The organism is Salipiger mucosus DSM 16094 (genome assembly GCF_000442255.1).
GTDB classification, from domain to species: Bacteria; Pseudomonadota; Alphaproteobacteria; order Rhodobacterales; family Rhodobacteraceae; genus Salipiger; species Salipiger mucosus.
On sequence record NZ_KE557273.1, the window covers coordinates 973,661 to 1,028,035 of the forward strand.

Sequence of the window (54,375 nt, forward strand, 5' to 3'; positions counted from 1 at the left end):
GCCGCGCGGTCCTCGCGCCCCCGCGACAGGATCGCGGCGTCCGAGGGCCACCAGTGCCAGCCCAGCCGGTCGAAGGCCTGTGCAAGCCGCGTCGTCCCGTCGCAGAGCGGTAGCGGCGGCGCCGGGCGCGGCGCGCGCGGCGGGTTGCCCGGGTCGCCCGCCAGCCCCGAGACGCCCATCATCGCGTCGTTGAGATCGTAGAAGGGCACGAGGTCGTCGTAGCTCAGCGGCCAGTCGTCCCCGACGCCCTCCATCGTCCCCCGCCGGAAGTCCGAGGGCCGGAAGCGCGGGAAATGCGCGCCCCAGCGGATGGTGCTGCCGCCCACCGCGCTGAAGATCGCGGGGGCGATGTCGCTCTCGCTGTCGTCCACGGGATAGTCCGCGGGCGCCTGCCGGACGTTGGGATTGTTGTTGAAGCTGGTCTGCAGCGCCAGCTCCCACTCGGTGCGCTGGTTGGGCGCGCGGCGCTGGTCGACGGGGCCGCCCGCCTCCAGCACCACCACCCGCAGGCCGGGCGCGGCGGCGGCGAAGGCAAAGGCGAGACCCGCCGCGCCCGCGCCCACCACCACGATATCGGCCGTCCCGGTCATGTGTTCGCGGCTTCCTCGGGCACCTCCTGGTCGACCCAGCCCTCGCCCTTCTTCATCTCGTTAAAGGCCCGGCAGGTCGCCTCGAAGGCGGGGATGCCGGCGGGCAGGGCGGCCATGAAGGCGGCCTCGTAGACCTCCTTCCAGGTCGCGCCGTTCTGGATCGCGCGTTTTGAGGCCCATTCCACGCCCTCGCGGTCGCCCTTGATCGCGGTGGTCACGCCCACCAGCACGAGGAAGCGCGTCTTGAGGTCCAGCGCGCGGCCCTCTTCCTCGCCGAAGATCGTGTAGGAGGCGAGGTTGCCGTAGCGCTTGAGGAATTCCGGGTTCAGCTCGGCGAGGTATTCGTGCACCGGCAGGGTGTAGCCACGGACGTCGCGGATCTTGTCGAGTTCGGCCTTGCCTTCGGGGGTCATTGTCGGGGTCCTTTCGTTATATCTGGCGAGCGGCAAGCTCGCCTTCCTTGATTGCGTCGTTCACCCGGCGCGGCGCCATGGCGTCGCCCACGAGGTGAAGCTCCATCTTTCCGTCGAGCGCGTGAAAGAGCGCATCGTTGGCCGTGCCGCCCTGCACCATGACCACCATGCCGATGCCTTGCAGGGTCTCGGTCTCGCCGGTGTAGAGGTCGCGCAGGGTGACGCTGTCGGGGGTGATCTCCGTCAGCTCGCGGTCCACGTGAAAGCGCACGCCGAGCCGGCGCAGCATCCCGTGCACCTTGCCCCAGTCCCGCGACGAGGCGAGATCGGGCGAGGGCTGGCCAAGCTGCGTGACGAACTCCACGACGGCGCCCCTTCGGGCGAGGTATTCCGCCGTCACCGCGCCCTGGCGCCCGCCCATCGTGTCGAAGACGAGGGCCCGCGCGGGAATGTCGGGGTCGGTCTCCAGCATCCGCCCATAGGGCATGACATGGGGCAGCTCCGCGCCGGGCAGGGCGGGGCCGCTCCACTTCTCGGGGCGCAGCATCGTCCAGCCATGCGCGAGGCCGGTGGACCCGGCGGCGATCACCGCCGCGTCGAAGTCCTTCAGCGTGTCGGCCTCGGCCCTTGTGCCCAGCCGGATCTCGGCATCGGTCTCGCGCAGGCGTGCCTCGAGGAAGTCGACGATCCCCACCAGCTCGCGGCGGCTGTCAGCCTTGGCCCACCAGCGCACCTGCCCGCCGAGACGCTCGCGCGCCTCGAAGAGCGTCACCGCGTGGCCGCGCCGCGCCAGCGTCCAGGCCGCGCGCAGCCCGGCGGGCCCGCCGCCCACCACGGCCACGCGCTTGCGCGCCGGGGTCTCGCCGATGTCGGTCTCGTTCAGCTCCAGCTCGCGCCCGGCCGAGGGGTTGTGGATGCAGCCGATGGCGGCATGGGCGAATATCGTGGACATGCACCAGTTGGCCCCCACGCAGGGGCGGATCTGCTTGCGCCTTCCGCTGAGGGCCTTCTCGCCCCAGTCGGCATCCGAAATCAGCTGCCGCGCCATCCCCACGAAGTCGAGCTTGCCGTCCCGCAGGTAGCCCTCGGCCTCGTCCGGATCGACGATGCGGCCCACGCCCACCACGGGCAGGCTGACGGCCTTGCGCACCGTCTCGGTCGCATCCAGCTGGAAGCCGTGCTCCTCGGGCGAGGTCGGGTAGATCTTCATCCGGTCGATGTAGGTGCCGTGACTCATCGACAGGTAGTCGATCAGCCCCGTCGCCTCGAACCGCGCGGCCAGCTCGGCCCAGTCGTCGGGGCGCAGCCCGCCCTCGTGCCCGTCGTCCGAGTTGATCCGCATGCCCATGATCATGTCCGGCCCCAGCTCCGAGCGGCAGGCATCCAGGATCTCGACCACGATCCGCATCCGGTCCTCGAGCGTTCCGCCATAGGCGTCGCTCCGGGTGTTGGTCGCGGGCGACAGGAACTGGTTCAGCAGGTAGCCGTGCGACATGCCGTGCACCTCGACCCCGTCGAGCCCGCCCTCGCGCGAATATTTCGCGGACAGGCGATAGCCCTCGATGATCTCGGCGATGTCCTTGCCGGTCATGACATGCGGCATCTCGCGGTAGACGCCGCAGGGGATGGAGGAGGGCGCCCAGACCGGCAGGCCGTTGGTCACGCCGTTGGTCTGCCGCCCCCGGTGCCAGGGCTGCGAGAGCAGCAGGGTGCCGTGCTCGTGCACCGCGTCCGCCAGCTTCTGGTACTCGGGCACCATGCGCGGATCGAAGGCAAAGGCCTTGCCCTTGTAGGGCTGCGTCGTCGGGTGGGCCGCCATGGCCTCCATGGTGATGACCGCCGCGCCGCCTCTGGCGCGGGCGGTGTAGTAGGCGATGTGCTCCTGGGTGAAGAGGTGGTCCTTCACCAGCAGGGTCGCGTGGGCGGTCATCCAGATCCGGTTGCGCGCGGTGCGCGGACCCAGTTTCAGCGGGCTGCCAAGCAGCGGGTAGTCGGATGTCATGCGGTTTCTTTCAGCGGGAGCCTGTTGTCGCCCGTCGTCACGCGGATGCAGCGCACGCGGTGGTCCTCGGCCAGCCGGTCGGGAACGATCGTGCCGGTGCGGCACTCGGGCCTGACCAGCGGGCAGCGCGTCTGGAACGGGCAGCCCGGCGGCAGGTCGATGGGCGAGGGCACCTCGCCCTCGAGCACGTGGCGCCGCACGACATGGCCGGGGTCCGCCGGCATGTGCGCCGACAGCAGCGCCTGCGTGTAGGGATGCTCCGGCGCCTCGAAGAGCCGGTCCGCGGGTCCTTCCTCGACCACCTGGCCCAGGTAGAGCACCGCGACCCGCTGGCTGATGAGCCGCACCGTGCCAAGGTCGTGGCTGATGAAGAGCATCGCCGCCCCGGTCTCGGCGCGGATCTCTTCCAGCAGCTCGAGGATGCCCGCCCGCACCGACAGGTCCAGCGACGAGGTCGGCTCGTCCAGCACGATGAGCTTGGGGTTCGTCGCGATGGCCCGGCGGCGATGCAGACGCGCTGCAGCTGCCCGCCCGACAGCCCCGAGGGCGTGCGGCCCAGGGCGGCCGGGTTCAGCTGCACCCGCTGCGCCAGCGCCTCGACCCGCGCCTCGCGCTCGGCGCGCGACAGGTCCATGTGCAGCTTCAGCGGCTCGGCGATCAGCGCGCGCACCGTCATGCGCGGGTTGAGCGCGCTCCAGGGGTCCTGGAACACCATGGTCATGTCGCGCCGCATCGGCCGGATCTGCTTGGCGGGGATCCGGGTGATGTCCTTGCCCTGGAAATAGACGCGGCCCTCGGTCGGGTCGGTCAGGCGCAGCACCGCGCGCCCGAAGGTCGACTTGCCCGAGCCGCTTTCGCCGACCATGCCCATGACCTCGCCGGGCCGGATGTCGAGGTCGACGCCGTTGACGGCGCGCACCGCGCGGCCGCCGCCGAGCGGAAAGGCCTTGGTCAGGCCGGTGACGGAAAGAACGGGCTGGCTCATTCGGCAGGCTCCTGCGCGCGGTCGAAGGCGCCGGCGAAATGGCACAGCGCCCTGTGCCCCGGCGTGGTCTCCAGTTCGGGCGGGGCGGCATGGCATGCGGCGCCCGCAAAGGGGCAGCGCGGCCGGTAGTGGCAGCCCTTGGGCAGGTTGTAGAGATCCGGCGGCGGGCCCCCGAACTGCACCGACCGCTCCCCCGAGCGCAGCCGCTCCGGCGTCGCGGCGATGAGCCCCGCGGTGTAGGGATGCGCCGGGTTGCGGAAGACCTCGCGCACCGGGCCGCGCTCGACGATGGCCCCGGCGAACATCACCGCGATCTCGTCGCAGAAATGCGCCACCACGCCCAGGTCGTGGGTGATCAGCAGCGTCGCCATGTCCAGCCGCGCCACGAGGTCGCGCAGCAGGTCGAGGATCTGCGCCTGCACCGTCACGTCGAGGCCCGTCGTCGGCTCGTCCGCGATCAGCAGCTTGGGCGCGTTCATCAGCGCCATGGCGATCAGGATGCGCTGGGCCATGCCGCCCGACAGCTCGTGCGGCCAGGCGCGCGCCCGGCTCCTGGGGTCGGGGATGCCCACCGCCTCCATCATCTCCAGCGCCCGCTGCCGCGACGTCGCGACAGGTCCGCCGCTATGCACCTGGTGCGTCCGCACCAGCTGGTCGCCCACCCGCGTCAGCGGATCGAGCGAGGTGCGCGGGTTCTGCACGACCATGGCGATCTCCGCGCCGCGCACCGTGTTGAGCTCGTCGTCGCTCATCGCGGTCAGCTCGCGCCCGTCGAAGACGGCCTTGCCGCCGACGACCCGGGCCGGGGGCCGCAGCAGGCCGGTCACCGACTGCGCGGTCAGCGACTTGCCCGCGCCGGTCTCGCCCACGATGCCCAGGATGCGGCCCCGGTCGATCGAGAAGGAGACGTCGTTCAGCGCATGCGCCACGCGCACCCGGTTGTCGATATCGCGCGAGATGAAATGGGTGCGCAGCCCCTCGACACTCAGCAAGCTCATTTCGCAGCCCTCCTGCGCGGGTCCATGACGTCCTGCAGCCCGTCGCCGAGCAGGTTCAGCCCGAAGACCATCAGGATCAGCGCGGTGCCGGGGAAGACGCCCACCCACCACTGGCCGGTGACCATGAACTCGGCGCCCTGACGGATCATCGCGCCCCATTCCGGGGTGGGGGCCTGGATGCCCACGCCGAGGAAGGCCAGCGTGGCCGAGATCCGCACCGCCCAGGCCGCGCGCACCGCGACCTGCGCGAGCGCGCCCTGGATGGCGTTGGGCAGGATGTGCACGAAGAGGATGCGCCAGGTCGGGTTGCCCGCCGCCACCGCGCCCTCGACGAAGACCGAGGCCCGCAGCGACAGCACCTCGGCGCGCACCACGCGGGCAAAGACCGGGCTGTCCAGCAGCCCCAGCACGAGGATCACGTTGAACAGCGACTGCCCCGTCGCGGCCACCACGGCGAGCGCCAGGATGATCGACGGAAAGACCCGCAGCCCGTCGAAGAAGCGCATCAGCACCTCGTCGAGATAGCCGCCGCGATAGCCCGCGATCAGCCCCACCGGCACGCCGATGACGACCGAGAGCAGCACCGCCGGAATGGCGATGCCGAAACCGAAGCGCGCGCCGTAGATCACGCGGCTGAAGACGTCCATGCCGTTGCCGTCGGTGCCGAACCAGTGCTCGGCCGAAGGCGGCTGGAGGATGCGGTCGGTGTAGGAGGCGACGGGATCGTGCGGCATCAGCACGCCCGAGAACAGCGCCAGCAGGGCGAAGAGCACGATGAGGGCAAGCCCCGCCGCGCCCGTGGGGCTCAGCCGCGCAAGGCCCACGACCCGGTCGCGCAGGCGCGGGGGCGCCTCGGCGGCGGTCTGGGTCTCGTGGCGGGGGTCGGTGGCGTCGGCGGTCATCATGTCAGGTCCGAACGGGGTTCCATGAGGTAGACGAGGATGTCGATCACCAGGAAGACGATGACCGAGAACAGCGCGAGCGCGAGCACGTAGCCCTGCACCGCGGTGAAATCCCCGCGCGAGATGGCGTTGAGCCCGTATTGCCCCAGCCCGCCCCAGGCGAAGACGTACTCGATGAGCGACATCGTCCCCACGAGGCCGGTGATCTCGGTGCCCACGTAGGTCAGGATCGGCACGCCGGAGTTGCGCAGAACCATGCGGCGCACGACGCGTTCCGGCAGGCCGGTGGCGCGGGCATAGCGGATCGGATCCGAACTCAGCACGTCGAGCGCGATGGCCCGCGTCTGCTTGATGATCGGCGCGGCGGCGATGACCGCCATGCAGAGCACCGGCAGCACCATCTGCGCGAAGGCCGAGCGCGCGGCCTCCCAGTTGGCCTGCAGCAGCCCGTCGATCAGGTAGGAGCCGGTGATCGTCGGCGGCGGCGAGACCAGCAGGCTGATCCGGCCCATCGCCGGCGGGGCCCAGCCCAGCAGGTAGAAGAAGACGAAGATCGTCACGAGCCCCAGCCAGTAGGTCGGGATCGAGAAGCCCAGCAGCGACAGCACGCGGCTCACCTGGTCGAAGCGCCCGTTCGGCCGGAAGGCGGCGCGCAGCCCGACCGGGATGCCCACCAGCGTGCCAAGGCCCACGCCCCAGAACAGCAGCTCCAGCGAGATGACGGCGCGGCCGAGGATGTCGTCCAGCACGGGGCGGTTCGACAGCCAGCTCTCCCCGAAGTCGCCCTGCAGCACGTTGCCGGCGTAGATCAGGAATTGCCGGAACAGCGACTGGTCCAGCCCCAGTTCCTCGCGGATGGCCGCGAATTCGGCCTCGGTGGCGGTGGGGCCGGCCAGCTGGCCGACCGGGTCGAGCCCGCCCACGCGCACCAGCATGAAGGTGATGAAGACCACCCCCACCAGCAGCGGGATCACCATGAGGGCGCGGCGGAGCAGAAATCGGAACGTGCGCAAGGCCGGGGAATCCTGTCAGTCGGTCAGTCGGAAGAAAGGGCCGCGCCCGCGGCCGCAGGGCCGGGGCGCGGCAGTCGGGGAGGGGTCACTCGGCGGTGAGGTCCGCCCAGCGTTCATGCTCGTCCGGGTAGTAGACCCAGCCGCTGATGTTCGGCGCCATGGCCTCGAAGGTCGCGGGGTAGGTCAGCAGCACCCAGGGCGCGTTCTCGGCCCAGATCTTCTGCGCGTCGTCCATCAGGCCCATGCGCGTCTCGGTGTCCAGCTCCTCGCGCGCGGCGTCGATGTCGGCATCCAGCTCCTCGTTGCGGAACTTGGCGCGGTTCGACACGCCCTCGGAGTGCGACATCAGGTACATCGAGTAGACCGGGTCCAGCACGATCGGCCCGTCTTCCCAGGTGAAGAAGCACAGGCTCTGCTCGCCCGGCGCGGTCTTGGCGCGCATCTCCGAGGCGGTGATGCGCTTGGCCGCGGCGTTCACGCCCACCTGCTGCAGCATGTCGGCCACCTGGATCGCGACCGGCTCCTGGTGCCAGAAGACGTCCGAGTAGAGCACCTCGATGGTCTCGGAGTCGTCGTAGCCCGCTTCCTCGAGAAGCGCCTGCGCCTGCTCGGGGTCGTAGTCGTAGGTCCAGTATTCCTGGTGCGACCCCTCGATGATCGGCGAGACGATCGACCCGGCCAGGTCGGCCTGCCCGGCAAAGACCGCCTCGTTCAGCGCGTCGCGGTCGATGGCGTAGTTGAAGGCCTGCCGGATCTTCACGTCGTCGAAGGGCTCGCAGGTCGGGTTCATCCGCACCGCCGCGACCGAGCGGCTGGTGGCGCGCTCGACCTTGACCGCGTCGTCGGCCTGCATGTCCACGACCTTCTGGATCGAGGGACGGTCGATCCAGTGCACCTGGCCCGCCTTCAGCAGCGTCACGCGCGAGGCCTCGGAGGGCACCTCCTTGTAGATCACCCGGTCGAAGTAGGGTGTCTCCTTGAAGTAGTTCGGGTTCGCCACGAAGATCGCCTGGTCGTCCGGCACCAGCCGCTCGAGGTGATAGGCCCCGAAGCCTGCCGTGTTGTCCTGCATCCACTCCAGCGCCCAGGGGTCCTCGTCGGTGACGTGCTTCTTGACCTCGGTGGTGTCGTAGACGCCCGGCACGTAGAGCGTCAGCGCGTTGAGAAAGATCGACGAGGGCGCCGAGAGGTTGAACTGCACCTCGTATTCCGAGATCGCCTCGACCGACTCCACGTTCGACACGCGGGCGATGAAGTTGCCGGTCCGTTTCTGCTCGAAGCTCTTGTTCCAGCCCCATTCCACGTCGTCGGCGGTCAGCTCGTTGCCGTAGGGGCTCATCACGCCCTCGCGCAACTTGAACACCCAGGTCTTGCCGTCCTCCGAGGTGGTCCAGCTCTCGGCGAGGTGCGGCTCGACCTTGGTGGCGTCGAGCGTCAGCTCGCCGTCGACCTCGATCTTGGGATAGCGCACGAGGTTCTCGTAGACCTGCGTCACGACGTTCTGCGTCTGCGCGCGCAGGGCGTCGCCGTCGAAACCTTCCGGCGCCTGCGGCGAGGCGAGGATCATGGTCTCGGCAAGCGCCGGTGCCGCGAGCGAACAGGCGGCGGCGCTGGCGAGAAGGGTCTTTCTGAGACGTGAAGTCCGGGTCATGTCTGGTCTCCCTGGTGGAAAAATCGTTATCTTTTTTATGAAGTTACGCGGCGTTCCCGCGTTGCGGGTTGAAGAAGGGCACTCGGAAATCGGCATGGACCTCCGACAGGATGTCCACGACGTCGTAGCTCGCGGACAGGCGCCGCCCGCTGCCCGGCGCCTCCATCTCGTAGGCCCACTTGCTGCCGTAGCCGAGCGCCTTGTCGACGCTCACGATGGTCCCGCAGAACACGAGGAAGTCGCGCTCGGGCAGGCCGGGCACCCGCTCGCGCAGCAGCGAGATGATGTCCTCCGGGCGGATGAAGGCCTTGACCCCCACCTCCTGGTAGAGCCGCCCGTCGACCCAGGACCGCAGCATGCAGTCGTCCCAGCTGTTCTGGATCTCGGCATAGGGCCAGAACTCGGGCACGAGGTGGTTGGCGCAGGCCTGCTTGGAGCCGGGGATCGAGACCGTCTCGAGCGCGCGGTCGGTGTGGTCCGAGCCCACGCCCACGTAAAGCTCGTCGCCCATGTAGAGCACGATCTCGACCTCGCCCGAGGTCATGTCGCTCTGCACGAAGAGCTCGTCCTCGGTCGTGATCGCGTCGAGCGAGATCGGATAGATCCGCGGCGCCGGCACGTCGAAGGCGATGTGAATGCCCGACTTCGCCACCTCCTGCTGGTGCGCGACGGCGGTGTCCGGGTCGCGCGTGGCGGAGCCCAGATTGTACATCCGCGCCAGCGGCAGCTCCGCCTCGGTGACGGTGCCGTCCAGCGACGCGATGCGCGCGGTCAGGGTGCGGCTCATGCGAATTCCTCCATGTCGAGAGCGACCGGGTCCGTGCCCGGCCCGATGTGGCGCCGCCACATCCAGAAACGTTTCAGGGTGCGCCCGCCCGATCCGGCGGCGAAGGCCTCGCGGCCGTGCAGCAGCACGAGGTTGTTCAGCAGCAGCAGCTCGCCGCCCTTCACCTCCAGCACCGGCATCCGCTTCGTCGGCCCCTCGCTCGGCCAGACATGCGCCTGCGGGGCGCGGAAATGGTAGGTCTCGAAGAGCAGCGGCAGCAGGTCGGGCCGCTCGGCGGCGACTGTGTCGTGGATCGTCCGCGCCGAGATCAGCGTGCTCTCGCCGCCCTCGGCCGCCGAGCGCACGCAGTACAGCGCAAGGTAGTCCGGCGCGCGCGGCTCGAGGCAGCCGTTGTCGGAATGCTTCGGCGAGCGCTTCGGGCTCGCGCCGATGCGGGTGGGATCGCCGTTGGGCATCCCCTTGTCCGACACCGTGAAAAAGCGCCGGTCCTGTCCGATCCCCTGCCGGATGATCGCGCCCATGTAGTTGCAGATCGCCCAGGCGACGATCTCGCTCTCGGTCTCGTCGTAGGCGCCCTCGGGAATGCCGCTCACCACCACGAAGCCCGCGCCCGCGTCCAGCCGGCGGCGCAGCTCGGGCACGTCGCGGGCGAGGGCGGGAATACGGAAATCCTCCTGCTCGACGGTATCGATGGTCAGCCCGTTCTCGCGCGCCAACGCCAGCGCGGCGTCGATCTGCGCCAGCGCCTCCGGGGGCAGGGTATACCGCAGCGCGCCGGTCTCGAGCGTGTCGCGCGTCCAGCGACGCGCGTCAGGGTCCGTCTCGGGGATGCGGCGCGGCTCGGTCATGGTGAGTCTCCCTGCGTTACGAGTCGAAGCTTACAAGAGACTTGTATTAAATAAATACCAAAATTGGTTTTTGGGTAATCCCGAGCGGTCAAGCATGAAATTATCTGAAATTTGACTGATTTACGGTCTCCGGGCGCGCGGCCCTCAGGCCGCCCGGCTGCGCCGCGTCTCCGCGATCCGGTCCGCGAGTCGCAGCGCCAGCGCCTGCAGCGTGTTCGTCGGGTTGACCGCCGCCGCCGTCACGAAGGCCGAGCCGTCCGCGACAAAGAGCCCGGCCACGTCATGCGCCTCGCTCCAGCGGTCCAGCACCGAGGTCTCGGGGTCCTCGCCCATCCGCGCCGTCCCCATGAGGTGAAAACCCGCCTGCGGGATGCTCTCCATCTCGATGAAGTCCCGCGCGCCCGCCTCCTCCAGCACCTCGCGCGCCCGGGCGCGGCCGTGCGCCAGCGCTGCCTTCGCCGCCTCGGGCACTCGGTAGACCATCTTTGCCGCCGGCAGCCCGTCCGATCCCGCGATCCGGTCCGACAGCACGATCCGGTTGGCCTCGTCCGGCATGTCGTCCGAGCACACCGAGAGGCTCACGGCATGCCCGAACTGCCGCGCGAACGCAGCGTGATGTGCGCCGCCCCAGGGCATGCGCCGCCCCAGCGCGCCGTTCGCGGTCAGCGCCGGGCCGACCGTGCCCATGACCTGCAGCTTGAAGCCGCGCTTGAAGGGGCGCGCCTCGTCGGTCTCGTAGAAATGGTGGCTCACGACCGGGCCCGCGGCAATGCCGCGATGCCCCTCGACCACCTCGTCGAAGATCCCCGTCACCCGCGCCATCGGGTGCAGCATCAGGCGCCGCCCCACCAGCCCGCTGCGGTTGGCCAGCCCCGCGCCATCGCCCGAGGCCAGCAGCAGGCGCGGCGTCTGGATCCCGTTCGCGGCCAGCACCACCACCGGCGCCATGTGCCTGTGACGCAGGCCCTCGTCGTCCAGCCAGGCCACGCCGCAGGCGGCGCCGCCGGCGCCGGTCAGCACCTCGGTCACCCGCGCGCCGGTAATGACCTTCGCCCCCAACGCGATCGCGGCGGGCAGGTAGTTGAGGTCGGTCGCCGACTTGGCGCGGCGCGGGCAGTGCAGCTCGCAGGGGCCGCAGCCGTTGCAGCGCCCGGCGTTCGGCCCGGCCGGCCCGGTGTTGATCGCGATCTCGCCGCTCCACCACGACCAGCCCTTGCGGTTGAAGGCCTCCGCCACCCGCCGCGCCCCGGGCGAGAGCCCCACCGGCGGCAGCCGCGGCGCGTCATGCGGCGGGTAGGCCGGGTGCCCGGGCACCCCGGCCACACCCATGATGGCCTCGTTCTCGTGGTAGTAGGGCGCCAGCTCGGCGTAGCTCACCGGCCAGTCGTCGCCCACGCCGTCAAGGCTCCGCGTGCAGAAATCCGAGGGGTGGAAGCGCGGGAAATGGCAGGACCACATCACCGTGCTGCCGCCGACCCCGTTGAAGTAGAGCGGCTTGATCTCGCTCTCCGCGTCGTCGACGGGCTCGTCGTCGGGCCCCTTGCGGATGTTGGGATTGGGGTTCCATCCGGTCTGCCGGATCACCTCCCAGTCGGGCGAGGACGCGGGGCTGTCGGCGGGGTCGACCCAGCGGCCCCGCTCCAGCACGGTGACGCGGAAGCCGTGCCGCGCGAGCCGCCAGGCCGCAGCGGCGCCCGCCGCGCCGGCACCGACGACAAGGACGTCGCTTTCCGTGTCACGCATATTTCTGTCCTCTTGATAATACAGATTTTGATGACAGTATGGATACAGAAGATCAGATCAATCAATCGGGAATGTCGCCGTCCGGCGGAAATTTCGAGGAGTAGGACCATGACCAAGGCGCTGATCGTGACGGGCGCGGCGGGGGGTATCGGGGCCGCCATCGCGCGGCGGGCCGCCGCCGACGGCTTCGCGCCGCTCGTCCTGATGGACCGCGACGAGGCGGCCGTGACCGCCGTCGCCGAGCAGACCGGCGGCCTGCCGATCGCCCTCGACGTGACCGACGCCGGCTCGGTCACCGCCGCCTTCGACCGCGCCCGCGAGGCCGCGCCCGGGGTCTACGGGCTCGTCACCGCGGCGGGCGTCGTCGACAACGGCAAGCTCGCCGACCTCGACCTCGCGCAGTGGAGCCGCGTGCTGACCATCAACCTCACCGGCACCTTCCTGTGCTGCCTCGCCGCGCGCGACATGCTCTGCGACGGCGGGCGCATCGTGACGCTGCGTCATCACCGGCACCGCCTACGCCGCCTCCAAGGGCGGCGTCGAGGCGCTGACCAAGAGCATGGCGCAGGAGCTGGCCCCCCGCGCGATCACCGTGAACAGCGTGGCGCCCGGCGCGGTGGAAACGCCCATGCTCGCCGCCCATCCGCCCGAGAAGAAGGCCGCCATGTCCGCCACCACCCCGCTCAAACGCATGGGCCGCCCCGAGGAGATCGCGGGCGCCGTCTCGTGGCTGCTGGGCGAGGATGGCGGCTTCGTCACCGGGGCGGTCATCCCGGTGAACGGCGGCTTGCGGATGGACTAGGGCAGCCGGTCGGGCGCGGCGATCAGCTCGGCGCGGCAGGCCAGCGTCGCTTCCGCCGCCGGCGCGGCATCGCCGTAGCCCGCGCTCATCCAGTCGAGCCCCAGCGGATTGCCCTCCGAGGTCGGCGTCAGCCAGGCCTTGTCCGAGGCGCCGCCGAAATGCTTGTGCAGCACGCCCTCGACCTGCCAGCGCACGTCGCCCGCGCCCTCGGGCAGGGCGCCCGTTCCGGCCGAGAGCGTCAGCCGTGTGTCGCGCCCCGGAGAGACCGTGCCGACCCGCCGCATGAGGTAGGCGTGGCGCAGCACCGGCGGCGCCTCGCCGCGCCCGTAGCCCCAGAGCTTCAGCCAGTTCCTGCGGAATCCGTCGAGGTCCGGGTTGAACCAGACCCGCTCGAGGTCCTCCTCCGAATCCAGCCCCTGGAAGTCGAAGTAGTCCCAGGCCGGCGCACCGCCCTCCAGCATCTCGCCGATGCGCCAGTTGGCATAATGCCCGGTGCCGGGAATGGCGTTGAAGAAGGGCATGTCGACATCGCGCAGCCATTGTGAATAGCCGCGCGGCTCGGCGTCCGGCGGCACCGTGTAGGCGATGAAGATGACCAGCGGACAATGCTCGAGCGCGCTCATGCCGTCTCTCCCAGGAAGTCGTCGATCACGCCGGCCATGTGCGCGTGGTGCTCGGGATCGCTCCAGGCTGTCAGCTCGGCCTTGCGCGCGCCGGGCACCAGCGCGGCGACCTCGTCGAAGTACTCCCACAGCATGTCCGAGCTCGAGCAGACCACCAGCGCGGGCTGGCTCAGCAGCGGCAGCCGCTCGCGCTTGGGATGGCGAAAGGCCGCCCGGTAGGACAGGTGATAGGTCCGCAGCGCCTTCAGCACCTCGACGGTGAAGTCGTGCATGTAGTCGTCGTCGGGCAGCCCGTCGGGCAGGCGGCCCGCGGCGGTCCGGTTGTAGTAGGGCCAGAACAGGTGCTGGTCGCGGCAGAAATGCCAGACCTTCATCAGGTGCGTGGCCTCGGCATCGGGCGCGATCTCGCGCGCGTAGCGGTCCAGCACCTCCGACTGCAGACCCCCGGAATAAAGGCCCATGCCGTCGATCACGATCCGCCGAACCCGCTCCGGGTGGGCGATGGCGATCTCCATGGCGATGGAGGCGCCGGTATGGCTGCCGTAAAGGTCGAAGGTCCCGGGGGCGAGGGTGTCGATGGCGGCAAAGGCGGCCTCGGCCAGGTCCGGGATGCCCGGTTCCGGCAGGTCCAGCGCCTCGGAATCGCCGTTGCCCGGCGTGTCGGGCGCGATCACCCGGCGGCCGCGTGCCGCCAGCTCGCCCATCAGCCCCTCGAGCTGCTTGGACGAGCCCGGCGACTGGTGGATCGCCACCAGCGGAACGTCCGCCTCGGGCCCGGCGGTGCGGTAATGGATCTGGCGGTCGCCGGTCTCGGCAAAGCCGCGGCGGATTCGGGTCACGGTCATTCTGCGGTCGTCTCCATCGCGGCCACTCCCAGCCGCTGGCCCAGCCAGCGCCCCAGCGTCAGCGCCGGCGTCACGCTCATCCCCGAGATGAAGCCGCGCCCCGAGAGGGTCGAGCCGCCGATGGCCTCGCCCACGGCATGCAGCCCCTCGATCGGCGTTCCGTCGGCGCGGCGCACGGTCAGCGTCTCGTCCACGTCGATCCCGGCGGGCGTCTTGAGCACCATGCCCCGCATGCGGATCGCGCGCAGGCCCGGCCCCCGGATCGCGCGGGGCAGGTGGGTGCGGCCCATCCGGTCCGGCCCGCCGTCGGCCACCGCGCGGTTGTAGGTGCACAGCGACTGCCCGAGGATCGAGGGGTCCATGCCGGTCCGCGCGGCCAGCGTGGCGATGTCGGGGGCGCTGACGAAATCGTCGCGCCGCGCCCAGGCCTCGCTCAGTTCCTCCTCGGTCCAGCCGGGCAGCAGGGGCGGGGCCTCGGCCAGCACCGCGTCGTCGAAGACGCACCAGAAGGCCATGTCCGAAAGCCCGTTCAGCGCATGCTCGCGGTTGTCTACCGAGGGGTCGTCCTCGCGCACGAAGCGCGCCCCGTCGGTGGCCAGATGCAGCTCCCAGGGCTGGCGGACCTGCGGCGTCAGGCTGGGCATCTGCCGCCAGACGATGCGGTTGCCCCCGGCCTCGTGCGGGATCCCGGCATAGGTCGGCAGGAACAGGTCCTGCCCGCGCAGCCCGGCGCCCGCCGCCTCGGCCATCTCGATGCCCGAGCCGTCCGAGCCCGGCATCGCGGCGGTATAAAGCGCGCGCCCGCCGGTCATCCGCGCGAACAGCTTGGCGTTCCCGCCATAGCCCCCGGTCGCGAGCACCACGGCGCCGGTGCGCACCTCGCTTGCGCCCTCGGGCCCCTCGAGCGTCAGACCGCGCACCCGGCCGTCCTCGATCCTCAGCCCCGTCGCGCGGGTCGAGAGCCGCAGCTCGGCATTGGGCCGCGTCATCGCGGCCTCGAACAGCGGCCGCGTGACCTTCAGCACCGAGACGCCGCCCTCGACGCCCCAGTAGGTGCGCGCCTCGCGGTAGGCCTCGTGCAGGTGCAGGATGGCGGGGCAGGCGGGGTCCATGTCAAAGCCGTTCTCCATCAGCCAGTCGATGGTCGCGCCCTGCCGGGGCAGCGTCACCTCGAGGATCTCGCGCCGCCCGGTGCCCCGGTTGATGCGCTCGATGTCGGCCAGGTGCGCCTCGGCGCTGTCCGCGATTCCATGCGCGCGCTGCAGCTCCGATCCGGCGCCGGACATCTGCCCGAGACTGACGTGCAGCGTGCCGCCGACCTGCGGCTCGGCCTCCACGACCAGCACGCGCGCGCCGGTCGCGACGGCCTCGATCGCGCAGGGCATCCCGGCCGTTCCCGCGCCCACGATGACGATGTCGTATCGCTCCATCCGGAGACTCCTCCATGGGTTCGTCCGGGCCGCCCAAATTTTCCGCGAAAGCAGCGGCGACGCGGGGGTTCGTCCAAAAAAATCGTAGACAACCTGTTCCATTTATAAGACATTAAGTCAACGACAAGAGATACAATTTAGCTGACTGATGGGACGCCTCGGCGCGCATGGGTCAGGAACTGCGCAAAGACCCGGCAAGAGGTCTTGCGCCCAGCAACAGGGGGTTGTGTCGAGATGAACGTGCCGGGTGTCTTTGGTGTCTTCTGCCGGGCGGGGGCGGTCCTGTGCGGCCTGCTGCTGCTCGTCTTCACGGGGCTGGTCCTCTACTCCGTGGTCATGCGCTACCTCTTCACCGCGCCGCCCATGTGGGGAGAGGAGCTGCCCAAGCTGCTGTTCGTGTGGATGATTTTCCTCGGGGCGGGCTTTGCCTACTTCGGCGGTCTCAACATCCGCATGACCGCGCTCATCGACCTCGTCCCTCGCGGGCCGCGCCGGGTGATCGAGATCGCGATGCACCTCACGGTGGTGGCGATGCTGCTGGGCGTGCTCTGGTACTCCGTGCCGATCATCAAGCTGACCTCGCGCTCGGTCTCCTACGCGACCGGCCTCTCGGAGGGCTGGAAGTTCTGGGCCCTGCCGATCGGCGCCAGCCTGCTGCTCATCAACGAGGCAGTCCGCCTCCGGCGGCTCTTCCGGGGCGAGGTCGACGAGCCCGTTGCCATCGGTCCCTCACCGAACCGGGCGGACGACTGAATGCTCCTCGCGATCTGCATCCTCCTGCTCTTCGTCCTTGTCATGCTGGGCATGGACATCGCCTTCGCCGTCGGCACCGCGGCGCTCGCCTTCATCACCGCCAGCCAGTTCGATGCCCGCCCGGTGAACCCGGTGCTCTTCACCAAGACCATCACCTCGGGCGTCGACAGCTACGCCATGCTGGCGATCCCCATGTACGTCCTCGCGGGCGAGCTGATGACCAAGGCCGGCGTCACCCGCCGCCTGATCGACTTCGCCGCCTCCCTGGTCGCCCACCGCCCCGGGGGCCTGGCGAACGTCGGCATCACCTCGAACCTCTTCATGGCGGGGATCTCGGGCTCGGCCGTGGCCGACGCCGCCGCCACCGGCTCGATCCTCGTGCCCGAGATGCGCAAGCGCGGCTACGCGCCGCGCTACGCCGCCGGCGTGATCTCGGCCGCCGCCGCGATGGGGCCGATCATCCCGCCCTCGATCCTCTTCATCCTGCTGGCCTCCATCGCCAACCTCTCGGTGGGCGAGCTCTTCATCGCGGGCATCCTGCCGGGGCTGCTGATGTACTTCGGCCTCATCGGGATGAGCGGCTTCATCGCCCGCCGCAACGGCATCCCGCTCGAGCCCAAGGCCAGCTGGGAGGAGCGCAAGAAGGCGATCCGCGCGGGCATCCTGCCGCTCGGCGCGCCGGTCATCATCATCGTCACCAAGGTCGCCGGCATCGCCACCCCGACCGAGGCCGCCGCCATCGTCGTCGCCTACACGCTGGTGATCGGCTTCCTCGTCTACCGCGACATGACCCTGCGCGACCTCATGGACGGGCTCATTGCCGCCGCCATGACCACCGCCGTCATCATGATGACCGTGGCCTTCAGCCAGATCTTCGGCCAGATCGCCGTGCTCGCGGGCCTCGGCCGGCTGGTGCAGGAGCTGCTGCTCTCGATCTCGAACAACCCCTACGTGCTGTTCCTCATCATCAACGTGATGCTGCTGATCCTGGGCACCTTCCTCGACGCCATGCCGCTGATGCTGATCCTCTCGCCGATCTTCTTCCCGCTGATGACGGGCCTCGGCGTCGACCCGGTGCACTTCGGCCTCGTCATGGTCTTCAACCTCGTGCTGGGGATGATCACGCCCCCCATCGGGCTCAACCTCTTCGTCATGGCGCGGATCTCGGGGCTCGGCATGCTCGACGTCTTCCGCGGCGGTCTGCCGTTCTACGCGGTGCTCTGGGCGGCACTCATCCTGCTGACCTACGTGCCGTGGATCACCGTCCTTCTTCCCTCTCTTCTGATGCGATGAGGGGGCAACCAGACGCCGGGTCAACCGGCCACTCAACCCGTACCAACAGGAGCTTGGACCAATGACCTTCAACATCTCTCGTCGTGGACTGATGGGCGGCGCCGCCGCGATGGCCGCCATGGGCAGCCTGCCGATGCGGGCACGTGCCGCCACGGTCTTCCGCTACGGCAACGCGGGCGGCCCGCAGACCGTCTCGAACACCTTCAACGCGGCGCTCTCCGAGGCGCTGGCCGAAAAGACCGACGGCGAGATCAGCTTCGAGATCTTCGCCGGCACCCTCGGCGGCGAAAAGGACCTGATCGAGTCCATGGCCCTCGGCAGCCTCGACATCTACAACGGCGCCTACACCGGCACGCCGGAATTCGACATCCTCTATTCGCCCTACTTCTTCCGCGACGCCCAGCACGCCAAGGCCGTCATGTCGACCGAGATCGGCGACATGGCCAGCAAGGCGCTCTCCGAGCGCTACGATTCCAAGCTGCTCGGCGTGGGCCGGCTCGGCTCCTACAACCTGATGCTCAAGGATCCGATCGAGAGCCTCGAGGACCTCAAGGGCCGCAAGATCCGCGCGCCGCAGATCAAGGGCTGCATCGAGGCGCTCGACTTCTTCGGCGCGATCCCGACGCCCATCCCCTTCAACGAGGTCTACCTCTCGCTGCAGTCGGGCATCGTCGACGGCGTCCTGACCGCCCTCAACCCCGCGGTGCAGTTCAAGTTCTACGAGGTCTGCAAGCACGTCGTCGTCCCCGACTTCGGCCTCGCCCTCGACAAGGAGGTGATCTCCAACGCCGCCTGGAACTCGATGACGCCCGAGCAGCAGGAGATCATGCAGACCACCTTCGACGAGCTCGAGGTCACCGACTACTACGAGGTCGGCGTCGCGCAGAAGGACAAGGACTTCGCCGCCTGGGCCGAGGCCAACGGCGACGACGCGCTGATCGACCTCGATGCCTCCGGCCTCGTCGAGCAGATGGGCCCCGTGAACGAGCGCCTCGCCAACGAGACCTTCGACGAGGGCGCCTGGGAGACGATCAACGCTGTCGAGGCGTCCTGATCCCGCGACCTGACTGACAAGGAGGCCCCGCCATGGGCATGATGCAACACCCCACCGGTCTGCCGATGAAACCCGAGCAGACCTTCTTCAAGGACCCGGCCATCGACCGTCTCCTGGCCATGATCATGACCATGGCGGCCGAGCTGAACGTCACCCGCGACCGGCTCGCCACCATGGAAATGCTCATGGCCGAGGGCAAGCCGGTCACGCCGCAGGCGCTCGACGCGTTCGAGCCGACGCCCGAGCAGGCCGAGACCCTCGCCGCCGCGCGCCAGTCCTTCAGCGACGAGCTGATGTTCTGCACGCTCGGCATCGAGGCCTCGCTCGGCGCGCCCGAGGACGGCGTGGACCAGTTCAACAAGGAATGACCCCGGTGGGGGCCCTCGGGCCCCGACCGTCCCTCACGGAGACGACGATGTTCGACGATATCCCCCGGAACCGGCCTTTCGACGCCTACCAGGCCTTCGTTCTCGACTGCAAACTCTACTGGACCCGCCAGATCTTCCCCGAGCTGCGCAAGCGCTACGCGGCCCAGGGCGGCGCGCCGCAGACCGGCGCCGATGTCGCCGAGATGATGGCCGACGACACCACCGCGCAGTTCTTCGGCTGGTACGAACGCCACCTCCAGCGCATGAAGTATTCCGGCCAGCGCGGCCTCGCGGTGCACTATTCGCATTATCGCGAGGAGATCGCGGCGGGCCTGAACGCCGAGGTGCCCGAGCGCCTGCTCGACATCGACCCGGCCTTCGAGCAGCCCGAGTATTACACCAACATCGACATCCACCAGCACCCGGGCGGCGTCTGGTCGGACGAGATCGCGGGCTACGTCTACGAGCGCGGCGCGCAGTCCACCGCGCCGATGATAAAGAAGCACGCGAGCCTCTGGGACCGCGTCAAGATGCAGGCGATGGAGCGCGCGGGTCCGGACGTTCGCCGCGTGGTCGACCTGGGCTGCGGCTTCGGCGCCTCGACCCTGCCGTTCTACGCCGAGAGCCCCGAGATCGACGTCGTCGGCATCGAGCTGTCGGCCCCCTGCCTGCGCCTCGCCGCGCAGCGCGCCGCCGAGGCGCAGGCCCAGAACGTGCTCTTCAAGCAGGCCGACGCGATGGACACCGGCCTCGAGGAGGGCACCTCGGACATCGTCACCTCGACCATGATGCTGCACGAGATGCCGCCCTCGCACATCAAGGGGGTCTTCAAGGAAAGCCACCGCCTGCTCAAGCCGGGCGGCGTGTCGATCCACCTCGACTTCCTCGTGCGCGACGATCCCTTCAAGGAATACGTCCACTACGGCCACTCGGCCCGCAACAACGAGCCCTTCATGGTGCCGCTCAACAAGATGGACGTGCTGCAGGCCCACAAGGACGCCGGCTTCGACGATGTCGAGATCGTGCCCTTCGAGGAATTCGACGGCGCGCTCGATCCCTCGATGACCTCCTGGCGCTTCCCCTGGACGCTCATCATCGCCCGCAAGTCGGCCTGATGGGCGCTCTCGTCGACCTGGGCGGTCTGCGCCTGCTCGTGATGGGCGGCGCGGCCGGGATCGGGCAATCCTGCACCGAGCTGGCCCTCGCCGCGGGCGCAAGCGTGGCCGTCTCGCATCTCCCCGGCGAGACGGCGCCGGTCCCCCATGCCTTCGTCTGCGACGTCACCGACGCGGCGCAGGTCACGGCGGCCGTCGACGGCGCCGCCGCGGCGCTGGGCGGACTCGGCGCGGTGATCCTGACCGCGGGCATCTTCGATCACCGCGGGGTCGAGGAAACCTCCGACGAGGACTGGGCGCGCATCGTCGCGCTCAACCTCACCGGCCCGTTCCACGCCGGCCGCGCCGTGGCGCCGCATTTCCGCGCGGCGGGCGGCGGCTCGCTGGTGCTCTTCTCCAGCCAGATCGGCCTCGTCGGTCACCGCCGCGCCACCGGCTACGCCGCCACCAAGGGCGGCGTGAACGGGCTCACCCGCACGCTCGCGATCGAGTTCTCGGCCTTCGGCGCGCGCTGCAACGCGGTCGCGCCGGGGCCCATCGAGACCCCCATGACCGCCACCGCCCGCTCGGACCCCGAGCGCGCGAAGAAGCTGCTCGAGGCCGTGCCGCTGGGCCGCTTCGGACGCCCCGAAGAGATCGCCCGCACGGCGCTCTTCCTCGCCGCCCCGGCCTCGGCCTACGTGACCGGGCACATCCTCGTCGCCGACGGCGGCGTCACCGCCATCTGAGGACAGCCATGACCCGCCGGATGACCCCTATTACGTGCAGGAGGACGACACCCTCGACGAGATGGCCGAGGTCCTGAAGCCCGCCCTCGACTTCGAGGAGGGCGACATCGAACGCCTCTCGCCCGAGGCGAAGAACCTCTTCTCGGGCCGCCGGCACCTCGGCATCGACTGGCTCGACCGCTACGAGATCGTGGTCGAGGTCACCGCCGCCCCCGGCGGCTGCGGCTGCGGCATCGCCGAGGGCCAGCGCATCGTCTTCGACATGCGCCACAAGGTGAAGCCCGAGCTTTCCGACGCGCCGCTCTGCGTGCACCTGATGTCGCCCGTGCTGTCGATCTTCTACATGACCTTCGACCGCGCCGCCGAGGGGCTGAACCCGCTCACCTGCATCTGGCAATACGTCGAATGCCCGATGACCGGCGCCGACCACGGCGCGGGCAAGGCGCTCGCGCAGGTCCACATCCGCGACGCGCAGACCCACGAGCCCGTCACCGACCGCCACCCGGCGGGCTCCGACGCGCGGGAGGACGCGCAATGAGCCTGCCCAACGCCATGACCCCCGAGGACCTGCGCCTCGTCGCCACCGTGACCCGCGCCTTCCACTGCGCCAACAAGATCCACGAGGACGAGACCTTCGTCTTCGACCACAAGGGCCGGCTGCTCGCGGACCAGTCCAGCGCCAACCTCTGCATCGGCATGATCTGCAAGCTGCAGCCCGCGCTCATGATGGCGCAGGACCGGCTGGCCGAGGGGCTGCACCCCGTGGGCCGCTACGCCCATTTCGACTGCTTCGACACCGGCATCGACCACGGCGGCACCGGCAAGGTCTACGTCGAGATGTCGCTTGTCGACGCGCGCACCGGGCAGGAGGTCCCCAAGCCGGAATGAGCCGCTACGACCGCGTGATGCAACCCTTCGACCTGGCCGGCGTCGAGGTCCGCAACCGCATCTTCCTGCCGGCCCACACCACGAATTTCGGCGTCGACTTCCTGCCGACCCGGCGCCACGTCGCCTACCTGCGCGAACGCGCCCGCACCGTGGGCCTCGTCATCGTCGAGCCGCTGCGCGTGCACCGCACCTCGCTGGGCCGCTCCGGCGGACTCTCGGGCTCGGACCGCCGCGCGCTCGACGGGCTGCGCCGCATCGTCGAGGCGATCCGCGAGGAGGGCGCCCGCGCCTTCGTCCAGATCACCCACGCCGGCCGCCACGGCCCCAACGACACCCACGGCCTGCCCGCATGGGGCCCCTCGGCGATCCCCTGGGTCGCGGGCGGCGAGATCCCCCATGCCATGACCCGCGCCGAGATGACCGAGGTCCGCGAGGCCTACCTCGAGACGGCGGGCCTTGCCGCCGAGGCGGGCTTCGAGGGCATGGAGGTGCACATCGGCCACGGCCACCTGCTGCACCAGTTCCTCTCGCCCGCCGCCAACGCGCGCGAGGATGACTACGGCGGCTCGCTCGAGAACCGCCTGCGCTTCCCGCTCGAGGTGGTCGAGGCCGTCACCCGCGAGATGCAGGGCATCATGCCCGTCGGCCTGCGCACCAGCGTCGACGACGTCCAGCCCGGCGCCCTCGGCCCCGAGGAGCAGCGCGAGATCACCGCCCGCGCCGTCAAGGTGCCGGGCGTGGCCTTCTTCAACGCCTCGGTCGCGGCCTACCAGTGGCCCTCGATCGGCCACCACGTCGCCGACATGGCCCATCCGCCGCATCCCTTCCGCGACCTGACCGAGGCCCTGCGCCCGGTCATCGGCAAGCTGCCGCTGCTCACCGCCAACCGCTACCGCACCCTGGCCGAGGCCGAGGACACGCTCGCGCGCGGGAGCATCGACATGGTCGGCATGAACCGCGCCCACATGGCCGACCCGCAGCTCATCGACAAGGCGCTCGAGGGCCGCGACGACCAGATCCGCCCCTGCGTCGCGCACAACTTCTGCATCGGGCAGGTGGGGGCGCACCGTCCCATTTCCTGCATGATGAACCCCCGCGTCGGCCGCGAGGACCACTGGTCCGAGCAGCCGCCCCGCACCATGTCGCCGCGCCGCGTACTTGTGATCGGCGGCGGTCCCTCGGGGCTCGAGGCCGCGCGCCTCGCCGCCCTCGCGGGCCACGAGGTCACGCTCCGGGAACGCGCCGTGACCCTTGGCGGCGTGCTCAACGTGGCGGGCACAGGCACCGGGCGCAGCGACCTGCACCGCATGCGCGACTGGCTCACCGGCGCGGTCCGGCGCGCGGGCGTCACCCTGCACACCGGCTCCGAGGTCACGCCCGAGGCCGTCGCAGCGGCACGCCCCGATACGGTCATCCTCGCCTGCGGCGCCGCCCGCAGCGCCGCGCCCCTCGCGGGGCTTCCGGCGCTGACCGCCGACCGGGCGCTTTCCATGCCGCGCGACTGGGAGGGCAGGCGCGTCGCGATCCGCGACGACGAGGGCTCCTGGGCCACGCTTTCCGTGGCCGAGACGCTGGCCGCCGCAGGGGCCACGGTCGAGATCTTCCAGGCCTCGACCACGCCGCTCTGGGCGGTCTCGCTCTATTCGCGCATGACCGCGCTCGAACGCCTCGCCGCCGCGGGCGTCACCTTCCGCCTCGGCCACGTCCTCACCGGCGGCGCCGACGGCATGCTCGAGGCCACCATCCCCATGCAGCAGCGCGCGCAGGGCTTCGGCCCCTACGACACCCTCGTGCACGCCGCGCCCGGCCGGGCCGCCACCGCGCTGCAATCCGCGCTCGAAGAGCGCGGCCTGCATCCCCTCACCATCGGCGACGCCACCGCGCCCCGCACGCTCTTCGAGGCGATGCAGGACGCCAACCGCATCGCCCGCGTGCTCTAGAAGGACACCGCCATGCCCACCCTCAACGCGGACGTGATCGTGATCGGCTCCGGCTCCGCCGGGGCCACCGCCGCCGGCCGGATCGCCATGCAGGGCGGCGCCCGCGTCATGGTGATCGAGGCCGGGGGGCGCGACTGGAACCCGCTCCTGCGCGTCCCGCTCATGACCGGCATCCTGCTGCGCAACCGCTACGCCAACTGGTTCTACCACACCGAGCCCGAGCCCAACCTCGGCAACCGCCGCATCTTCTGGCCGCGCGGCAAGGTGCTGGGCGGCTCCTCGGCGATCAACGGCATGGTCTGGACCCGGGGGCTGCCCTCGGACTACGACCACTGGGCGCAGATGGGCCTGCCCGACTGGTCCTGGGACAAGGTCCTGCGCAGCTACCGCGAGATCGAGGGCCACTGGGCCGGCGAGACCGAGGTGCACGGCGGCTCCGGCCCGCAGCGGCTCTCGACCTACGACGCGATCAACCCGCTCTCGCAGGCCTTCCTCGACGCGGGCCAGCAGGCCGGCCACGCGCGCACCAGTGATTTCAACGGCCCCGCGCCCGACGGGGTGGGCCGCTACGACTACACCATCTCCGGCGGCCGCCGGATGAGCGCCGCCAGCGCCTTCCTCGATCCCGCGAAGGAGGGCGGCAACCTGCAGGTGCTGACCGGCGCCCGCGTCCTGCGGATCGTCACCGAGCGCGGCCGCGCCACCGGCGTCGAGCTGGCCATCGGGCGCCGCCGCGTGACCGTCCACGCGGGCCACGAGATCATCCTCTCGGCGGGCACGGTGAACTCGCCGCAGATCCTCATGCTCTCGGGCATCGGCCCGGCCGACGCGCTGCGCGGGCACGGCATCGACGTGGTGGCCGACAGCCCCGGCGTCGGGCAGAACCTGCGCGACCACCTGCTCGTGCGCGTCGAATACGACTGCACGCAGCCCGTCACGCTGCACAACCTGCTGCGCGCCGACCGCGCCGGCATGGCGCTGCTCGAGGCGCTGGGGCGCGGCACCGGCCCCGCCGCGCGCTTCCCGCTCGAGGCAGGCGCCTTCCTGCGCAGCGACCCGGCCCTCGACGAGGCCGACCTGCAGGCGCATTTCCTGCCCGGCCGCTCCACCGCCGCCGTGCGCATGCCCTTCGGCGGCCAGCCCGACCGCGGCCACGGCTTCTTCGCCAACGTCTACCAGATGCGCCCCGACAGCACCGGCGAGATCGCCCTGCGCTCCGCCGATCCCTTCGACGCGCCCTCCATCCGGCCCAACTACCTCTCGGCCCCGCGCGACCTCGCGGTGCTGCGCTCGGGCGTCCGCCAGCTGCGCGAGATCTTCGCCCAGCCCGCCTTCGACGCCTTCCGCGGCGCCGAATGCGCCCCCGGGCCCGACCGCCAGACCGACGCCGAGCTCGACGCATGGATCCGGCAGGTCGCCGACACGGTCTTCCACCCCGTCGGCACATGCCGCATGGGCGCCGATCCGGCCTCGGTCGTCGACGGCCAGCTCCGCCTGCGCGGGATCGAGGGGCTGCGCGTGGCCGATGCCTCGGTCATGCCGACCATGCCCTCTTGCAACACCGGCGCGCCCTCGCAGATGATCGGCGCCAAGGCCGCCGACTTCGTCATCGCAGACCTCACGGGAAAGGCCGTCGCATGAACCTCGAGACTGACCTCGCAGACCTGAAGGCCAAGCGCGGCTACCTGCTGCCGCACCACGGCCTCCTGGCCATGACCGCGCCCAACCTGCTGGCGGGCTACGACGCGGCCTATACCGCGCTCGCGCTCGAGGACCGCGTGCTCTCGCACCACGACCGCGAATTCGTCTGGCTCGCCATCCTGATCGCCGCCGACGAGGCGCATGCCACGCATCACATCGCCAAGTTCCACGCCGCGCACGGCACCCCCGAGGAACTCGCCGCCGTGCTGCGCCTCACCGCCACCGTCTGCGGCTTCCGCGCCTTCCGCTTCACGCAGGAGCACTGGAAGACGCTGCTCCCCGAGGTCGACGTGCCCGCCGAATGGCGCCGCGCGGTGACCGCCGCGGGCGAGGGCGCGCCGCCCGACCTCGTCCAGATGGCGGCCTGCACCGTGCAGATCTGCATGGGCGACTGGGAGGGCCTGCGCTGGCAGCTGCGCGACGCCTACGCCGCCGGCGTCGACGAGATGGCCCTCTCCGAGGCGCTCTCGCTGACCATGTTCCCGGCCTCGGTGCCCTATTTCGTCACCACCGCGCAGATCTGGCGCGAGATGATCCGCGCCGGCGAGCTGGACGCGACCGAGCCCTTCCTCACCTGGGCGCATTTCCCGGGGCAGGGCGGTCACGGGGGCGGCCCCGATGACTGACCTGCGCGACCGCCTCGAGGCGCTCATGTCCGCGCGCGGCTTCCTGCTGCCGCACCACGGCGCCATGGCGGCGGGCGACCCGGCGCTGCACGAGGCCTATCTCGCCATGTATCGCGCGCTCACCGTCGATGAGCGCGCCCTCTCGCCGCTGGCCCGCGAATGCGCGTGGCTGACCCTGCTGGTCGTCGCCGAGGAGGCGATCGGCACGCACCACGTCTCGCTCTTCCTCGAACACGGCGGCACCGGCGCGCAGGCCGAGGCGCTGATATCCATGGCGGGTTTCGCCACCGGCCACGACGGGCTGCGCATGGCGCAGGGCGCCTGGGCCACGCTCCTGCCGGACCTCGACGCGCAGCGCGCCTACGACGACGGGCTCGCCGCGCTCAACGCGGGCCGGATCGACCCGCAGACACTCGAACTCGCCATGCTCTGCGCCCAGGCCGCGCGCGGCGCGCAGGCGTCGGTGCGCCATCACCTCGCCCGCGCCTACGCGCAGGCGATCCCCGAGCCGCAGATGCTCGAGGCGCTCAGCTACGTCATCTGGCCCGTCGGCGTGAACCGCTTCGTCGAGGCCTGCGAGACCTGGCACGCCCTCCTGCAATCCGGGGAGGTCACCCCCTCCGAGCCCTTCCGCACCTGGGCCGAGATGCCGGGGCAGGGGGCCTACGACGCTTCCGGCACAAGCCGTGTCGGCACCTTCGGAAAACGCAAATGACCCCGCGCACCACCGCACTCGCCTTCCTCGGCCACCTCGCCGAGGGCGCGCCCGACCGCGCCGCCGCACTGCTCGCCCCCGATGCCGTGATGACCTTCCCCGGCGGCGCCACCTTCCGCGACCTCGCGGAGCTCGCCGCCTGGTCCGCCCCGCGCTATGCCCGCATCGCCAAGCGGATCGAGCGCGCCGAGGAGAGCGCGGGCGCGGTCTACGTCAGCGGCACGCTCGAAGGCGCATGGCCCGACGGCACGCCCTTTTCCGGCATCCGCTTCATCGACCGCTTCGAGGTCGCGGACGGCCTGATCCTGCGGCAGGAGGTCTGGAACGACATGGCCGAACACCGTCCCTGAGGGCCGGTCGCCGCGCTCAGGCCGGCCAGGTCCAGGGCTGCGCCCGCTTCCGGGTCTCGGCGAACGCGCCGATCTCGCTGTCGTGCGCGAGCGTCAGGTCGATGTCGTCCCAGCCGTTCATCAGCTTCTGCCGCCACACGCGGTCCAGCGTGAAGCCGACCGCGCCGCCCGGCGCCGAGATCGTCCCGGCCTCGAGATCCACCCGCATCTCGCAGGGGCAGGCCGCCAGCAGCGTCTCGACCGCCTCGGCGTCCAGCTGCGCGGGCAGCAGCCCGTTGTTCACCGCGTTCGACGAGAAGATGTCCCCGAAGCTCGGCGCGATCACCACGCGGAAGCCCGCGTCGACCAGCGCATAGACCGCCGCCTCGCGCGACGAGCCCGCCCCGAAGTTGCGCCGCGTCACGAGGATGCGCGCCGCCTCCGCCCCGGGCGCGTTCAGCGGAAAGTCCGGATCGGGCTGGCCCTCCGCGTCGTGGCGCAGGTCGTGCAGCAGGAAGCCGCCATAGCCCTCCGAGCGCGGCGTCGACATGAAGCGCGCCGGGATCAGCTGGTCGGTATCCACATTCTCCAGCGGCAGGGCCACGGCGCGGCCCTCCTGAACGGTCCATCCCGGCATCAGCTGCGTCCCTCCAGCAGGGGCCGCGCGTCGGTGATCGTGCCCGTGACGGCGGCGGCGGCGGCCATCGCGGGGCTCATCAGGTGCGTGCGTGCGCCCTGTCCCTGCCGGCCGCGGAAATTGCGGTTCGTGGTCGAGGCGCAGCGCTTGCCGCTTTCCACCAGGTCGCCGTTCATGCCCACGCACATCGAACAGCCCGAGGCGACCCAGTCGAGGCCCGCCTCGGCAAAGATCCGGTCCAGCCCCTCCTGCTCGGCCTGCGCCTTCACCGCCGAGGACCCGGGCGAGATCATGCCCGGCACCACCGCCCGGCGCCCCTTGAGCACGGCGGCCGCGCTGCGCAGGTCCTCGATCCGGCCGTTTGTGCAGGACCCGATGAAGATCTGGTCCACCGGCGTGCCCGCCAGCGGCCGCCCCGCGCCCAGCCCCATGTAGTCGAGCGAGGCCGAGATCCGCCGCGCCTCCGCCTCTGTCTCTGCCCGCGCCGGGTCGGGCAGGGTGGCCGTCACCGGCAGCGCCTCTTCGGGCGAGGTGCCCCATGTCACGATGGGCGCGATCTCCGAGGCATCGAGCACCGCCTCGCGGTCGTATTCGGCATCCGCGTCCGGCGCGAGCGCCAGGAAGGCCTCGCAGGCGCGCTCCCACAGCGCCCCCTCGGGCGCGAAGGGCCGCCCCGCGATCCACTCCAGCGTCACCGCGTCGGGCGGCACCATGCCGCTGCGCGCGCCGCCCTCGATCGAGAGGTTGCACAGCGTCAGCCGTCCCTCGACGCTCAGGTCGCGCACCGCGCTGCCGGCATATTCGATCGCATGCCCGCGCGCCCCGTCGGCGCCCAGCGTCGAGATCCAGTTGAGCGCGATGTCCTTGGCGCCCACGCCCGGATGCAGCGCCCCCTCGACCCGCAGCCGCATGCGTTTGGGCTTCTTCTGCCAGATCGTCTGCGTCGCCAGCACATGCGCCACCTCGGTCGCGCCGATGCCGAAGGCATAGGCGCCAAGCGCGCCATGCGTCGCGGTGTGGCTGTCGCCGCAGACCACCAGCAGGCCCGGCAGCGTCAGCCCCTGTTCCGGCCCCGCAACGTGCACGATCCCCTGCCGCGGGTCCTTCACGCCGAAGAGCTCGATCCCGTGCCGCTCCGCGTTCCCGGTCAGCGTCGCGATCATCCGCGCGATGTCGGCACTGCGCGGCGCGCCCCGCGTCGGCACGTAGTGATCCGCCACCCCGAAGGTCAGCTCGGGATGCCGCACCCCCATGTCGCGCTCGGCGATCTTGGCGAAGGCATGGTGCGAGCCCTCGTGCACGAAGTGCCGGTCCACCCAGAGCAGCGAGGTCCCGTCCTCGCGGCGCAGGATCTCGTGGTCGTCCCAGAGCTTGTCGAGCGTCGTGCGCCCGCTCATTGCGCCGCCCGCTGCGCCGCGCCGGTCAGCACCGGCTCCCAGTGGCGGTCGTCGCCGCCGCCCACGCGGTTCAGCGTCAGCTCCAGCTGGAAGCGGTCCGGCCGGTAGAGCGCCGAGAGATACTCGATCCCCGCGCCGTCGGTGTCGTAGACCACCCGCATGAGCGAGATCAGCGCCGCGCCCACCGTGGTCTCCAGCGCCTCGGCGGTCTCGGGCGTCGCCAGCACGGCCGAAACGGTCTGCCGCGCGTGGTCGATGTGCACGCCGCGCCGCTCCAGCAGCCGGAACAGCGGCGTGCTCGCGAGATCGGCCTCGGAATAGCTCTGCGCGATGCGCTCGGGGACATAGGTGGTGAGGTGCGAAAAGGCCTTGTCGCTGGCAAGGCGCAGGCGCACCGCGCGCTGCACCCGCTCGCCCGCCTGCAGGTTCAGCGCCTCCGAGACCGGCGGCGGCGGCGCGACATAGGCAAAGGACAGCAGCCGCGCGGTGGTCTCGTCGGCCATGCGCTGCAGCTGCGGCATCAGCGTCGCGAAATCGGCCTTGAGCTGCACCGGCGTCGAGCTGGGCTGCCTTACAACCGTGCCACTGCCCGCGCGCCGCTCGACCAGCCCGTCGCCCACCAGCGCATCCAGCGCCCGCCGGATCGTCACGCGCGAGACGCCATGCGTCTCCGCCAGCTTCAGCTCGCCCGGCAGCGCCTGGCCGGGGGCATGGGTGCCGCCCATGATCTCGTCCCGCAGAAGCAGGTAGATGCGGCGGGCCTTGCCGCCCTCGGGTGCCGTTGCGCCGTTGTGTACCGTCATGACCACTGCCTCCTCCGAACTGGCGCCCCACCTAGGCGCCCTGACCACATCATGCAACTGTTCTGTATTTTTGCCACCAGTAAATATCCCGGGTTGAAAGCCAAAAATTTGTATTTTAAAAAATACAGGATGCCGGTAGGCTGATCAACAGAAATCAGGGAGTCGCGTGGATGAGCAACGCCGGAACGGCCCAGACGGTCCCGGATACCGGGGCACAGGACCCGGCAGGGGACCGGGGCATCGACCCGATCACGCTGGCGATTCTCGCCGGCCGGATGGAACAGATCGCGGACGAGATGGACGCCACGCTCTTCCGCTCGGCCTTCAACCCGATCATCGCCGAGGCCCATGACGCCAGCCACGGCATCTACCACCCGCAGACCGGCGAGACGATGGTGCAGGGCAAGAACGGCCTGCCGATCTTCGTGGGCGTCATGGCCTTTGCCGTGAAGGCGGTCATCGACAAGGCGGCCGAACAGGGCGGTCCGAAGGACGGCGACGTCTGGATCTTCAACGACGCCCACATCGGCGGCACGCACCTGTCGGACATGCGCCTCGTGCGGCCCTACTTCCGCAACGGCGAGCTCTTCTGCTGGCTGGCCTCCGTCGGCCACTGGCACGACGTCGGCGGCGCGGTGCCCGGCAACTACAATCCCGCCGCGACCGAGGTCTTCCAGGAGGCGGTCGTGCTGCCCCCGGTGAAATTCGTCTCCGAGGGCGAGCTGCGGACCGACATCCTCGACATCATCCTGCGCAACACCCGCCTGCCGCAGTCGGCCGAGGGCGACGTCAACGGCCAGCTCGGCGCGCTGGATCTCGGGATCAAGCGCATGGATGCGCTGCTCGACGAATACGGCGGCGCGACCGTGACCGGGGCGCTCGCGGCGCTCTCGGCACGCGCCGAGACGCTCATGCGCAAGGAGGTCGACGCGCTGCCCGACGGCCGGTGGGAGGCCGAGGACTTCCTCGACAACGACGGCATCACCGACGCGCCGCTGCCGATCCGGGTTGCGCTCGAGATCCGGGGCGACCGGCTCAGCCTCGACTTCACCGGCTCCGCGCCGCAGGTGGCAGGGCCCATCAACATCGCGCTGCCCACCTCGATCGCCTGCGTCTACGTGGCAATCAAGCACATCTTCCCCGCGCTCCCGGCCAACGCCGGCGTCATGCGCCCCATCGACATCACGGTGCCCGAGCACTCGCTCCTCTCGGCCGAGTTTCCCGCCCCCACCGGCGGCTACACCGAGACCATCCTGCGCATGATCGACGTGATCTTCTCGGCCGCCTCGCAGGCCGCCCCGGACCGCGTGGTCGCCAATGCCTACGGCACGATCAACGCGCTCTCCATCGCGGGCAGGAAGTCGAACGGCCAGCGCTGGGTGATGTTCAGCTTCTACGGCGGCGGCCACGGCGGCACGCCCGAGGGCAACGGCCTCAACCACGGCTCCGCGCCCATCTCGATGGCGACCATCCCGCCGGTCGAGATCCTCGAGGCGGCCTACCCGGTGGCCTTCCGCCAGTGGGCCCTGCGCGAGGGCTCGGCCGGTCCCGGCATGCACCGCGGCGGGCTCGGCGCGGTCTACGAGATCGAGGTGCTGGAAGAGAACGGCGCCGAGGCCTTCTTCTTCGGCGAGCGGGGCAAGTTCCCGCCCAAGGGCGTCAACGGCGGCGGCGACGCGGCCGTGAACCGCTTCGACTACGAACAGGACGACGGCTGGCACCAGCCGCCGATGACCTCGAAGATGCGCGGCATCACGTTGCGGCAGGGCCAGAAGGTCCGCTTGCAGAGCCCCGGCGGCGGCGGCTACGGGCCCGCCGCGGACCGGCCCGCGCCCGAGGTCGCCCGCGACGTGGCGCTCGGATACCTCTCGGCGGAACAGGCCGACCAGCAATACGGAACCGCCTGGAGGAAGAACGCATGAGCCTCGGCAGCATCATCGGGGTCGACGTCGGCGGCACCTTCACCGACGTCTTCTCGCTCGACCTGACCACAGGCGAGACCGGCGTCGCCAAGGTCCCCACGACCCGGCCCGACCAGTCCGGCGGCTTCCTCGACGGCATCCGCGCGGCGCAGCCCGACATGGGCCACATCCGCTCGCTCGTGCACGGCACCACCGCCGGCACCAACGCGCTGCTCGAGCGCAAGGGCGCCATGACCGGCGTCATCACCACCACCGGCTTCCGCGACGTGCTCGAGATGCGCCGCCGCGACCGGCCCCGCACCTGGGGCCTGCGCGGCGACTTCCTGCCCGTCGTGCCGCGCGACCTGCGCATGGAGGTGCCCGAGCGGGTGCTCTCCGACGGCACCGTCGAGCAGGCGGTCGATCTCGACGCCGTGCGCGCCGCCGCCGCCGCCCTGCGCGACAAGGGCTGCGAGGCCGTCGTCGTGCTCTTCGTCAACGCCTATGCCAACCCCGCCAACGAGCAGGCCGCCGTCGCCGCCCTGCGCGAGGTCTGGCCGAACCCGCACGTCGCGGGATCGTCCGAGATCCTGCCCGAGATCCGCGAGTTCGAGCGGTTCTCGACCACCGCGCTCAACGGCTACCTGCAGCCCGAGGTGGCGGGCTACCTCGCCCGGCTGGAAACCGCGCTCAAGGGCGGAGGCTTCGGCGGCGAGTTCATGATCGTGCAGTCCAACGGCGGCGTCATGTCGGTCGAGACCGCCTGCCAGCGCCCCGTGCGCACCGCGCTCTCCGGCCCCTCGGCGGGGGTGATCGCGGCGGGCTACATCGCCGAGACGGCGGGCTACGCCAACCTCATCACCGGCGACATGGGCGGCACCAGCTTCGACGTGTCGATGATCGTGGACGGCGAGACCGTGGTCTCGCCCCAGACCTCCATCGACTTCGGCATGGTCGTGCGCACGCCCATGATCGAGATCGCCACCATCGGCGCGGGCGGCGGCTCCATCGCCTCGGTCGATGCCGGCGGGCTGCTGACCATCGGGCCGGAAAGCGCGGGCTCGAACCCCGGGCCCGTCGCCTACGGCCGCGGCAACACCCGGCCCACCGTCACCGACGCCAACATCGTGCTGGGCCGCATCGACGCGACCCGCCCGCTGGGCAAGGGTCTCGGCACGCTCGACCTCGAGGCCGCCAAGGCCGCCATCGACGAACACGTGGCAAAGCCCCTCGGCCTCGGCGTCATGGAGGCGGCCGAGGCCATCGTGCGCGTCGCCAACTCGCGCATGGCCGGGGCCATCCGCCTCGTCAGCATCGAGCGCGGCCACGACCCGGCCAAGTTCGCCTACATGCCCTTCGGCGGCGGCGGCGCGCTGCACACCGGCGCGATGATCGACGAGGTCGGCATCGGCCGCGCCCTGATCCCGCGCTTCCCCGGCGTGACCTCCGCGATGGGCTGCGTCATCGCCGACATGCGGCAGGACTTCGTGCAGACGCTGAACGCCACCCTCGACGGGCTCGACCTCGAGGCGCTCACCGGCTTCATGCAGCAGCACCACGACGACGGGCAGGCGGTGCTCGACGGCGCCGGCTCGGAGTTCGCCGCCCGCGAGACCCGCTTCGAGCTCGACATGGCCTATGTCGGCCAGACCCACACCGTCTCGGTGCCGATCCCCGTCACCGTCGGGAACGGCACCGTCACCGCCCCCACGCGCGAGGCCGTCCGCAGCGCCTTCGAGACCGCCTACCACGGTCTCTACGGCCGCCTGCTGAAGTCGGGCGTCCGGGTGCTGAACCTGCGCTCGACCGTCATCGGCACGCGCCCCAAGTTCGACCTCTCGCGCCTCGCACCGCCCGCCGACGCCACCGAGGAGGCCGCCGCGCGCGGCACCCGGCCGGTCTTCGTGCGCGGCGCGTGGCAGGAGGCCCGCGTGCTGGCGCGCCTCGACCTGCCGGTCGGCGCCCGCGTCGAGGGCCCCGCGGTGCTGGAACAACCCGACGCCACGATCTTCGTGGAGCCCTGGCTCGTCGCCATCGTCGACCCCTACGGAAACGTCCTTATCGAAAGAAAGGAAGGCCAGGCATGAGCGGAGGCCCCATCGACCCGGCGAAGACCGCGCTGGTGACCATCGACCTCACCAACGATTTCCTCCACCCCGAGGGCGCCTACGGGCGCGCGGGGCAGGGCACGCCCGAGCTCGCGGCGCTGCCCCTGCGCGTGGCCCCGATCCTGCCCGCGCTGCGCGCCCGGGGCGGGCTCTTCGCCTCGGTGCAGTTCACCATCGAGCACGTGCGCGGCCGGCCCTTCCTCGTCTCGCCGCACCTGCACGAGCTGCGCCCCTTCCTCGCCGAGGGCGACTTCGCCCCGGACAGCTGGGGCAACAAGGTGGTCGAGACCCTCTCGCCGCCCGACGTCGAGATCGAGAAGGTCGCCTATTCCGCCTTCTACCAGACCCGCATGGAGCACGTCATGAACGCGCTCGGCATCGACACCCTCGTCGTCGCGGGCATCGTCACCAACGGCGGCGTCGCCTCGACGGTGCGCGACGCGCATATGCGCGGCTACCGCATCATCCTGCTGACCGACGGCTGCGGGGCCTTCCGCACGGATGTCCACGACGCGACGCTGATCGCGCTCGGCTCGGTGTCCGAGCAGGAGACCTGCGCCGATTTCCTTGCCCGACCGGAGCTGACCGCATGAGTGTCCAGAGCCTGAGCGCGCTTCTGCACGCGCCCGAGATCCTCCTCGCCCCCGGCGTCTACGACGCGCTGACCGCCTCCATCGCCGAGAAGGCCGGCTTCCGCGCCGTCTACCTCTCCGGCGCCGCGCTGGCCTACACCCGGCTGGGGCTGCCCGACATCGGCCTGACCACGATGACCGAGATGGCCGACACGCTGGCGCTCATCCGCGACCGGATCGAGCTGCCCATCGTGATCGACGCCGACACCGGCTTCGGCAACGCGCTCAACGCGCAGCGCACCATGCGCATCTACGAGCGCGCCGGCGCCTCGGCGCTCCAGATCGAGGACCAGACCTTCCCCAAGCGCTGCGGCCACCTCTCCGACAAGTCGCTGATCCCCGCCGAGGAGATGTGCGGCAAGATCCGGGCCATGGCCGATGCCCGCGCCTCCGAGGAGACGCTCATCATCGGGCGCACCGACGCCATCGCCGTCGAGGGCTTCGAGGCCGCGATGGACCGCGGCGAGGCCTATATCGAGGCCGGCGCCGACGCGCTCTTCATCGAGGCCCCCCGCAGCATCGAGGAGCTGCGCCTCGTGGGCGAACGGCTCGGCCGCCGCGTGCCCCTCATGGCCAACATGGTCGAGGGCGGCGCGACCCCGATGGTCATGCCCCCGGACCTGCAGGCGCTGGGCTTCTCGATGGTGATCTTCCCCGGTGGCATCGTCCGCGCGCTCGCCCGCACCGCCGAGGAATACTACGCCAGCCTCATGGCCAGCGGCTCCAACCAGGCCTTCAGCGAACGCATGTTCGACTTCGGCGGCCTCAACGACCGTCTCGGCACCACCGGGCTGATCGAGACCGGCCAGCGCTACGCCGTAGGCGAGTGAGACTGCCCACGGCCGGGGCCATCCGCCCCGGTCCCGGGCGCCCCGGCGCCCGTTCCGCGCGATAGGGTTTGACACCGCCGCGCCCCTCGGCACTCTGACCGGGTGCAACAACAGGGGCCCCCGCGCGTGACACAGCTGCATCTCTACGGCCACCCGGACTCGGGCCATGCCTGCAAGGTCGCGCTGGCGCTCTCGCTGGCCGGGCTCGACCACGGCGTCACCTTCGTCGACATCCACGCCCCGCCCGAGACGCGCCCGACCGACTTCCTCGACGCCAGCCCCTTCGCCGAGGTGCCGCTCCTGCTGATCGACGGCACGCCGGTCTTCCAGTCCGGCGCCATCCTGCTCGAGATCGCGCAGCGCTTCGGCGTGCTCGGCGGCGAAAGCCCCGAGGGCCTGCGCCTCGGCCGCGAGATCCTGATGTGGGAGGCCAACCGCATCGGCATGTGCCTGCCGCAGCTCAAGGCAGCCCGTCTCGACGGCGGCGAGGGCCTGCCCGCCGACGTCATCTGCTGGCTCCGCGTGCGGCTCGAGACCGACTGCGCCAACTTCGCCCGCCTGCTGGGCGAGGGGCCCTTCCTGCACGGCGCCGCGCCCGGCATCGGCGACTGCGCCGTCTGGGGCTACGCCCAGTGGCTCGACGAGGCCGGCGTCACGCCCACCGCGCCGCTGGAACGCTGGATCGACGCCATGCGCGGCCTCGACGGCATGAAGACCCCCGCCGCCTTCTTCCCGGCCTAGCCGCGCGGCGCCGGCCGCTCCGCCGCGCCGGAGGCGTCGCCCGGCGCAAAGCGCGCCCGCGTGCGGTTGGCGAAGGCCACGAGGCTCAGCATCACCGGCACCTCCACCAGCACGCCCACCACCGTCGCCAGCGCCGCGCCCGACTCCAGCCCGAACAGGCTGATCGCCACGGCCACGGCCAGCTCGAAGAAGTTCGAGGTGCCGATCAGCGCGCAGGGCGCCGCGATGCGGTGCGGTACACGCAGCGCGAAGGCCGCCGCGTAGGCCAGCGCGAAGATCCCGTAGCTCTGGATCAGGATCGGCACCGCGATCAGCGCGATCACCCCCGGCCGCGCCAGGATCGTCTCGCCCTGCAGCCCGAAGAGGATCAGCACCGTCGCCACCAGCCCGACCATCGACCAGGGCTTGGCCCGCGCCGAGAAGGCCTCGATCGCCGCGTCGCTGCCCAGCCTGCGCCGCGTCAGCAGCCCCGCCGCCAGCGGCAGCACGACGTAGAGCACGGTCGCCAGCACCAGCGTCTGCCAGGGCACCGAGATGTCGGTCACGCCCAGCAGGAAGGCCACGATCGGCGCGAAGGCCACCACCATGATGAGATCGTTCACCGAGACCTGCACCAGCGTGTAGGTCGGATCGCCCTTGGTCAGCTGCGACCAGACAAAGACCATCGCCGTGCAGGGCGCCGCCCCCAGCAGGATCAGCCCCGCGATGTACTGCGTCGCATCCTCCGGCGCGATCCAGGGCGCAAAGACATGCTGGAAGAACAGCACCGCCAGCGCCGCCATGGTGAAGGGCTTGATCAGCCAGTTGACCGCCAGCGTCACCAGCAGCCCGCGCGGCTGCCGCGCGATCCCCGAGACCGCGCCGAAATCCACGCCCACCATCATCGGGTAGACCATGGCCCAGATCAGCACCGCCACGACGAGGTTGATCGAGGCCACCTCGGCCGAGGCCACCGCCGAGACCAGCCCCGGCGCGGCGCTGCCCAGCAGCACGCCCCCGATCATCGCCAGCGCGATCCAGAGGCTGAGAAAACGTTCGAAGACGGGCATGGCCGGTCCCTCCATTACGGGCGCCGAAGGCATCGGCCCGGACCTTGGACAAGCCCGGCCCCGAGGGCAAGGCGCATGTCGCCGCGCCCCCCGCGCGGTCCGGGGACGGGGTGCGAAGCGGTGCCGCGAATGTCGACAAGTCTAATCCTGAAGGTCCGGTTCATCTCCGAGCGGGCAGGGTGCCCGCGTCACATCTCGCGCAAGGAGCCTCACGATGACCCCGATCCGCCTTCTCCTCGCCGCCGCCGCGCTCTCGCTGGCCGCGCCCGCCACGGCCGGCCCCACCGTCTTCGCAAGCGAGCGCGGCATCGGCGCCAGTGCCGCGCACCCCCATCCCGGCCCGGATTACACCGGCCGCTACTACACCACGCCCGGCGGCTGCTCCTACAGCCGCGCGCAGGTGCCCGGCTACCACCCGACATGGCACCTCGTGCTGAACGGCGGCGGATACGGCCTCACCGACGCGGGCCGCCGCTGCCCCGTCATGCTTGGCGATTACCGCCGCATGTAGCGCCCCGGACCCCTGAAAGACGGCCCCGATCCCCGCCCACGCCAAGCTGGACGGAGAACGGGACCTGTGGCACTCTCGACAAAGTTGTAGATTTCATTCCATTGAACATCAGGACATTTGTCATGTCGCTCACGGCCGTCTTCGTCCCCGGCATCATGGGGACCGAACTCAAGCTTCCCGACGGCGAGGTGGTCTGGCCGCCCCGCGTCACCGAGACCGTCTTCGGATACCACCGCCTCGACAAGCTGCAGCACCCCGACCTGCGCCCGACCGAGGTCATCCGCAACGTCAGCTGCGTCGCCTTCTACAGCCCCATCCTGTCGCTCTTCGCCCAGCTGGGCTTCGCCTCCGCCGGCAACCGCCGGCTGCTCGAATTTCCCTACGACTGGCGGCAGGACCTCTTCGACCTTGCCGACGAGCTGGCCGACCGCCTCGACGAGCTCGACACCGACGAGATCGTCCTCGTCGCGCACTCGATGGGCGGGCTCATCTCGCGGCTGGTGCTGGAATCGGGCATCTTCGACCACCGCCCCTTCTTCTCGCGCGTCAGCCAGTTCATCGCGCTCGCCACGCCGCACAACGGCGCGCCGCTGGCGCTCGCCCGCGTGCTGGGCCTCGACAAGGCGCTGGGCATCAGCGCCGCCGACTTCCGCACCCTGGCCGAGAACGAAGCCTATCCCTCGGGCTACCAGCTCCTGCCCGCCCCGGGCGAGGACGCCTGCTGGGACACCGCGCAGGGCGCCGCGCTCGCGCCGCTCGACTTCTACGACCCGCAGGTCGCGCTCGGCCTCGGCATGAACCCCGCGCTCGTCGCCCGCGCCAAGGCCGTGCACGACGCGCTGAACGCCGGCAGCCCGCCCGATCACGTGCGCTACTTCTACGTCAGTGGCGCGGGCCACAAGACGGTCACCCGCGTCAACATCAACGCGGGCGTCGCCCATGTCGTGCAGACCCCCGACGCCGGCGACGGCACCGTGCCGCTCTGGTCGCAGCTCCCCCGGGCCGAGCAGAAGCACGTCGTCATCAACGAACACGCCAACGTCTTCCGGGGCCTGCCCTTCAAGCGCGTCTTCGTCCGCCTGCTGGGCGGCGACGCGGGCGAGCCGCTGGAGGCGCTCGAGGCGATGGAGGCCGAGGCCGCCGCCACCAACCCGCTGCAGCTCGCCATCGGCACCGCCGTCGTCCCCGAGGGCGACGCGATCGAGGTCGTCGCCTCCTCCGAGACGCCGATCACCGATCTCGACGGCCGGCTCGTCTTCGACCGCATCACCGAGGCCGACCGCACCGAGGACGAGGCCGTGCACACCCAGCCCCTGCGCTACGCCGGCCCCGGCGTGCAGAGCCTCGCCATGACGCTGACCCCGCCGCTGCCCCCCGGCTTCTACGAGTTGCGCTTCGAGGGCGACCGCCCGCAGACCGACCGCGTGATCTTCGCCGTCTCGCGCTAGGGGAGGGACCCGCATGAGCAGCCGCCAGATCGACGAGGTCCGCCGCCACAGCAAGGCCTTCGCCGAGATCGCCGACAAGGCCCTCGCACGCCGCATGAACACCGCCGCCGCCGGCGCCCCCGAGGCCCGCCGCGCGCTGGTCGAGAACGAGGCGCTCGAGGGCATGGGCGCCCCGCCCGAGGCCTGGGAGGCGCAGTCCGTGGCCGAGGCCATCGTTCTGGCCGAGCTGCGCCCGGTCTACTTCGTCATGGAAGACGGCATCGACCTCGACACCGACGTCGCGGGCGAACCCGAGCTGGTCCAGATGGTGCGCGACAACAAGCCCGGGCTGGAGACGCTCTGCGCCTCGGTCGGCCGCGTCGATCTCATCAACCACTGGACGCTGCCCTACGGCGGCACCGGCTTTCTCATCGACGAGGACCTCGCGGTCACCAACCGCCACGTCGCCCGCCTCTTCGCCGAGGCGATCTGGAACGGCTTCCGCTTCAAGCGCGGCCGCTTCGGCCAGAACATGGAGGCGCGGCTCGACTACATGCAGCTGCACCGGTCCTCGGCCACCCGCCGCGCCGAGGTCGAGGAGGTGCTCTACATCGCGCAGGACCACGAGCCCGACTTCGCCCTCCTGCGCGTGCGCAGGCGTGACGAGGTCGCCCCCCTCACGCTCGGCGCCACGGCGGTGCAGGAGGGGCATCCCGTGGCCGTCGTCGGCTACCCGGCCGAGGATGGCGACCGCAACGAGAAGGACCTCATGGACCGCTACTTCGGCGGCGTCTACCAGGTGAAGCGCTTCGCCCCGGGCTTCGTCACCGGCCGCGACGACAACCGCGTCGTGCTCACCTCCGACTACACCTCGCTCGGCGGCAATTCCGGCTCGCCGGTCATCTCGCTCGACACCGGCGAGGTGGTCGCGCTGCACTTCGCCGGCCGCTTCAAGGAGAACAACTTCGCCGTCACCTCCGACGTGCTCGCCGCCGCCCGGCGCGAGGTCGGCGGCCAGATCGCCGTCCCCGAGATGCCCCCCGCGACCGTGGAGACGCCCGCCGCCGACCTCTCGGGCCGCCCCGGCTACGACGCCGATTTCCTCGGCACCGGCGCGCTCTCGGTGCCGCTGCCGCGTCTTGGCGCCTGGGCGGGCGATGCCGCGCCCGTGGCAGGAACGGATGACAAGATCCTGAGATACCGCAACTTTTCGGTGGTCCAGTCCTCCTCGCGGCGGCTTCCGCTGCTCACGGCGGTCAACATCGACGGCGCGCAGTCCAGGCGCCTCAAGCGGCGCGGCGGCTGGCGCCTCGACGGCCGCCTCGCGCCTGAGCACCAGGTCGGCAACCAGCTCTACAGCGCCAACCCGCTCGACCGTGGCCACATGGTCCGCCGCCGCGATCCCGGCTGGGGCGACCACGCCGAGGAGGCCGAGCGCGACACCTTCCACTACACCAACTGCGCCCCCCAGCACCGCGACCTCAACCAGCGCGACTGGCTGGGGCTCGAGGACTACATCCTCGAGGCCGCCGAGACCCGCGATTTCCGCGTCACCGTCTTCACCGGCCCGGTCTTCCGCGGCACCGACACCCGCCTGCGCGACCAGCCCGGCGCCGCCGAGGTCGCCATCCCCGAGGAGTTCTGGAAGGTCGCCGTCATCCTCGACGCCGCCACCGGGGCGCTCTCGGCCACGGGCTACGTCCTGTCGCACGGGCCGATGATCCGCGACCTCGTGGAAAGCCCCTTCGTCTTCGGCAGCTACCGCACCTACCAGGTGCAGGTGGCCCGCATCGAGGCCGAGACCGGCCTCGGCTTCGGCGCGCTGCCCGACCACGACCCGCTGGGTGCCGAGCTCTCCGCCGAGGCGCCCTTCGCGCAGGTCGCGCGCGAGATCGACGGCCCGGGCAGCCTGCTGCTCGCGCGCGGACCCGCCTGACCACGACGAAAGGCCCGCCCATGACCGAGTACGAGGACCGCAAGGGAGAGGGCTTCGGCCCCATGCTCGACGACGAGCTTCAGGCCGCCTCCGAGGCCGTCCGCCGTTTCGGCCCGGCCTCCATCGACGTGCTGCTCGACCGCATCGCCGAGGCCGAGGAGGAGGGCGCCCGCGCCAGCCCCGATGCCGTGGCCTCTCTCATGAAGACCTGCCGCAGCCGGCGCGGATTTGCCCAGATGCGCGAGCTGGCCGAGATCTTCGCCGCCCTCGACGATCCGCGCATCTGGCTCTTCCAGTGCCAGGCGCGCATCGACATGGGCGACCTGCGCCTCGCGGTGCACCGCCTCCACCGGCTGCTCCACCTGGTGGGGCGCGACCGGAAGCTCACCAGCGAGGTGCTGGGCCTGCTCGGCCGCGCCCAGAAGCAGGAATTCGTCCTGCGCAGCGCCGCGGGCGATGCCGAGGCCGCCGAGGTGGCCCTGCGCGCCGCCATGCACCACTACGCCGAAGGCTACGCCCACGACCCCGCCTGGCACGGCGCCAACCTCGCCGCGCTCGCCTGGCGGGCCGAGCGCGAGGGCTTCGCGCTCGACGACAGCGCCGCCGCCATCGGCGCGCGGCTCGTGGCCGACATGGAGGCGCTGGCGGACCCCAGCGCCTGGGACGTCGCCGCCCGCGCGCAGGGGCACATGGCGCAGGGCGACTGGCGGCAGGGGCGGCTCGATTACACCGACTACTTCTACCGCCTCGAGGAGGCCGAGGGGCAGCCCGCCGCCTTCCACATCTACGGCGACCTGCGGCAGCTGTCCGAGATCTGGCTCGGCGACGGCCCGGGCGGCGAGGGGCCGGCCAAGATCCTCGACACCCTGCGCAAGGCCATGGCCACCACCGCGCTGCCCGGCTGCGACGACAGCGACGTCTCGGACTTCCTCTCGGCCATGCAGACCCCCGGCGTCGACCAGGCCGAGGCCTTCGAGGAACTGCAGGCCATCGTCGCGCGCGGCGAGTTGATCCCGGTGCAGGAGATGTGTGCCATCGTCGAGAACCGCGACGCCGTCGCCCGCATCGCCGATGTCTCCGGCGCCCCGCGCGGCACCGGCTTCCTGCTCGACGGCGCGCCCTTCGGCACCCCCGGCGGGCAGCCGGTCTTCGTCACCAACAACCACGTGCTCGCCAGCGAACCCACCATGTCGGCCCAACGCGCCCCCGAGGACCTGCGCGTGCATTTCCTCAGCTGGGACGCGGCGCCCAACGCCGGCTTCACCATCGACAGGGTGCTGGCGGAATCGCCCGTGCGCCACGCCGACGGCACGCCGGGCCACGACATCACCATCGCGCTGCTGAAGGACCTGCCGCCCTCGGCCCACGCCGCCCGGCTCAAGGTCCCGGCCGAGCACTTCCTGCGCCCGACTGCGGGCGGCGGCCCGCTGGGGCGGGTGCACCCCGTTGGCCACCCGATGGGCGGCGAGCTCTCGCTCAGCCTCGCGGGGAACGAGCTGGTGGACCACGAGCTCTACAAGGGCGATCGCGGCGTGCGGCGGCTGCACTACAAGGCCAACACGCAGGAGGGCAGCTCTGGCAGCCCGGTCTTCGGCACCGGCGGGCACGTCGTCGGCGTCCACCGTGCCGCGACCCGGCACCCGATCACCGGCTCGCCGCTGCCGCCCGACCCGCACTACCACGTGAACGAGGGCATCGGCATCCGCTGCATCATCGCCTGGTTCCAGTCCCGCCCGGCGGCCTAGGGCTCAGGCCGCGCCGCCCGCCTCCGGCGCCAGCCCCGAGACCACCTCGCGCGCCAGCGCCCGCGTGATCCGGCGCCCCTTGCCAAGGCCCGCCGCATCCAGCGCCGCCACGACCTCCTGTGCCGTGGCGAAGCTGCGCGGCATGTGCCGCACGAGGTAGGGAATCACGTCCGGCCCCGGCACGATCTGGCGATCCCCGAAGAGCTTGGCCAGCACGGCGGCCAGCAGCGTGTCGTCGGGCTCGGGCAGGGTGGCCGAGGGCGTCCCCTCCATCCGGCTCGCGAGGTCCGGCAGGCTCAGCCCCCAGTGCTGCGGCGGCCGGTCGGCGGTCAGCAGCAGCGGCTGGCCCTGCGCCAGCGCGAGGTTGTGCAGGTGAAACAGCGCCTCCTCGGCGGCCCGGTCGCCCGCCACGGCGGCCACGTCCTCGACGCAGATCGGCGCCCCCGCCAGCGCCGGGATGTCCCGGCGCGGCAGCGCGGCGGCCTGCGCGATCTGCGCGCCGCTCTCGGCCGCCCAGACATGCGCGAGATGCGTCTTGCCCGCGCCCGGCGGGCCCACCAGCAGCAGCTTGCCCGCCGGCCAGTTGACCCAGTCCTCGACCAGCGCCACGGCCAGCCCGTTCGCGCGGCTCACGAAATAGTCCTCGCGGCCCAGGGCCGCGCGGGCGGGCAGGGGCAGGGGAAGCTGCTCGGCCATGGCTCAGGCGTCCTCGTCGCGCTCTCCCGGGGGCGAGCCCCGATAGAGACGGCTGTCCATGTACTGCTCGACCACGAAGCGTATGATGACCCCCAGCGCGGCGGCCACCGGCACCGCCACCAGCATCCCCACGAAGCCGAAGAGCGAGCCGAAGACCGACAGCGCGAGGATCAGCCAGACCGGGTGCAGCCCCACCGAGGAGCCCACGAGGTTCGGCGTCAGGATGTTGCCCTCGACCACCTGGCCCACCTGGAAGATCACCACCACGGCCACGATCCAGTACCATTCGCCCCAGAACTGGAACAGCGCCAGCCCGATCGCCAGCGCCCCGCCGACGATGGCGCCGACGTAGGGGATGAAGGTCAGCAGCCCCGCGACCACGCCCACGACAAGGCCGAAGTTCAGCCCCACCGCCCAGAGCGCCACCGCGTAGTAGGTCCCCAGGATCAGGCAGACCGAGCCCATCCCCCGGATGAAGCCCGCCAGCGTATTGTCGATGTCATGCGCAAGGCGGCGGATCACCGGCGCATGCTCGCGCGGCAGCAGCTCGTCGATGCGCCCGACCATCCGGTCCCAGTCCAGCAGCAGGTAGACGGCGACCACCGGCACGATCACGAAAAGCAGCACGATGTTCAGCAGCGAGGCCGCCGAGCTCAGCGCCGTGTTCAGCAGCTCGCCGCCCCGGTCGCGGATCGTGGTGCCGATTGTCGCCAGCGTCTCGCGCACCGGGCTGCCCTCGATCATGACCGAGGGGAACTGCTCGCTCAGAAAGGCCTGCAGGTCGCGGAAAAGCTGCGGCGCCGTCTCGATCAGCTGCCCGGTCTGGCGCACCAGCGTCGGGATCACCGCGAGGAACAGCACCACGAACAGCAGGATCGCCGCCACGGTGATGATTCCCGTCGCCAGGCGGCGCGAGGCCCCCGCCGCCTCCAGCCGGTCCGCCACCGGGTCGAGGAAATAGGCCACGGCCCCGCCCAGCACGAAGGGCAGCAGCACGTCGCCGAGATACCACAGCACCACGGCCAGCAGGACGGCCGAGATGCCCCAGTACTTCAGCTGTGTCCGCACCGGCAGCGCCATGGACCGACCTCTTCGAAAATGCCTGACCCTTCATCGCGTGTCGGCGCGCCGGTTTCAAGCGGCGCATGGGGCAGGGCGGGGGCGTGTGGCGGCGCAGGACCCCGCGAGGGGCCGTGCCGGCTCGAAGCGCGGACCGCGTCCCGAGGGCGCGCGTCTCTGCAATCGCCTCGCTCCGCGCGAGCGGACAAAGCGACCGCTCACTATCTCGATAACTTAGGCAGTGCTTCGCTTGCGCAGCAGTTACCTGTAGCTTTCAATTGAAGAACGCCTGACGCGGACATGTGACAACCCCACAGAGGCAAGAAATGCCCGCATCCACTCAAGATTTGTAAGGTTCTTAGGGCCAAGTATGACTTCTTCAATCGCGTCTTTAGCTGGGTCCGCAATGAGAGATGTAATGTAGGGGCGCACCGAAAAATCATCGGCGAAGTACTCGATGTCTGGCAGTGCAGCTTTGTGACGATAGCGAACCAAACGCCATTCACATTCCTCACGGAAATGCACTGGCTTGGTGCCGTAGATCTGAAAGTGAAGCGGAGCGAGTGATTTCAGAAGTCGCGCTAGAATTTCAGATGCGCTATCATTTTCGCTTTTGAATAATTTAGCCTCTTGTTGGCGATCCGCCAGAACCTGCAAGGCACGCTCCTTTGTCATTCCATCGTTAAGACGTGCAAAGGCACCAAATTTTCCGAACTCTGCTACCACCGCATCTGCGACTGGTTTGAGCGACTTCTGTAGACCTTCTTCACCATAATCTACTTTCACCAAATCATAGAAATTTGCTCCAAAACTAACTTGGCCAAAGTCTTTGCTAAGCAAATCGGGTGAGAACCCCAGAGCTATACCTGACCCGTCTCGACCATAGGACCGCCATTGACTCAAGAGGTCGCCTTTTTCAGAAAGGCAGAAGGCAAAGCCTTCGGTTGAGTCGGCGTAACCCTCCACAATAACTGAAATCACATCTATTAGTTCCGGAGGCAAACCAGTGTCTCGAAGAAGTTGAGAAAATACTTTGCCAACAACTCGACCTTCAAGCGTGTCATTCGCCGAAGACAGAGCCGACAGCCGTAACTGTCGTTTCTGAAGTATAGAGAATCCGGTTTGTGTTCCGCAATAGTGAAACAACAGTCTATTATTTGTCATCGAGCGCGTCCCATTTACAAGAACAGGCGATGCTCACGTCGTTTGGCATGCCCACAAAAAACCAAGTTTCTGATAAAGGAATGCCGGAAACAAGGCCCTGACCGGAACCCGTGGCAGGCGGCGTGGCCCGCTTGTGCTATGATGGGGGCATCCATTTTCGGAAGACGGGAGGGGGCCATGAGTATCGAGGAGGAAGACGCCGCCACCGGCCAGATCACGGCCGATGCAGCGCGAGTTTACGAAGACTTCTTTGTTCCCGCGCTCTTCGGGCAGTTCGCGCCCTGGCTGGTCGAGGCCGCGGGCCTGCGCGAAGGAGACCGGGCGCTGGACGTGGCGACCGGGACCGGCGTCGTCGCGCGTGCCGCCCTGGAACGCGGCGCGCGCGTCACGGCGGTCGACATCAACGAGGGGATGCTCAGCGTCGCGCGGGACCTCGCGCCGGAGGCGACCTTCCGTGTCGCCGCCGCCGAGGACCTGCCGTTCGAGGATGGGTCCTTCGACGCGGTGACCTGCCAGTTCGCGCTCATGTTCTTCGAGGACCGCGTCCGGGCCCTGCGCGAGATGAAGCGCGTCTGCCGTCCCGGGGGGCATGTCGCCGTGTCGGTCTTCGCACCCTGGCAGGAGTCGCCCGGCTACCGTGACCTGATTCCCCTGCTGTCCGAGGTCATGGGCCCACCCGCCGGAGAGGCGCTGAAGGCGCCCTTCGTGCTGGGCGGGGATGGCGTGCTCGCCGGTCTCCTGTCCGAGGCGGGCCTCGCCGGAGCCGAGATCCGGCGCAAGACCGGGCAGGTGCGGCACGCCTCGCTCGACGCATGGCTCGACACCGAGATCGGCGGCTGGACCCTTGCCGGCGCCGCCACGCCCCGGATCATGCAGACCCTGAAAGCGGCGGCGCCGGACCGGCTGGGCCGGTATCGCAACGACGACGGAACGCTCTGCTTCGAGTCTCCCGCGATCTTCGCGGTGGCCGAGGTCTGAACGCCGGGCCTCCGCGTCCTGCAGATCGCCGCTTTCGCCACTCCCGTACGGCAACCCCGTACGTCCGGTACATCAGCGCCGCCGCCCGGGCCGGGCGCCCGCCCGCGCGCTCCCGTACGGTTTCCCCGTACGTCCGGTACTGTCCCCGCGGGGACCGCCGCGCGAGGACGCGCGCCGTGCGGGCTCTTGCTCTCGCGGCACGCATCGCCTACGCCGTCCCGAACAGTCATCTTCCGGGAGGCCCGCCCATGCGCCTGAGCCGCTATTTCCTGCCCGTTCTCAAGGAAACGCCCGCCGAGGCGCAGATCGTGTCGCACCGCTACATGCTGCGCGCCGGCATGATCAAGCAGGCCTCGGCCGGCATCTATTCCTGGCTGCCGCTGGGCTACCGCGTGTTGCGCAAGATCGAGGAGATCATCCACGAGGAGCAGGCCCGCGCCGGTCACATCCCCATGCTGATGCCCACGATCCAGTCCTCGGACCTCTGGCAGGAGTCGGGCCGCTACGACGCCTACGGCCCCGAGATGCTGCGCATCCGCGACCGGCACGACCGGGACATGCTCTTCACGCCCACGGCCGAAGAGCTCATCACCGATATTTTCCGTAGCCACGTCAGCAGTTACAAGGATCTGCCGCTGACGCTCTACCAGATCCAGTGGAAGTTCCGCGACGAGATCCGCCCGCGCTTCGGCGTGATGCGCGGCCGCGAATTCTACATGAAGGACGGCTACAACTTCGACCTCACGAAAGAGGACGCGCTGCACGCCTACAACCGTCACCTCGTCAGCTACCTGCGCACCTACGAGCGCATGGGCCTGCAGGCGATCCCGATGCGCGCCGACAGTGGCCCCATCGGCGGCGACGACACGCACGAGTTCCTCGTGCTGGCCGAGACGGGCGAGTCCGAGGTCTTCTACGACAGCGAGATCACCGAGCTGACCTTCGGCAACCGCGAGATCGACTACGACAGCCACGAGCAGTGCCGCGCCGTGCTCGAGGAGTTCACCTCGCGCTACGCCCGCACCGACGAGACCCACGACGAGGCGCTCTTCGACCAGGTCCCCGAAGACCGCCGCCGCACCGCCCGCGGCATCGAGGTCGGCCAGATCTTCTACTTCGGCACCAAGTATTCCGATGCGATGGGCGCCACGGTTTCGGACCGCGAGGGCAACCAGGTGCCGGTGCACATGGGCTCGCACGGCATTGGCGTGTCGCGCCTGCTGGGTGCGATCATCGAGGCAAGTCACGACGATAAAGGGATTATCTGGCCCGAAGGCGTGACGCCCTTCCACTGCGGCATCGTCAACCTCAAGGCCGGCGACGCCGAGGCGGACAAGGCCTGCGAGGCGATCTACGCCGCGCTCCGCGCCATCGGTCTCGACCCGCTCTACGACGACACCGAGGAGCGCGCGGGCGCCAAGTTCGCCACCATGGACCTCATCGGCCTGCCGTGGCGGATCACCGTGGGGCCGCGCGGGCTCAAGAACGGCGTGGTCGAGCTCACCTCGCGCCGCACCGGCGAGAGCGAGGAACTGCCGCCCGAGGAGGCCGTGCAGCGCATTGCCGCCATCTACGGGCTCGCGCAGGCCTGACAGCGGGCCCGCACTGCGCTAGACTGACCTCCATCGTGCCCCCGCCAAGAGGGCGCATGGAGGCAGAGCGGATATGATCGTCAGGGCATTGGCCCTTGCCGCGGGGCTCACCGGCGCGGCGGGGCTGTCGCAGTTTCCCGAATTCTCGCAGCAGTACGTCCAGCGGCTGGGCGGCGCGGTGGACGAGCTGTCGCGCGTCGTCGCCCGCTTCGAGCGTGACGCCGCCGACCTGGGCCTTGCGCCGGGCGAGGCCCTGCGCCAGCTCGGCTCGGGCGGGGACTTCGGCGCCCGGCAGGCCGACGGCCTGCGCGAGACCATCGCCCGCCACGAAAGGCTGTCCGCCGACCTCGCGGCCCTGCGCGGTGCGGGACCGCTCGACCGGGCGCGGCTCGCGCTGCATATGGACGACCGCGAGATCCTCGACCGCGCCTGGGACGACTTCCGCCCGGCGGTGCCCGTGACCCTGGACGGCGCGATGTTCGCCGGGGCGGGGTTCCTCGGGGGCTGGCTGCTGACGGGCGTCCTGCTGAGCGTGCTGGGCGCGCTCCTGCGGGGCGGCGGCGGGCGCAAGCGCAAAGGCCGCCGCGGGATGCGCGTCGAACCGCCGCTTTCTGCATCGCCGCACAGGCCACAGCGGAACTCCGCACAATAACCACGGGGCAAGGGCCTTTCCCTGACCTGACAGCATGTTAGGTCGACCCAAAGCGACGCGAGCGACCTCCTGTCACCCGGACGGCGGACGCGTTGCACAAGCTGTCACGGGAGAGGAGGACCGCATGGGTCTTGTCGGAATCGTATTGTCTCTGGGCCTGCTGATGTACCTGGCCTACCGCGGGATCAACGTGCTGATCCTCGCGCCGCTGCTGGCCACGCTGGCGGTGCTCATGTCCGGCGGGGTGCCGGTGCTCGCGACCTATACCCAGGTCTTCATGGAGAGCCTCGGCGGCTACGTCATCACCTACTTCCCGCTTTTCCTGCTGGGGGCGATCTTCGGCAAGGTCATGGCCGACGGCGGCGCCGCGCGCACCATCGCCGAGCGCATCGTGGGCTGGGTCGGACCGGGGCAGGCCATCCTCGCGGTGGTGCTGGCCTGCGGCGTGCTGACCTACGGGGGCGTATCGCTCTTCGTGGTGGCCTTCGCGATCTACCCGATCGCCAACGCGCTCTTCAAACGCGCCGACGTGCCCAAGCGCCTGCTGCCGGCGGCCATCGCTCTGGGCTCCTTCACCTTCACCATGACGGCCTTCCCGGGCACGCCCGCGATCCAGAACGCGATCCCGATTCCCTTCTTCGGCACCAACGTCTTTGCCGCGCCGCTGCTGGGCACGCTCGCGGGCCTCATCATGATCGGCGGCGGCACGCTCTGGCTCAACCGGCGCCGCGCCGCCGCGCAGGGGCGGGGCGAGGGCTATGGCCAGCACGCCGAGAGCGGCGCCGACAGCACGCTGCCCGCCGATGCCAGCCTGCCGAGCTTCCCGGTGGCGGTGGCGCCGGTGGTGACCGTGATCCTGGTGAACGCGGTGCTCACCTACGCGATCTTCCCGGCTATGAGCGCCAATTACCTGTCGCAGGAGCAGTACGGCGGCACCGACCTCGACTCGGTGGCGGGCATCTGGGCGATCATCATCGCGCTCGTGCTCTCGATCGTGCTGGCGCTGGCGCTGAACTGGCGCCGCTTCGCCGACGTCAAGGAGACGGTGAACACCGGCACCATGGGCTCGCTCCTGCCGGTCTTCAACACCGCCTCCGAGGTCGGCTACGGCGCCGTCATCGCCTCGTTACCGGCCTTCGGGTTGATCCGCGACGCGGTGCTGGGGCTTTTTCCGAGCAATCCCGTGGCCTCGCTGGCGGTGGCGGTCAACGTGCTGGCCGGGATCACCGGCTCGGCCTCGGGCGGCATGTCCATCGCGCTCGACACGCTGGGCGAGCGCTTCGCCGAGATGGGGCAGGCGCAGGACGTGAGCATGGGCCTCATGCACCGCGTGACGGCGCTGGCCTCGGGCGGCTTCGACGCGCTGCCGCACAACGGTGCGGTCATCACGCTGCTGGCGATCACCGGCCTCACGCACAAGAAGAGCTACGGCGACATCTTCGTGGTCGCGGTGGCGATCCCGGTGCTGGCGACGGTGACGGTGATCGTGCTGGGCTCGCTGGGCCTCTGAGACGGCGCGGCCGCGGGCTTCTCGCCCGCGGCCCGAATGTCTTCGAATGAATGTGCGCGTGGGCGCCCGCGGTCTGCTGCATTTCGGGGCAGGGACGCGGGCGCGTCGCAGGATCGCTGCATTGCAGCATGAAATATCTGGCACGCGCAGCCGCGATGCGGTGTCATCATGGGCAGGGAGGATCGGATCGAAAGGATGCTCCCATGTGCCTCACGACCCAGGCTCTGTTTCTCTTCCTGTCGCTGCTGCCCGAGGACCGGCTCGAGGTGACCCCCGACCGCATCACCGTGCGCGCCGAGGTGCGCGACGCGGTCTGGCTGGCCAAGGGCGAGCAGTGGTGCACCAGCGCGCCCCAGCTCGACGCCACGATCCGTCTCAAGCGCGGGACCGCGCTCTGACCCCCTGGGCCGGCGTCGCTCAAAGCGCCGACAGCCACCCCGCAAGCCCCGGGTAGCCGGCGCTTCCGGCGTTGTAGACGAATTGTGGCCCCAGGCTCATGTAGCTCTCGTGCGGCACGGGCCGGGGACGGAAACAGCAGCCGGCCTCGCGGGCGAAGGGGCCGCCGGTCCTCACTCGCCCGTACTCGTAGGGGATCCAGGCCGAGCCGGCGGCGTTCGGCGTCATCAAAGCCACGACCGCGCTGGAATTCACGAGGCCCATCTCGATGGTAAGCGCCAGCAGCAGATCCTCGGCCCCCGGCGGGAGGCCGAGCCGGCGGATGATCGCGATGCTCGGATCCCAGATGTCGAGCCAGACGTTGTAGCCCTCGGCGAGGATGTCCCGGGCCAGGTCCCGTGCCCAGGCGCCGTCGGTCTGGCGATGCGAGACGAAGACGCAGGGCGGCGCCGTCGCGCGGGGGGGCAGGCCGACCTCGACGACGCTGCGCAGCCGGCCCGGCGCGCCCGGCGTCGGCCGACTCAGCTCCGCAGGCAGGAACTCGCGCCACCACTCGAGGCTGAGCCGTGCCTGCGCGTCTTCGGTCGGGACGAGATAGAATTCGTACAGAAAAAAAGGACAGGAGGCTCTCGCCGTCCTGTCCTCCGTCGGTCTCGAGCGCCGCCCAGCGGGCGGCCCCGTCGTGAAGAATCTCCGGCATCCGACCCTCCGTCCGATGCCGGAGATGGTATCAGTTCTTTTCCTTGTCGACCATCTTGCCGGCCGAGATCCAGGGCATCATGCCGCGCAGCTTCTCGCCCACTTCCTCGATCTGGTGCGAGTCGTTGCGGCGGCGGATCGCCTTGAAGGAGGGCTGGCCGACGGCGTTCTCTTGCATGAAGTCACGCACGAAGCGGCCCTGCTGGATGTCCTCGAGCACGGCCTTCATGCGCTTCTTGGTCTCCTCGTAGGGCAGGATGCGCGGGCCGGACACGTACTCGCCGTACTCGGCGGTGTTCGAGATCGAGTAGTTCATGTTCGCGATGCCGCCCTCGTAGATCAGGTCCACGATCAGCTTCACCTCGTGCAGGCACTCGAAGTAGGCCATCTCGGGCGCGTAGCCGGCTTCCACGAGGGTCTCGAAGCCCATGCGGATCAGCTCGACGAGGCCGCCGCAGAGCACGACCTGCTCGCCGAAGAGGTCGGTTTCGCACTCTTCCTGGAAGTCGGTCTCGATGATGCCCGAGCGGCCGCCGCCGATGGCCGCGCAGTAGCTGAGGCCCAGTTCAAGCGCCTTGCCGGTCGCGTCCTGCGAGACCGCCACGAGGCAGGGCACGCCGCCGCCCTTGACGTATTCGCCGCGCACGGTGTGGCCGGGGCCCTTGGGCGCCATCATGATGACGTCGACGCCGGGCTTGGGCTCGATCAGGCCGAAGTGCACGTTCAGGCCGTGGGCGAAGGCGATGGCCGCGCCTTCCTTGAGGTTGTCGTGCACGTACTTCTTGTAGGTGTCCGCCTGCAGCTCGTCGGGCATGGTGAACATGATCAGGTCGCACCATGCGGCCGCCTCGGCGATGCCCATGACCTGCAGACCCTCGGCCTCGGCCTTCCTGGCCGAGGGCGAGCCCTCGCGCAGGGCGACGGCCACGTTCTTGGCGCCCGAATCGCGCAGGTTCAGCGCGTGGGCGTGACCCTGCGAGCCGTAGCCAAGGATGGCCACCTTCTTGTCCTTGATCATGTTGATGTCGCAGTCGCGATCGTAATAGACGCGCATGTCGCTCTCCTTCCTTGGTTGTTGCCGGGCACACTAGCCGCCGCCGCGCGATAGTGGTTGCGTTGTGATTGCGTATTTGGGAACAAGAAGAAGATTCATTCGCGATATTTGCGTTTGGCGGAGAATTCATGCTCGACGATACGGACCGGCGCATACTTCGACAGTTCCAGGCCGCGCCCGAGGCGGCGAGCGCCGTGCTGGCCGAGCGGGCGGGGGTGACGCCCTCGACACTGGCACGTCGGCTGGCGGCGATGCGCGCCAAGGGCGTGCTGCGCGGGGTGCGCGGGCAGGTGCACTGGCCGAGCCTCGGCTACGAGGTCGAGGTGAGCCTGCGGGTGCAGCTCGACAAGACCGCGCCGCGGGCCTTCGACGAGTTCATCGCCGGGGCGCGGGCGGTGCCGGAGGTGACGGAGGTCCAGACCTTCCTGGGGTCGGTGGACCTGCGGCTCGCGGTGATCGCGCGCGACATGGCGCATTACCAGCAGGTCTACCGCGAGAAGCTGCTGGTGCTGCCGCATATCTCCGACATCGAGGCGCTGATGCATGTGGCCATGGTGAAGTCCGACGAGACGGTGCCGCTATGATCGCGCTGGACGAGACCGACCGGGCGATCGTCCGGGCGCTGGCGGAGGATTCGACGGCGAGCGCGGGCGCGCTGGGCCGGCGGCTGGGTCTTTCGCAGCCGGCCTGCTGGCGGCGCATCCAGCGCCTGCGCGAGGCGGGCGTCTTTCGCGGGGCGCGGCTGGACCTCGACCTCGAGAAGCTGGGATTCGGCGTCACGGTCTTTCTCGGGATCAAGCTGGCGACCAAGGGCCGGGTGAGCCTCGAGGATTTCGAGCGTGCCGTGAGCGCCATCCCCGAGGTGCAGATCGTCGAGCACGTGCTCGGCCCCTTCGACTACCGCCTGCGGGTGGTGGCGCGCGACCTGTCGGATTTCGAGCGCGTGCTGCGGCGGCGGATCATGACGCTGCCGGGGGTGGGCAACGTGGAGGCCAACGTCATGCTGAGCGAGGAGCGCCGGCCCGGTCCGCTGGGGTAGGGCAGGCGCGCCTGCGACGAAGAGAGGGCTTTGCCAAGCGCGGCGCGAGGCTGTAGCCATTGCGCGAGCCGACAAAGGAGAGAGCCATGGCCCTGCGTGACGATGTCGACCCCGACGGGTTGGACGAGTTTTCCGTCGTTTTCACCGACCGGTCGCTGAACCACATGTCGGCGGCCTTCCAGGAGGTCATGCGCGACCTCTCGGGCGGGCTGCGCGAGGTCTACCATGCCGAGGCGCTGGCGCTGGTGCCCGGCGGCGGCACCTTCGCGATGGAGGCCGTCGCCCGCCAGTTCGGCCGCGGCGCCCGCGCGGTGGTTGTGCGCAACGGCTGGTTCTCGTTCCGCTGGAGCCAGATCTTCGAGGCCGGCGGATTTGTCGAGGAGGTCGACGTGCTCAAGGCCCGGCCCGCCGGCAACGCGGGCGAGGCGCCCTTCGCGCCCGCGCCGGTCGAGGACGTGGTGGCGCGCATCCGCGAACTGCAGCCGCAGGTCGTCTTCGCCCCGCATGTCGAGACCTCGGCCGGCGTGATCCTGCCCGACGACTACATCCGCGCGCTGGCCGATGCCGCGCACGAGGTGGGCGCGCTCATGGTGCTGGACTGCATCGCCTCGGGCTGCGTCTGGGTCGACATGGCCGCGACCGGCGTGGACGTGCTGATCTCGGCCCCGCAGAAGGGC

54 protein-coding genes and 2 pseudogenes (1 of these 56 running past the window's edge) are annotated in these 54,375 nt (G+C 70.2%); 32 read left to right on the forward strand and 24 right to left on the reverse strand.

Annotation, left to right across the window (positions count from 1 at the left end; translation table 11 throughout):
* The 12 genes and pseudogenes from SALMUC_RS04885 to SALMUC_RS04935 all read right to left on the reverse strand — a co-directional run.
* On the reverse strand, positions 1 to 590 hold a 590-nt coding region (locus tag SALMUC_RS04885), incomplete at its 3' end, for an NAD(P)-binding protein (RefSeq protein WP_156883384.1).
* Positions 587 to 1,003, reverse strand: a complete 417-nt coding sequence (locus SALMUC_RS04890; RefSeq protein WP_020040837.1) for a carboxymuconolactone decarboxylase family protein — start codon at positions 1,001 to 1,003, stop codon at positions 587 to 589. The genes SALMUC_RS04885 and SALMUC_RS04890, both read right to left, overlap by 4 nt.
* Before the next feature lie 16 nt (positions 1,004 to 1,019).
* On the reverse strand, positions 1,020 to 3,005 hold the full coding sequence (locus SALMUC_RS04895; RefSeq protein ID WP_020040838.1) for an FAD-dependent oxidoreductase: 1,986 nt from the start codon (positions 3,003 to 3,005) through the stop codon (positions 1,020 to 1,022).
* Complete coding sequence (locus SALMUC_RS30280) at positions 3,002 to 3,475, reverse strand: oligopeptide/dipeptide ABC transporter ATP-binding protein (protein WP_021119848.1); 474 nt, start codon at positions 3,473 to 3,475, stop codon at positions 3,002 to 3,004. The genes SALMUC_RS04895 and SALMUC_RS30280 overlap by 4 nt, the downstream gene beginning before the upstream one ends.
* Positions 3,476 to 3,564: 89 nt before the next feature.
* Positions 3,565 to 4,086 (reverse strand): annotated as a pseudogene (locus tag SALMUC_RS31765) (ATP-binding cassette domain-containing protein); the annotation flags it as partial.
* Positions 3,987 to 4,988: an ABC transporter ATP-binding protein gene (locus SALMUC_RS04905; RefSeq protein WP_020040840.1), complete on the reverse strand. Its 1,002-nt coding sequence runs from the start codon at positions 4,986 to 4,988 to the stop codon at positions 3,987 to 3,989. The gene SALMUC_RS04905 and the pseudogene SALMUC_RS31765, both read right to left, overlap by 100 nt.
* Positions 4,985 to 5,893: an ABC transporter permease gene (locus SALMUC_RS04910; protein ID WP_020040841.1), complete on the reverse strand. Its 909-nt coding sequence runs from the start codon at positions 5,891 to 5,893 to the stop codon at positions 4,985 to 4,987. The genes SALMUC_RS04905 and SALMUC_RS04910 overlap by 4 nt, the downstream gene beginning before the upstream one ends.
* Positions 5,890 to 6,903, reverse strand: a complete 1,014-nt coding sequence (locus SALMUC_RS04915; protein WP_020040842.1) for an ABC transporter permease — start codon at positions 6,901 to 6,903, stop codon at positions 5,890 to 5,892. The genes SALMUC_RS04910 and SALMUC_RS04915 overlap by 4 nt, the downstream gene beginning before the upstream one ends.
* Before the next feature lie 85 nt (positions 6,904 to 6,988).
* Entirely contained in the window at positions 6,989 to 8,554 is a 1,566-nt protein-coding gene (locus tag SALMUC_RS04920; protein WP_020040843.1) for an ABC transporter substrate-binding protein, read from the reverse strand.
* Positions 8,555 to 8,597: 43 nt separating this feature from the next.
* Positions 8,598 to 9,341, reverse strand: a complete 744-nt coding sequence (locus SALMUC_RS28005) for a DUF2848 family protein (RefSeq protein ID WP_020040844.1) — start codon at positions 9,339 to 9,341, stop codon at positions 8,598 to 8,600.
* Positions 9,338 to 10,189, reverse strand: a complete 852-nt coding sequence (locus SALMUC_RS04930; protein ID WP_020040845.1) for a TauD/TfdA family dioxygenase — start codon at positions 10,187 to 10,189, stop codon at positions 9,338 to 9,340. Before SALMUC_RS04930 ends, SALMUC_RS28005 begins: the two co-directional genes overlap by 4 nt.
* A 144-nt stretch (positions 10,190 to 10,333) precedes the next feature.
* Positions 10,334 to 11,932 (reverse strand): GMC family oxidoreductase, encoded by a 1,599-nt coding sequence (locus SALMUC_RS04935; protein ID WP_020040846.1) that lies wholly within the window; start codon positions 11,930 to 11,932, stop codon positions 10,334 to 10,336.
* A 108-nt stretch (positions 11,933 to 12,040) separates the two neighbouring features.
* Here SALMUC_RS04935 and SALMUC_RS31770 point away from each other — a divergent pair.
* Both SALMUC_RS31770 and SALMUC_RS31505 read left to right on the forward strand, forming a co-directional pair.
* Positions 12,041 to 12,373, forward strand: a pseudogene (locus tag SALMUC_RS31770) (SDR family NAD(P)-dependent oxidoreductase); the annotation flags it as partial.
* A 61-nt stretch (positions 12,374 to 12,434) separates the two neighbouring features.
* Positions 12,435 to 12,734: an SDR family oxidoreductase gene (locus SALMUC_RS31505; protein WP_084513890.1), complete on the forward strand. Its 300-nt coding sequence runs from the start codon at positions 12,435 to 12,437 to the stop codon at positions 12,732 to 12,734.
* On the opposite strand, the gene SALMUC_RS04945 is transcribed toward SALMUC_RS31505, so the two are convergent.
* Genes SALMUC_RS04945 through SALMUC_RS04955 form a run of 3 tightly spaced genes read right to left on the reverse strand, consistent with a single transcriptional unit; the run spans position 12,731 to position 15,632 of the window.
* Positions 12,731 to 13,357 carry a hypothetical protein gene (locus tag SALMUC_RS04945; protein WP_020040849.1) on the reverse strand — a complete coding sequence of 209 codons (627 nt, stop codon included), beginning with the start codon at positions 13,355 to 13,357 and terminating at the stop codon, positions 12,731 to 12,733. The genes SALMUC_RS31505 and SALMUC_RS04945 overlap by 4 nt on opposite strands.
* Positions 13,354 to 14,202 (reverse strand): alpha/beta fold hydrolase, encoded by an 849-nt coding sequence (locus SALMUC_RS04950; protein WP_020040850.1) that lies wholly within the window; start codon positions 14,200 to 14,202, stop codon positions 13,354 to 13,356. The genes SALMUC_RS04945 and SALMUC_RS04950 overlap by 4 nt, the downstream gene beginning before the upstream one ends.
* Positions 14,199 to 15,632: an FAD-dependent oxidoreductase gene (locus SALMUC_RS04955; protein ID WP_020040851.1), complete on the reverse strand. Its 1,434-nt coding sequence runs from the start codon at positions 15,630 to 15,632 to the stop codon at positions 14,199 to 14,201. Before SALMUC_RS04955 ends, SALMUC_RS04950 begins: the two co-directional genes overlap by 4 nt.
* A 234-nt stretch (positions 15,633 to 15,866) precedes the next feature.
* Here SALMUC_RS04955 and SALMUC_RS04960 point away from each other — a divergent pair, with 234 nt between their 5' ends.
* The 13 genes from SALMUC_RS04960 to SALMUC_RS05020 all read left to right on the forward strand — a co-directional run bounded on the left by SALMUC_RS04960 (position 15,867) and on the right by SALMUC_RS05020 (position 27,163).
* Complete coding sequence (locus SALMUC_RS04960) at positions 15,867 to 16,385, forward strand: TRAP transporter small permease (protein ID WP_020040852.1); 519 nt, start codon at positions 15,867 to 15,869, stop codon at positions 16,383 to 16,385.
* Complete coding sequence (locus tag SALMUC_RS04965; protein ID WP_020040853.1) at positions 16,386 to 17,678, forward strand: TRAP transporter large permease; 1,293 nt, start codon at positions 16,386 to 16,388, stop codon at positions 17,676 to 17,678. It abuts the gene before it with no gap.
* Positions 17,679 to 17,739: 61 nt separating this feature from the next.
* Positions 17,740 to 18,732: a TRAP transporter substrate-binding protein gene (locus SALMUC_RS04970; RefSeq protein ID WP_020040854.1), complete on the forward strand. Its 993-nt coding sequence runs from the start codon at positions 17,740 to 17,742 to the stop codon at positions 18,730 to 18,732.
* Between the two features lie 32 nt (positions 18,733 to 18,764).
* Positions 18,765 to 19,100, forward strand: coding sequence for a hypothetical protein (locus SALMUC_RS04975; protein ID WP_020040855.1), 336 nt, complete (start codon positions 18,765 to 18,767; stop codon positions 19,098 to 19,100).
* 47 nt (positions 19,101 to 19,147) lie between these two features.
* The gene (locus SALMUC_RS04980) at positions 19,148 to 20,215 is read left to right on the forward strand and encodes a class I SAM-dependent methyltransferase (protein ID WP_020040856.1); all 1,068 of its coding nucleotides are present in this window, start codon (positions 19,148 to 19,150) and stop codon (positions 20,213 to 20,215) included.
* Positions 20,215 to 20,943: an SDR family NAD(P)-dependent oxidoreductase gene (locus SALMUC_RS04985; RefSeq protein WP_020040857.1), complete on the forward strand. Its 729-nt coding sequence runs from the start codon at positions 20,215 to 20,217 to the stop codon at positions 20,941 to 20,943. Before SALMUC_RS04980 ends, SALMUC_RS04985 begins: the two co-directional genes overlap by 1 nt.
* A 34-nt stretch (positions 20,944 to 20,977) precedes the next feature.
* Positions 20,978 to 21,481 carry a hypothetical protein gene (locus SALMUC_RS04990; RefSeq protein ID WP_021119850.1) on the forward strand — a complete coding sequence of 168 codons (504 nt, stop codon included), beginning with the start codon at positions 20,978 to 20,980 and terminating at the stop codon, positions 21,479 to 21,481.
* Positions 21,478 to 21,831, forward strand: coding sequence for a hypothetical protein (locus SALMUC_RS04995; protein WP_020040859.1), 354 nt, complete (start codon positions 21,478 to 21,480; stop codon positions 21,829 to 21,831). Before SALMUC_RS04990 ends, SALMUC_RS04995 begins: the two co-directional genes overlap by 4 nt.
* The gene (locus tag SALMUC_RS05000) at positions 21,828 to 23,771 is read left to right on the forward strand and encodes an oxidoreductase (protein ID WP_020040860.1); all 1,944 of its coding nucleotides are present in this window, start codon (positions 21,828 to 21,830) and stop codon (positions 23,769 to 23,771) included. The genes SALMUC_RS04995 and SALMUC_RS05000 overlap by 4 nt, the downstream gene beginning before the upstream one ends.
* Positions 23,772 to 23,783: 12 nt before the next feature.
* Positions 23,784 to 25,412, forward strand: a complete 1,629-nt coding sequence (locus tag SALMUC_RS05005; protein ID WP_020040861.1) for a GMC family oxidoreductase — start codon at positions 23,784 to 23,786, stop codon at positions 25,410 to 25,412.
* Positions 25,409 to 26,098, forward strand: a complete 690-nt coding sequence (locus tag SALMUC_RS05010) for a carboxymuconolactone decarboxylase family protein (RefSeq protein WP_020040862.1) — start codon at positions 25,409 to 25,411, stop codon at positions 26,096 to 26,098. The genes SALMUC_RS05005 and SALMUC_RS05010 overlap by 4 nt, the downstream gene beginning before the upstream one ends.
* Positions 26,091 to 26,813 carry a carboxymuconolactone decarboxylase family protein gene (locus SALMUC_RS05015; RefSeq protein WP_020040863.1) on the forward strand — a complete coding sequence of 241 codons (723 nt, stop codon included), beginning with the start codon at positions 26,091 to 26,093 and terminating at the stop codon, positions 26,811 to 26,813. The genes SALMUC_RS05010 and SALMUC_RS05015 overlap by 8 nt, the downstream gene beginning before the upstream one ends.
* A complete protein-coding gene (locus SALMUC_RS05020; protein WP_020040864.1) occupies positions 26,810 to 27,163 on the forward strand; it encodes a nuclear transport factor 2 family protein in 354 nt (117 codons plus the stop codon). Before SALMUC_RS05015 ends, SALMUC_RS05020 begins: the two co-directional genes overlap by 4 nt.
* 16 nt (positions 27,164 to 27,179) lie before the next feature.
* On the opposite strand, the gene leuD is transcribed toward SALMUC_RS05020, so the two are convergent.
* From leuD to SALMUC_RS05035, 3 genes are read right to left on the reverse strand one after another with little or no spacing between them, the layout of a single operon-like run.
* Positions 27,180 to 27,779, reverse strand: coding sequence for a 3-isopropylmalate dehydratase small subunit (gene leuD, locus SALMUC_RS05025; RefSeq protein WP_020040865.1), 600 nt, complete (start codon positions 27,777 to 27,779; stop codon positions 27,180 to 27,182).
* Positions 27,779 to 29,176: a 3-isopropylmalate dehydratase large subunit gene (gene leuC / locus SALMUC_RS05030; protein ID WP_020040866.1), complete on the reverse strand. Its 1,398-nt coding sequence runs from the start codon at positions 29,174 to 29,176 to the stop codon at positions 27,779 to 27,781. The genes leuD and leuC overlap by 1 nt, the downstream gene beginning before the upstream one ends.
* On the reverse strand, positions 29,173 to 29,979 hold the full coding sequence (locus tag SALMUC_RS05035) for a GntR family transcriptional regulator (RefSeq protein WP_020040867.1): 807 nt from the start codon (positions 29,977 to 29,979) through the stop codon (positions 29,173 to 29,175). Before SALMUC_RS05035 ends, leuC begins: the two co-directional genes overlap by 4 nt.
* Positions 29,980 to 30,149: 170 nt before the next feature.
* Here SALMUC_RS05035 and SALMUC_RS05040 point away from each other — a divergent pair, with 170 nt between their 5' ends.
* From SALMUC_RS05040 to SALMUC_RS05060, 5 genes are all read left to right on the forward strand, one after another.
* A complete protein-coding gene (locus tag SALMUC_RS05040; protein WP_020040868.1) occupies positions 30,150 to 31,901 on the forward strand; it encodes a hydantoinase B/oxoprolinase family protein in 1,752 nt (583 codons plus the stop codon).
* Positions 31,898 to 33,967 carry a hydantoinase/oxoprolinase family protein gene (locus SALMUC_RS05045; protein ID WP_020040869.1) on the forward strand — a complete coding sequence of 690 codons (2,070 nt, stop codon included), beginning with the start codon at positions 31,898 to 31,900 and terminating at the stop codon, positions 33,965 to 33,967. The genes SALMUC_RS05040 and SALMUC_RS05045 overlap by 4 nt, the downstream gene beginning before the upstream one ends.
* Positions 33,964 to 34,581 carry a cysteine hydrolase family protein gene (locus tag SALMUC_RS05050; protein WP_020040870.1) on the forward strand — a complete coding sequence of 206 codons (618 nt, stop codon included), beginning with the start codon at positions 33,964 to 33,966 and terminating at the stop codon, positions 34,579 to 34,581. The genes SALMUC_RS05045 and SALMUC_RS05050 overlap by 4 nt, the downstream gene beginning before the upstream one ends.
* Positions 34,578 to 35,450 carry an isocitrate lyase/PEP mutase family protein gene (locus SALMUC_RS05055; protein WP_020040871.1) on the forward strand — a complete coding sequence of 291 codons (873 nt, stop codon included), beginning with the start codon at positions 34,578 to 34,580 and terminating at the stop codon, positions 35,448 to 35,450. Before SALMUC_RS05050 ends, SALMUC_RS05055 begins: the two co-directional genes overlap by 4 nt.
* A gap of 126 nt (positions 35,451 to 35,576) precedes the next feature.
* Positions 35,577 to 36,191, forward strand: coding sequence for a glutathione S-transferase family protein (locus SALMUC_RS05060; RefSeq protein WP_020040872.1), 615 nt, complete (start codon positions 35,577 to 35,579; stop codon positions 36,189 to 36,191).
* Here the strand turns inward: SALMUC_RS05060 and arsB are convergent.
* Positions 36,188 to 37,240, reverse strand: a complete 1,053-nt coding sequence (arsB, locus tag SALMUC_RS05065) for an ACR3 family arsenite efflux transporter (RefSeq protein ID WP_020040873.1) — start codon at positions 37,238 to 37,240, stop codon at positions 36,188 to 36,190. The genes SALMUC_RS05060 and arsB overlap by 4 nt on opposite strands.
* 214 nt (positions 37,241 to 37,454) lie before the next feature.
* On the opposite strand from arsB, the gene SALMUC_RS05070 reads away from it, so the two are divergent.
* The 4 genes from SALMUC_RS05070 (at position 37,455) to SALMUC_RS05085 (ending at position 42,859) form a co-directional block, all read left to right on the forward strand.
* Entirely contained in the window at positions 37,455 to 37,751 is a 297-nt protein-coding gene (locus SALMUC_RS05070; protein WP_020040874.1) for a hypothetical protein, read from the forward strand.
* 122 nt (positions 37,752 to 37,873) lie between these two features.
* Positions 37,874 to 39,199, forward strand: a complete 1,326-nt coding sequence (locus tag SALMUC_RS05075; RefSeq protein ID WP_020040875.1) for an alpha/beta hydrolase — start codon at positions 37,874 to 37,876, stop codon at positions 39,197 to 39,199.
* A 13-nt stretch (positions 39,200 to 39,212) separates the two neighbouring features.
* A complete protein-coding gene (locus SALMUC_RS05080; protein WP_020040876.1) occupies positions 39,213 to 41,114 on the forward strand; it encodes a DNA/RNA non-specific endonuclease in 1,902 nt (633 codons plus the stop codon).
* A 20-nt stretch (positions 41,115 to 41,134) separates the two neighbouring features.
* Positions 41,135 to 42,859 carry a S1 family peptidase gene (locus SALMUC_RS05085; RefSeq protein WP_020040877.1) on the forward strand — a complete coding sequence of 575 codons (1,725 nt, stop codon included), beginning with the start codon at positions 41,135 to 41,137 and terminating at the stop codon, positions 42,857 to 42,859.
* Positions 42,860 to 42,862: 3 nt separating this feature from the next.
* On the opposite strand, the gene SALMUC_RS05090 is transcribed toward SALMUC_RS05085, so the two are convergent.
* The 3 genes from SALMUC_RS05090 to SALMUC_RS28690 all read right to left on the reverse strand — a co-directional run bounded on the left by SALMUC_RS05090 (position 42,863) and on the right by SALMUC_RS28690 (position 45,778).
* Complete coding sequence (locus SALMUC_RS05090) at positions 42,863 to 43,555, reverse strand: AAA family ATPase (RefSeq protein WP_020040878.1); 693 nt, start codon at positions 43,553 to 43,555, stop codon at positions 42,863 to 42,865.
* 3 nt (positions 43,556 to 43,558) lie between these two features.
* A complete protein-coding gene (locus SALMUC_RS05095) occupies positions 43,559 to 44,635 on the reverse strand; it encodes an AI-2E family transporter (protein WP_020040879.1) in 1,077 nt (358 codons plus the stop codon).
* A gap of 240 nt (positions 44,636 to 44,875) precedes the next feature.
* Entirely contained in the window at positions 44,876 to 45,778 is a 903-nt protein-coding gene (locus SALMUC_RS28690; RefSeq protein ID WP_084513893.1) for a DUF2971 domain-containing protein, read from the reverse strand.
* A gap of 177 nt (positions 45,779 to 45,955) precedes the next feature.
* Here SALMUC_RS28690 and SALMUC_RS05100 point away from each other — a divergent pair, with 177 nt between their 5' ends.
* The 5 genes from SALMUC_RS05100 to SALMUC_RS05120 all read left to right on the forward strand — a co-directional run bounded on the left by SALMUC_RS05100 (position 45,956) and on the right by SALMUC_RS05120 (position 50,908).
* Positions 45,956 to 46,756 carry a class I SAM-dependent methyltransferase gene (locus SALMUC_RS05100; protein ID WP_020040880.1) on the forward strand — a complete coding sequence of 267 codons (801 nt, stop codon included), beginning with the start codon at positions 45,956 to 45,958 and terminating at the stop codon, positions 46,754 to 46,756.
* Between the two features lie 248 nt (positions 46,757 to 47,004).
* On the forward strand, positions 47,005 to 48,348 hold the full coding sequence (gene proS, locus SALMUC_RS05105) for a proline--tRNA ligase (RefSeq protein WP_020040881.1): 1,344 nt from the start codon (positions 47,005 to 47,007) through the stop codon (positions 48,346 to 48,348).
* Between the two features lie 73 nt (positions 48,349 to 48,421).
* Positions 48,422 to 49,000, forward strand: coding sequence for a DUF2937 family protein (locus tag SALMUC_RS05110; protein WP_020040882.1), 579 nt, complete (start codon positions 48,422 to 48,424; stop codon positions 48,998 to 49,000).
* Between the two features lie 124 nt (positions 49,001 to 49,124).
* Complete coding sequence (locus SALMUC_RS05115) at positions 49,125 to 50,510, forward strand: GntP family permease (RefSeq protein WP_020040883.1); 1,386 nt, start codon at positions 49,125 to 49,127, stop codon at positions 50,508 to 50,510.
* Positions 50,511 to 50,713: 203 nt separating this feature from the next.
* Positions 50,714 to 50,908 (forward strand): hypothetical protein, encoded by a 195-nt coding sequence (locus tag SALMUC_RS05120; RefSeq protein ID WP_020040884.1) that lies wholly within the window; start codon positions 50,714 to 50,716, stop codon positions 50,906 to 50,908.
* A 19-nt stretch (positions 50,909 to 50,927) separates the two neighbouring features.
* Here SALMUC_RS05120 and SALMUC_RS31650 read toward each other — a convergent pair whose 3' ends face one another.
* Positions 50,928 to 51,632, reverse strand: a complete 705-nt coding sequence (locus SALMUC_RS31650) for a TIR domain-containing protein (RefSeq protein WP_084513895.1) — start codon at positions 51,630 to 51,632, stop codon at positions 50,928 to 50,930.
* Positions 51,633 to 51,636: 4 nt separating this feature from the next.
* On the reverse strand, positions 51,637 to 52,659 hold the full coding sequence (gene ilvC / locus SALMUC_RS05130) for a ketol-acid reductoisomerase (RefSeq protein WP_020040886.1): 1,023 nt from the start codon (positions 52,657 to 52,659) through the stop codon (positions 51,637 to 51,639).
* Positions 52,660 to 52,787: 128 nt separating this feature from the next.
* On the opposite strand from ilvC, the gene SALMUC_RS05135 reads away from it, so the two are divergent.
* From SALMUC_RS05135 to SALMUC_RS05145, 3 genes are all read left to right on the forward strand, one after another.
* On the forward strand, positions 52,788 to 53,243 hold the full coding sequence (locus tag SALMUC_RS05135) for an Lrp/AsnC family transcriptional regulator (RefSeq protein WP_020040887.1): 456 nt from the start codon (positions 52,788 to 52,790) through the stop codon (positions 53,241 to 53,243).
* Positions 53,240 to 53,698, forward strand: coding sequence for an Lrp/AsnC family transcriptional regulator (locus SALMUC_RS05140; protein WP_020040888.1), 459 nt, complete (start codon positions 53,240 to 53,242; stop codon positions 53,696 to 53,698). Before SALMUC_RS05135 ends, SALMUC_RS05140 begins: the two co-directional genes overlap by 4 nt.
* 86 nt (positions 53,699 to 53,784) lie before the next feature.
* A protein-coding gene (locus tag SALMUC_RS05145; RefSeq protein ID WP_020040889.1) for an aminotransferase class V-fold PLP-dependent enzyme crosses the window boundary here: on the forward strand, positions 53,785 to 54,375 show its 5' portion. It continues 534 nt past the right edge of the window; the window shows 591 of its 1,125 coding nt (coding positions 1–591); its start codon is at positions 53,785 to 53,787; its stop codon lies beyond the right edge, outside the window.

Excerpts from the sequence above, each read along its gene's own strand:
- SALMUC_RS04890 (WP_020040837.1), bottom strand. The coding sequence starts at position 1,003 with ATGACCCCCGAAGGCAAGGCCGAACTCGACAAGATCCGCGACGTCCGT.
- SALMUC_RS04895 (WP_020040838.1), bottom strand. The coding sequence starts at position 3,005 with ATGACATCCGACTACCCGCTGCTTGGCAGCCCGCTGAAACTGGGTCCG.
- SALMUC_RS04905 (WP_020040840.1), bottom strand. The coding sequence starts at position 4,988 with ATGAGCTTGCTGAGTGTCGAGGGGCTGCGCACCCATTTCATCTCGCGC.
- SALMUC_RS04910 (WP_020040841.1), bottom strand. The coding sequence starts at position 5,893 with ATGATGACCGCCGACGCCACCGACCCCCGCCACGAGACCCAGACCGCC.
- SALMUC_RS04920 (WP_020040843.1), bottom strand. The coding sequence starts at position 8,554 with ATGACCCGGACTTCACGTCTCAGAAAGACCCTTCTCGCCAGCGCCGCC.
- SALMUC_RS28005 (WP_020040844.1), bottom strand. The coding sequence starts at position 9,341 with ATGAGCCGCACCCTGACCGCGCGCATCGCGTCGCTGGACGGCACCGTC.
- SALMUC_RS04930 (WP_020040845.1), bottom strand. The coding sequence starts at position 10,189 with ATGACCGAGCCGCGCCGCATCCCCGAGACGGACCCTGACGCGCGTCGC.
- SALMUC_RS04935 (WP_020040846.1), bottom strand. The coding sequence starts at position 11,932 with ATGCGTGACACGGAAAGCGACGTCCTTGTCGTCGGTGCCGGCGCGGCG.
- SALMUC_RS04945 (WP_020040849.1), bottom strand. The coding sequence starts at position 13,357 with ATGAGCGCGCTCGAGCATTGTCCGCTGGTCATCTTCATCGCCTACACG.
- SALMUC_RS04950 (WP_020040850.1), bottom strand. The coding sequence starts at position 14,202 with ATGACCGTGACCCGAATCCGCCGCGGCTTTGCCGAGACCGGCGACCGC.
- SALMUC_RS04955 (WP_020040851.1), bottom strand. The coding sequence starts at position 15,632 with ATGGAGCGATACGACATCGTCATCGTGGGCGCGGGAACGGCCGGGATG.
- SALMUC_RS04960 (WP_020040852.1), top strand. The coding sequence starts at position 15,867 with ATGAACGTGCCGGGTGTCTTTGGTGTCTTCTGCCGGGCGGGGGCGGTC.
- SALMUC_RS04965 (WP_020040853.1), top strand. The coding sequence starts at position 16,386 with ATGCTCCTCGCGATCTGCATCCTCCTGCTCTTCGTCCTTGTCATGCTG.
- SALMUC_RS04970 (WP_020040854.1), top strand. The coding sequence starts at position 17,740 with ATGACCTTCAACATCTCTCGTCGTGGACTGATGGGCGGCGCCGCCGCG.
- SALMUC_RS04975 (WP_020040855.1), top strand. The coding sequence starts at position 18,765 with ATGGGCATGATGCAACACCCCACCGGTCTGCCGATGAAACCCGAGCAG.
- SALMUC_RS04980 (WP_020040856.1), top strand. The coding sequence starts at position 19,148 with ATGTTCGACGATATCCCCCGGAACCGGCCTTTCGACGCCTACCAGGCC.
- SALMUC_RS04985 (WP_020040857.1), top strand. The coding sequence starts at position 20,215 with ATGGGCGCTCTCGTCGACCTGGGCGGTCTGCGCCTGCTCGTGATGGGC.
- SALMUC_RS04995 (WP_020040859.1), top strand. The coding sequence starts at position 21,478 with ATGAGCCTGCCCAACGCCATGACCCCCGAGGACCTGCGCCTCGTCGCC.
- SALMUC_RS05000 (WP_020040860.1), top strand. The coding sequence starts at position 21,828 with ATGAGCCGCTACGACCGCGTGATGCAACCCTTCGACCTGGCCGGCGTC.
- SALMUC_RS05005 (WP_020040861.1), top strand. The coding sequence starts at position 23,784 with ATGCCCACCCTCAACGCGGACGTGATCGTGATCGGCTCCGGCTCCGCC.
- SALMUC_RS05010 (WP_020040862.1), top strand. The coding sequence starts at position 25,409 with ATGAACCTCGAGACTGACCTCGCAGACCTGAAGGCCAAGCGCGGCTAC.
- SALMUC_RS05015 (WP_020040863.1), top strand. The coding sequence starts at position 26,091 with ATGACTGACCTGCGCGACCGCCTCGAGGCGCTCATGTCCGCGCGCGGC.
- SALMUC_RS05020 (WP_020040864.1), top strand. The coding sequence starts at position 26,810 with ATGACCCCGCGCACCACCGCACTCGCCTTCCTCGGCCACCTCGCCGAG.
- leuD (WP_020040865.1), bottom strand. The coding sequence starts at position 27,779 with ATGCCGGGATGGACCGTTCAGGAGGGCCGCGCCGTGGCCCTGCCGCTG.
- leuC (WP_020040866.1), bottom strand. The coding sequence starts at position 29,176 with ATGAGCGGGCGCACGACGCTCGACAAGCTCTGGGACGACCACGAGATC.
- SALMUC_RS05035 (WP_020040867.1), bottom strand. The coding sequence starts at position 29,979 with ATGACGGTACACAACGGCGCAACGGCACCCGAGGGCGGCAAGGCCCGC.
- SALMUC_RS05040 (WP_020040868.1), top strand. The coding sequence starts at position 30,150 with ATGAGCAACGCCGGAACGGCCCAGACGGTCCCGGATACCGGGGCACAG.
- SALMUC_RS05045 (WP_020040869.1), top strand. The coding sequence starts at position 31,898 with ATGAGCCTCGGCAGCATCATCGGGGTCGACGTCGGCGGCACCTTCACC.
- SALMUC_RS05050 (WP_020040870.1), top strand. The coding sequence starts at position 33,964 with ATGAGCGGAGGCCCCATCGACCCGGCGAAGACCGCGCTGGTGACCATC.
- SALMUC_RS05055 (WP_020040871.1), top strand. The coding sequence starts at position 34,578 with ATGAGTGTCCAGAGCCTGAGCGCGCTTCTGCACGCGCCCGAGATCCTC.
- arsB (WP_020040873.1), bottom strand. The coding sequence starts at position 37,240 with ATGCCCGTCTTCGAACGTTTTCTCAGCCTCTGGATCGCGCTGGCGATG.
- SALMUC_RS05070 (WP_020040874.1), top strand. The coding sequence starts at position 37,455 with ATGACCCCGATCCGCCTTCTCCTCGCCGCCGCCGCGCTCTCGCTGGCC.
- SALMUC_RS05075 (WP_020040875.1), top strand. The coding sequence starts at position 37,874 with ATGTCGCTCACGGCCGTCTTCGTCCCCGGCATCATGGGGACCGAACTC.
- SALMUC_RS05080 (WP_020040876.1), top strand. The coding sequence starts at position 39,213 with ATGAGCAGCCGCCAGATCGACGAGGTCCGCCGCCACAGCAAGGCCTTC.
- SALMUC_RS05085 (WP_020040877.1), top strand. The coding sequence starts at position 41,135 with ATGACCGAGTACGAGGACCGCAAGGGAGAGGGCTTCGGCCCCATGCTC.
- SALMUC_RS05090 (WP_020040878.1), bottom strand. The coding sequence starts at position 43,555 with ATGGCCGAGCAGCTTCCCCTGCCCCTGCCCGCCCGCGCGGCCCTGGGC.
- SALMUC_RS05095 (WP_020040879.1), bottom strand. The coding sequence starts at position 44,635 with ATGGCGCTGCCGGTGCGGACACAGCTGAAGTACTGGGGCATCTCGGCC.
- SALMUC_RS28690 (WP_084513893.1), bottom strand. The coding sequence starts at position 45,778 with ATGACAAATAATAGACTGTTGTTTCACTATTGCGGAACACAAACCGGA.
- SALMUC_RS05100 (WP_020040880.1), top strand. The coding sequence starts at position 45,956 with ATGAGTATCGAGGAGGAAGACGCCGCCACCGGCCAGATCACGGCCGAT.
- proS (WP_020040881.1), top strand. The coding sequence starts at position 47,005 with ATGCGCCTGAGCCGCTATTTCCTGCCCGTTCTCAAGGAAACGCCCGCC.
- SALMUC_RS05110 (WP_020040882.1), top strand. The coding sequence starts at position 48,422 with ATGATCGTCAGGGCATTGGCCCTTGCCGCGGGGCTCACCGGCGCGGCG.
- SALMUC_RS05115 (WP_020040883.1), top strand. The coding sequence starts at position 49,125 with ATGGGTCTTGTCGGAATCGTATTGTCTCTGGGCCTGCTGATGTACCTG.
- SALMUC_RS05120 (WP_020040884.1), top strand. The coding sequence starts at position 50,714 with ATGTGCCTCACGACCCAGGCTCTGTTTCTCTTCCTGTCGCTGCTGCCC.
- ilvC (WP_020040886.1), bottom strand. The coding sequence starts at position 52,659 with ATGCGCGTCTATTACGATCGCGACTGCGACATCAACATGATCAAGGAC.
- SALMUC_RS05135 (WP_020040887.1), top strand. The coding sequence starts at position 52,788 with ATGCTCGACGATACGGACCGGCGCATACTTCGACAGTTCCAGGCCGCG.
- SALMUC_RS05140 (WP_020040888.1), top strand. The coding sequence starts at position 53,240 with ATGATCGCGCTGGACGAGACCGACCGGGCGATCGTCCGGGCGCTGGCG.